59 protein-coding genes and 1 other annotated feature (2 of these 60 only partly in view) are annotated in these 57,239 nt (G+C 51.1%); of the genes, 51 read left to right on the top strand and 8 right to left on the bottom strand.

Features of this window, described 5'->3' with window-relative positions; all coding sequences use genetic code 11:
• The 29 genes from recJ to purD all read left to right on the top strand — a co-directional run.
• Positions 1–901: the end of a single-stranded-DNA-specific exonuclease RecJ gene (recJ, locus tag LY85_RS02310; protein ID WP_141825307.1), read on the top strand. 1,187 nt of this gene lie to the left of the window's left edge; 901 of the gene's 2,088 nt are visible here — the last part of the coding sequence; its start codon lies beyond the left edge, outside the window; the stop codon is at positions 899–901.
• Entirely contained in the window at positions 876–3,053 is a 2,178-nt protein-coding gene (locus LY85_RS02305) for a bifunctional (p)ppGpp synthetase/guanosine-3',5'-bis(diphosphate) 3'-pyrophosphohydrolase (protein WP_141825306.1), read from the top strand. The genes recJ and LY85_RS02305 overlap by 26 nt, the downstream gene beginning before the upstream one ends.
• Positions 3,054–3,114: 61 nt before the next feature.
• Entirely contained in the window at positions 3,115–3,750 is a 636-nt protein-coding gene (locus tag LY85_RS02300) for an MBL fold metallo-hydrolase (RefSeq protein WP_141825305.1), read from the top strand.
• Complete coding sequence (gene hemZ, locus LY85_RS02295) at positions 3,747–5,243, top strand: coproporphyrinogen dehydrogenase HemZ (protein ID WP_141825304.1); 1,497 nt, start codon at positions 3,747–3,749, stop codon at positions 5,241–5,243. The genes LY85_RS02300 and hemZ overlap by 4 nt, the downstream gene beginning before the upstream one ends.
• On the top strand, positions 5,206–6,150 hold the full coding sequence (locus LY85_RS02290; RefSeq protein WP_141825303.1) for a nucleoside kinase: 945 nt from the start codon (positions 5,206–5,208) through the stop codon (positions 6,148–6,150). The genes hemZ and LY85_RS02290 overlap by 38 nt, the downstream gene beginning before the upstream one ends.
• 74 nt (positions 6,151–6,224) lie before the next feature.
• Positions 6,225–6,590 carry a zinc ribbon domain-containing protein gene (locus LY85_RS02285; protein ID WP_081928281.1) on the top strand — a complete coding sequence of 122 codons (366 nt, stop codon included), beginning with the start codon at positions 6,225–6,227 and terminating at the stop codon, positions 6,588–6,590.
• A 204-nt stretch (positions 6,591–6,794) separates the two neighbouring features.
• Complete coding sequence (locus LY85_RS02280; RefSeq protein WP_141825302.1) at positions 6,795–8,558, top strand: polysaccharide biosynthesis protein; 1,764 nt, start codon at positions 6,795–6,797, stop codon at positions 8,556–8,558.
• A 47-nt stretch (positions 8,559–8,605) separates the two neighbouring features.
• On the top strand, positions 8,606–9,397 hold the full coding sequence (gene mazG, locus LY85_RS02275; RefSeq protein WP_141825301.1) for a nucleoside triphosphate pyrophosphohydrolase: 792 nt from the start codon (positions 8,606–8,608) through the stop codon (positions 9,395–9,397).
• A gap of 54 nt (positions 9,398–9,451) precedes the next feature.
• On the top strand, positions 9,452–9,727 hold the full coding sequence (locus tag LY85_RS02270) for an HU family DNA-binding protein (protein ID WP_038324296.1): 276 nt from the start codon (positions 9,452–9,454) through the stop codon (positions 9,725–9,727).
• Positions 9,728–9,805: 78 nt separating this feature from the next.
• On the top strand, positions 9,806–10,066 hold the full coding sequence (locus LY85_RS02265) for an RNA-binding S4 domain-containing protein (RefSeq protein ID WP_038324294.1): 261 nt from the start codon (positions 9,806–9,808) through the stop codon (positions 10,064–10,066).
• A 58-nt stretch (positions 10,067–10,124) separates the two neighbouring features.
• On the top strand, positions 10,125–10,403 hold the full coding sequence (gene yabP, locus LY85_RS02260) for a sporulation protein YabP (protein WP_038324293.1): 279 nt from the start codon (positions 10,125–10,127) through the stop codon (positions 10,401–10,403).
• A 14-nt stretch (positions 10,404–10,417) separates the two neighbouring features.
• The gene (gene yabQ / locus LY85_RS02255) at positions 10,418–10,954 is read left to right on the top strand and encodes a spore cortex biosynthesis protein YabQ (protein WP_141825300.1); all 537 of its coding nucleotides are present in this window, start codon (positions 10,418–10,420) and stop codon (positions 10,952–10,954) included.
• A gap of 3 nt (positions 10,955–10,957) precedes the next feature.
• Positions 10,958–11,260, top strand: coding sequence for a septum formation initiator family protein (locus LY85_RS02250; RefSeq protein ID WP_038324291.1), 303 nt, complete (start codon positions 10,958–10,960; stop codon positions 11,258–11,260).
• Positions 11,261–11,293: 33 nt separating this feature from the next.
• Positions 11,294–11,737, top strand: a complete 444-nt coding sequence (locus LY85_RS02245; RefSeq protein ID WP_141825299.1) for a S1 RNA-binding domain-containing protein — start codon at positions 11,294–11,296, stop codon at positions 11,735–11,737.
• 46 nt (positions 11,738–11,783) lie between these two features.
• Positions 11,784–12,938: an amidohydrolase gene (locus LY85_RS02240; protein ID WP_141825298.1), complete on the top strand. Its 1,155-nt coding sequence runs from the start codon at positions 11,784–11,786 to the stop codon at positions 12,936–12,938.
• Between the two features lie 10 nt (positions 12,939–12,948).
• A complete protein-coding gene (locus tag LY85_RS02235) occupies positions 12,949–13,791 on the top strand; it encodes a fumarate hydratase (protein WP_141825297.1) in 843 nt (280 codons plus the stop codon).
• Between the two features lie 89 nt (positions 13,792–13,880).
• Complete coding sequence (gene raiA / locus LY85_RS02230; protein WP_141825296.1) at positions 13,881–14,417, top strand: ribosome-associated translation inhibitor RaiA; 537 nt, start codon at positions 13,881–13,883, stop codon at positions 14,415–14,417.
• Between the two features lie 120 nt (positions 14,418–14,537).
• Positions 14,538–15,656 carry a class I SAM-dependent RNA methyltransferase gene (locus LY85_RS02225; RefSeq protein ID WP_038324285.1) on the top strand — a complete coding sequence of 373 codons (1,119 nt, stop codon included), beginning with the start codon at positions 14,538–14,540 and terminating at the stop codon, positions 15,654–15,656.
• 32 nt (positions 15,657–15,688) lie between these two features.
• On the top strand, positions 15,689–16,591 hold the full coding sequence (locus LY85_RS02220; protein WP_141825295.1) for a diacylglycerol kinase family protein: 903 nt from the start codon (positions 15,689–15,691) through the stop codon (positions 16,589–16,591).
• Positions 16,592–16,748: 157 nt separating this feature from the next.
• Positions 16,749–17,033 carry a co-chaperone GroES gene (locus tag LY85_RS02215; protein WP_038324283.1) on the top strand — a complete coding sequence of 95 codons (285 nt, stop codon included), beginning with the start codon at positions 16,749–16,751 and terminating at the stop codon, positions 17,031–17,033.
• A gap of 39 nt (positions 17,034–17,072) precedes the next feature.
• Positions 17,073–18,707 (top strand): chaperonin GroEL, encoded by a 1,635-nt coding sequence (gene groL, locus LY85_RS02210; protein WP_141825294.1) that lies wholly within the window; start codon positions 17,073–17,075, stop codon positions 18,705–18,707.
• Positions 18,708–18,949: 242 nt separating this feature from the next.
• Entirely contained in the window at positions 18,950–19,405 is a 456-nt protein-coding gene (locus LY85_RS02205; protein ID WP_038324281.1) for an NfeD family protein, read from the top strand.
• A 1-nt stretch (position 19,406) separates the two neighbouring features.
• The gene (locus LY85_RS02200) at positions 19,407–20,324 is read left to right on the top strand and encodes an SPFH domain-containing protein (RefSeq protein ID WP_141825293.1); all 918 of its coding nucleotides are present in this window, start codon (positions 19,407–19,409) and stop codon (positions 20,322–20,324) included.
• A 303-nt stretch (positions 20,325–20,627) separates the two neighbouring features.
• Complete coding sequence (gene purE / locus LY85_RS02195; RefSeq protein ID WP_141825292.1) at positions 20,628–21,134, top strand: 5-(carboxyamino)imidazole ribonucleotide mutase; 507 nt, start codon at positions 20,628–20,630, stop codon at positions 21,132–21,134.
• 22 nt (positions 21,135–21,156) lie between these two features.
• Entirely contained in the window at positions 21,157–22,191 is a 1,035-nt protein-coding gene (gene purM / locus LY85_RS02190) for a phosphoribosylformylglycinamidine cyclo-ligase (protein ID WP_141825291.1), read from the top strand.
• Positions 22,185–22,814: a phosphoribosylglycinamide formyltransferase gene (gene purN, locus LY85_RS02185; protein ID WP_141825290.1), complete on the top strand. Its 630-nt coding sequence runs from the start codon at positions 22,185–22,187 to the stop codon at positions 22,812–22,814. Before purM ends, purN begins: the two co-directional genes overlap by 7 nt.
• Positions 22,815–22,816: 2 nt before the next feature.
• A complete protein-coding gene (locus LY85_RS02180; protein WP_141825289.1) occupies positions 22,817–23,524 on the top strand; it encodes an IMP cyclohydrolase in 708 nt (235 codons plus the stop codon).
• A gap of 15 nt (positions 23,525–23,539) precedes the next feature.
• Positions 23,540–24,718: a phosphoribosylaminoimidazolecarboxamide formyltransferase gene (locus tag LY85_RS02175; protein WP_141825288.1), complete on the top strand. Its 1,179-nt coding sequence runs from the start codon at positions 23,540–23,542 to the stop codon at positions 24,716–24,718.
• Positions 24,719–24,739: 21 nt separating this feature from the next.
• A complete protein-coding gene (purD, locus tag LY85_RS02170) occupies positions 24,740–25,999 on the top strand; it encodes a phosphoribosylamine--glycine ligase (RefSeq protein WP_141825287.1) in 1,260 nt (419 codons plus the stop codon).
• Between the two features lie 50 nt (positions 26,000–26,049).
• On the opposite strand, the gene LY85_RS02165 is transcribed toward purD, so the two are convergent.
• From LY85_RS02165 to LY85_RS02145, 5 genes are all read right to left on the bottom strand, one after another.
• Positions 26,050–26,349, bottom strand: coding sequence for a hypothetical protein (locus LY85_RS02165; protein WP_141825286.1), 300 nt, complete (start codon positions 26,347–26,349; stop codon positions 26,050–26,052).
• A 56-nt stretch (positions 26,350–26,405) separates the two neighbouring features.
• Positions 26,406–26,651, bottom strand: a complete 246-nt coding sequence (locus LY85_RS02160) for an IreB family regulatory phosphoprotein (protein WP_038324264.1) — start codon at positions 26,649–26,651, stop codon at positions 26,406–26,408.
• A gap of 72 nt (positions 26,652–26,723) precedes the next feature.
• Positions 26,724–29,102: a phenylalanine--tRNA ligase subunit beta gene (gene pheT / locus LY85_RS02155; RefSeq protein WP_141825285.1), complete on the bottom strand. Its 2,379-nt coding sequence runs from the start codon at positions 29,100–29,102 to the stop codon at positions 26,724–26,726.
• A 15-nt stretch (positions 29,103–29,117) separates the two neighbouring features.
• Positions 29,118–30,137 carry a phenylalanine--tRNA ligase subunit alpha gene (gene pheS, locus LY85_RS02150; RefSeq protein ID WP_141825284.1) on the bottom strand — a complete coding sequence of 340 codons (1,020 nt, stop codon included), beginning with the start codon at positions 30,135–30,137 and terminating at the stop codon, positions 29,118–29,120.
• A gap of 62 nt (positions 30,138–30,199) precedes the next feature.
• Positions 30,200–30,414: a binding site (T-box leader), on the bottom strand.
• A gap of 46 nt (positions 30,415–30,460) precedes the next feature.
• Positions 30,461–31,450, bottom strand: a complete 990-nt coding sequence (locus LY85_RS02145) for a LacI family DNA-binding transcriptional regulator (RefSeq protein WP_141825283.1) — start codon at positions 31,448–31,450, stop codon at positions 30,461–30,463.
• Between the two features lie 334 nt (positions 31,451–31,784).
• Here LY85_RS02145 and malQ point away from each other — a divergent pair, with 334 nt between their 5' ends.
• The 9 genes from malQ (at position 31,785) to sigE (ending at position 41,104) form a co-directional block, all read left to right on the top strand.
• Complete coding sequence (gene malQ / locus LY85_RS02140) at positions 31,785–33,278, top strand: 4-alpha-glucanotransferase (RefSeq protein ID WP_141825282.1); 1,494 nt, start codon at positions 31,785–31,787, stop codon at positions 33,276–33,278.
• 27 nt (positions 33,279–33,305) lie between these two features.
• Entirely contained in the window at positions 33,306–35,645 is a 2,340-nt protein-coding gene (locus LY85_RS02135) for a glycogen/starch/alpha-glucan phosphorylase (protein ID WP_141825281.1), read from the top strand.
• A 107-nt stretch (positions 35,646–35,752) separates the two neighbouring features.
• Positions 35,753–36,265, top strand: coding sequence for a DUF6106 family protein (locus tag LY85_RS02130; RefSeq protein ID WP_141825280.1), 513 nt, complete (start codon positions 35,753–35,755; stop codon positions 36,263–36,265).
• Positions 36,246–36,632 carry a holo-ACP synthase gene (acpS, locus tag LY85_RS02125; protein ID WP_141825279.1) on the top strand — a complete coding sequence of 129 codons (387 nt, stop codon included), beginning with the start codon at positions 36,246–36,248 and terminating at the stop codon, positions 36,630–36,632. The genes LY85_RS02130 and acpS overlap by 20 nt, the downstream gene beginning before the upstream one ends.
• The gene (locus LY85_RS02120; RefSeq protein WP_141825278.1) at positions 36,613–38,145 is read left to right on the top strand and encodes an NAD(P)H-hydrate dehydratase; all 1,533 of its coding nucleotides are present in this window, start codon (positions 36,613–36,615) and stop codon (positions 38,143–38,145) included. The genes acpS and LY85_RS02120 overlap by 20 nt, the downstream gene beginning before the upstream one ends.
• Before the next feature lie 32 nt (positions 38,146–38,177).
• Entirely contained in the window at positions 38,178–38,675 is a 498-nt protein-coding gene (locus tag LY85_RS02115) for a hypothetical protein (RefSeq protein WP_141825277.1), read from the top strand.
• 160 nt (positions 38,676–38,835) lie between these two features.
• On the top strand, positions 38,836–39,207 hold the full coding sequence (locus LY85_RS02110) for a type II toxin-antitoxin system PemK/MazF family toxin (protein ID WP_038324246.1): 372 nt from the start codon (positions 38,836–38,838) through the stop codon (positions 39,205–39,207).
• Positions 39,208–39,493: 286 nt separating this feature from the next.
• Entirely contained in the window at positions 39,494–40,318 is an 825-nt protein-coding gene (locus LY85_RS02105) for a sigma-E processing peptidase SpoIIGA (protein ID WP_141825276.1), read from the top strand.
• A 90-nt stretch (positions 40,319–40,408) separates the two neighbouring features.
• Positions 40,409–41,104 carry an RNA polymerase sporulation sigma factor SigE gene (gene sigE / locus LY85_RS02100; protein WP_038324532.1) on the top strand — a complete coding sequence of 232 codons (696 nt, stop codon included), beginning with the start codon at positions 40,409–40,411 and terminating at the stop codon, positions 41,102–41,104.
• 43 nt (positions 41,105–41,147) lie between these two features.
• Here the strand turns inward: sigE and LY85_RS02095 are convergent, their stop codons facing one another.
• Both LY85_RS02095 and LY85_RS02090 read right to left on the bottom strand, forming a co-directional pair.
• Positions 41,148–41,648, bottom strand: a complete 501-nt coding sequence (locus LY85_RS02095; RefSeq protein ID WP_141825275.1) for a DNA-deoxyinosine glycosylase — start codon at positions 41,646–41,648, stop codon at positions 41,148–41,150.
• On the bottom strand, positions 41,632–42,954 hold the full coding sequence (locus LY85_RS02090) for a tRNA nucleotidyltransferase (RefSeq protein ID WP_141825274.1): 1,323 nt from the start codon (positions 42,952–42,954) through the stop codon (positions 41,632–41,634). The genes LY85_RS02095 and LY85_RS02090 overlap by 17 nt, the downstream gene beginning before the upstream one ends.
• Positions 42,955–43,137: 183 nt before the next feature.
• Here LY85_RS02090 and sigG point away from each other — a divergent pair, with 183 nt between their 5' ends.
• Together sigG and LY85_RS02080 are read left to right on the top strand one after the other, a co-directional pair.
• Entirely contained in the window at positions 43,138–43,908 is a 771-nt protein-coding gene (sigG, locus tag LY85_RS02085) for an RNA polymerase sporulation sigma factor SigG (protein ID WP_038324238.1), read from the top strand.
• 88 nt (positions 43,909–43,996) lie between these two features.
• The gene (locus tag LY85_RS02080; protein ID WP_141825273.1) at positions 43,997–46,135 is read left to right on the top strand and encodes a glycosyltransferase family 39 protein; all 2,139 of its coding nucleotides are present in this window, start codon (positions 43,997–43,999) and stop codon (positions 46,133–46,135) included.
• A gap of 71 nt (positions 46,136–46,206) precedes the next feature.
• On the opposite strand, the gene LY85_RS02075 is transcribed toward LY85_RS02080, so the two are convergent.
• Entirely contained in the window at positions 46,207–46,737 is a 531-nt protein-coding gene (locus LY85_RS02075) for an inorganic diphosphatase (RefSeq protein WP_038324237.1), read from the bottom strand.
• A 108-nt stretch (positions 46,738–46,845) separates the two neighbouring features.
• Here LY85_RS02075 and LY85_RS02070 point away from each other — a divergent pair, with 108 nt between their 5' ends.
• From LY85_RS02070 to LY85_RS02020, 11 genes are all read left to right on the top strand, one after another.
• Positions 46,846–47,136, top strand: coding sequence for a YlmC/YmxH family sporulation protein (locus LY85_RS02070; protein ID WP_243122456.1), 291 nt, complete (start codon positions 46,846–46,848; stop codon positions 47,134–47,136).
• Between the two features lie 144 nt (positions 47,137–47,280).
• Positions 47,281–48,027, top strand: coding sequence for a 30S ribosomal protein S2 (gene rpsB, locus LY85_RS02065; protein ID WP_141825272.1), 747 nt, complete (start codon positions 47,281–47,283; stop codon positions 48,025–48,027).
• A 55-nt stretch (positions 48,028–48,082) separates the two neighbouring features.
• Positions 48,083–48,997, top strand: coding sequence for a translation elongation factor Ts (gene tsf, locus LY85_RS02060; RefSeq protein WP_141825271.1), 915 nt, complete (start codon positions 48,083–48,085; stop codon positions 48,995–48,997).
• A gap of 189 nt (positions 48,998–49,186) precedes the next feature.
• Positions 49,187–49,897: a UMP kinase gene (pyrH, locus tag LY85_RS02055; protein ID WP_141825270.1), complete on the top strand. Its 711-nt coding sequence runs from the start codon at positions 49,187–49,189 to the stop codon at positions 49,895–49,897.
• Positions 49,898–49,899: 2 nt separating this feature from the next.
• Positions 49,900–50,454, top strand: a complete 555-nt coding sequence (gene frr / locus LY85_RS02050) for a ribosome recycling factor (RefSeq protein ID WP_038324231.1) — start codon at positions 49,900–49,902, stop codon at positions 50,452–50,454.
• Between the two features lie 8 nt (positions 50,455–50,462).
• The gene (locus LY85_RS02045; protein ID WP_141825269.1) at positions 50,463–51,170 is read left to right on the top strand and encodes an isoprenyl transferase; all 708 of its coding nucleotides are present in this window, start codon (positions 50,463–50,465) and stop codon (positions 51,168–51,170) included.
• Positions 51,171–52,016: a phosphatidate cytidylyltransferase gene (locus LY85_RS02040; protein ID WP_038324229.1), complete on the top strand. Its 846-nt coding sequence runs from the start codon at positions 51,171–51,173 to the stop codon at positions 52,014–52,016.
• Positions 52,017–52,059: 43 nt separating this feature from the next.
• Positions 52,060–53,211: a 1-deoxy-D-xylulose-5-phosphate reductoisomerase gene (locus tag LY85_RS02035; protein WP_141825268.1), complete on the top strand. Its 1,152-nt coding sequence runs from the start codon at positions 52,060–52,062 to the stop codon at positions 53,209–53,211.
• A gap of 13 nt (positions 53,212–53,224) precedes the next feature.
• The gene (locus LY85_RS02030; RefSeq protein WP_038324528.1) at positions 53,225–54,298 is read left to right on the top strand and encodes a site-2 protease family protein; all 1,074 of its coding nucleotides are present in this window, start codon (positions 53,225–53,227) and stop codon (positions 54,296–54,298) included.
• Positions 54,298–55,341 (top strand): flavodoxin-dependent (E)-4-hydroxy-3-methylbut-2-enyl-diphosphate synthase, encoded by a 1,044-nt coding sequence (gene ispG / locus LY85_RS02025; RefSeq protein ID WP_141825267.1) that lies wholly within the window; start codon positions 54,298–54,300, stop codon positions 55,339–55,341. The genes LY85_RS02030 and ispG overlap by 1 nt, the downstream gene beginning before the upstream one ends.
• A 14-nt stretch (positions 55,342–55,355) precedes the next feature.
• Positions 55,356–57,239, top strand: the beginning of a protein-coding gene (locus LY85_RS02020) for a PolC-type DNA polymerase III (protein WP_141825266.1). Its footprint extends 2,460 nt past the window's final position; 1,884 of the gene's 4,344 nt are visible here — the first part of the coding sequence; its start codon is at positions 55,356–55,358; the stop codon falls past the right edge of the window.

Genomic DNA, 57,239 nt, shown 5'->3' with positions numbered 1-57,239 from the left:
GGGATTTTCCCTTTTTGAAGCGGTGCGTTCCTGCGACAGGCTGCTTACCCGCTACGGCGGGCACCCGATGGCGGCCGGTCTGACGCTGCCGACGGAAAACATCGCCGCGTTCCGCAAAACGATCAATGCTTACGCCGCTTCCGGCCCAATGCCGGTTCCCGTTTTGAAAATCGACTGCCTTTTAAAACCGAAGCAGCTGACGCTGGACATTCCCGAATACGTACAGGCACTGGAACCGTTCGGGATGGGAAATCCGTCGCCGCTCTTTGGTTTGTATCATATGACATTGTCCGACATCACGCCGGTCGGCGGGGGAAAGCATCTGCGCGTAACTGTGACGCAGGGTACCGCCGCTGTACGCTGCATGAAATTCGGCACCACGCTGGAGCAGTTCCCGTATTCTACCGGCGATCTGCTCGACCTTGCGGTCACGCTGGAAGCGCGGGAGTACAACGGAAAAAATACGCTTTCCATCTATATCAAAGACCTGAAACGCTCCGATGTGGATTTGGACGAAGTCATTGCCGGGCTTGCGCTTTATGAGAAATCCAAAAGAGAAGAACCGTTGTCGCAGGAAGAGCTTTCCGGTCTGATACCGGACCGGAACGAATTTGCCGCCGTTTACCGCGCGGTGCGTGCGGGGAACGGCTTTCGCGGGGAAGCGGAAAGCCTTTTGGCGAAAACCGGCTCCGCACAGATCGGTTTTGCAAAGCTTCTGACGGCACTGGACGTCCTTGCTGAGCATCATCTGATTACGCTGGAGAAATCCGGCAATATCTGTACGGTAGAAATAGTACATACGGAAAAGAAAGTGGACTTGTTCCGCTCCAACATACTGAATCATTTATATTCTCTGGGAAAGGAGGGTGAACCCTATGGCGTGGCCGCTAATGACGTATGACCGTTTGGTCGCTTTAATCAAGGAAAGTGAACATGAATATGACATGGATGTGATAGACCGCGCCTATCAGCTCGCGGTAAAATCCCATGAGGAACAGAAGCGCCTTTCCGGCGCGCCCTATATTTCCCATCCTGTCGCGGTTGCGTGCATCCTGGTGGAACTGGGGATGGACACCGAATCCGTTGCCGCCGGCCTTCTGCACGATGTCGTGGAGGATACGCCGGTCAATCTGGAGCAGCTGAAAAAGAGCTTTGGGGCGGAAATTGCCAACCTGACGGATGGCGTAACAAAACTCGGCCGTATTCCGTACTCTTCCCGGGAGGAACAGCAGGCGGAGAACCTGCGCAAAATGCTGATCGCCATGGCGGAGGATATCCGGGTCATCATTATTAAGCTGGCCGACCGCCTGCACAATATGCGCACCATTGAATTCATGCCGCCGCAGAAACAGCGCGACAAGGCGCTGGAAAACATGGAGGTTTACGCCCCGATTGCGCACCGTCTGGGCATCCGGGCCGTGAAAGAGGAGCTGGAAGACCTTTCCCTCCGATGTCTGGATCCCGTGGCCTATGAGGAGATTGAAAGCAGTCTTGAGCTGCGGAGCAATGAGCGGAAAGCCTTTATTGAACGGACAAAAAAGTGTATTTTTGAACGCGTGTCGCCGCTGATTCCCAACGTTTATCTGGAAGGAAGAGTCAAGAGCATCAACGGGATTTTCCGGAAGACGTTTATTCAGGGACGCTCCATGGATGAAATATACGATATCTACGCCGTACGCGTCATCGTTGATACGGTAAACGACTGTTATAACGTTTTGGGTGTTATTCACGACATGTACCGTCCGATTCCGAACCGATTCAAGGATTATATCTCTACCCCGAAGCCGAATTTATACCAATCCCTGCATACAACGGTGATCGGGAAGGACGGAATCCCGTTCGAGGTGCAGATCAGAACGTGGGAAATGCACCATACCGCGGAATACGGAATCGCGGCTCACTGGAAATATAAGCTCGGCCTTGGCGGGAAGAGCGGCGATTCGCTGGAACAGCGTCTTGCCTGGATCCGCCAGATGCTGGACAGCCAGAAGGACAGCGGGGACGCGACCGATCTGGTGCGCACCATCAAATCGGACCTGGCCCCGGAAGAAGTTTTTGTCTTTACGCCGCGAGGCGATGTCATTAACCTGCCGTCCGGCTCCACTGTGATCGACTTTGCCTATGCCATCCACAGCGCCGTCGGCAACCGGATGATCGGCGCCAAGGTGGACAAGCGGATTGTACCGATTGATTACAAAGTAAAAACCGGTCAGATCATTGAAGTCCTTACCTCCAAAGAAACCCGCGGGCCCAGCCGTGACTGGCTGAAAATCGTCAAAACAAGCGAGGCCCGCAATAAAATACGCGCATGGTTTAAACGTGAGAAGCGCGATGAGAATATCGTTGAGGGAAAAGCGGAGCTGGAACGCGAGTTCAGAAGGAACGGCATTGAAATGAGCGACGCCGAGCTTGCGGCCCTGCTGGAAAAAATCGGCGCAAAGCAGAACTGCGTCACGGCGGACGACGTATACTCCGCAATCGGCTACGGCGGAATCCAGCTTTGGAAAATCATGCCCAAAATCAAAGAAGACTATATGAAGGACAAGCGTCCGCCTGTGGCTGTGCCGGCACAGCCGCCTGCCAAGCAGACGCCGAAGAAGCCCGTGGGCGGCGTTACGGTCGACGGGATGGACAACTGCCTGATTAAGTTTTCGCGCTGCTGCAACCCCCTGCCCGGGGACGACATCATCGGTTTTATTACCCGCGGCTTCGGCGTTTCCATCCATAAGCGCACCTGTTCCAACGTTCCGCAGAATCTGCAGGACGCGCCCGAACCGGAAAGATGGATCAAGGCGCACTGGACGGGCGAAGTCAAGGAAGAATTTAAATCCACGCTGGAAATTGTGGCGAACGACCGCTCCGGCCTGCTTGCCGACGTGACCCAGCAGCTTTTCAATATGCACATCTTTATCCATTCGCTCAATTCCAGAGAAACAAAGGACGGCAGCGCCGTGATCTCCGCTACCATCACCATCAACGGCCTCGAGCACCTGAACAGCATCATTAACCGCCTCAATAATATTGAGGGGATTATTTCCATCAAGCGTTCCTGAGAGCTGACCGGATGGCCGAACTGTCGGCAATTATGAAGATACAGGAGGACTTGGACCAAATATGAAAGTAACTAGAATCACCGGCGGGCCGCTGCCCACCAACTGCTATATTCTGACAGATGATGAAACCGGTCTGTCGGCGGTAATCGATCCGGGTTTTGAGGACCCGAGACTGACAGAGGCGGTTCTGGCCGCGGGCAAGGAGAATGTCAAAGCCATTTTGTTAACTCACGGGCATTTTGATCATATTATGGGGGTAAGTTCTTTAAAACGGCTGACGGATGCTAAAATCTATCTCTATTCCGACGATATGCTGTTTACTTCAGACAATTCCCTGAACTTGTCCACCATGGTCGCTCCGCTGGGGGCGGAGCCCTTTATGGCGGACGTCTCGCTGAACGACGGCGATAAGATAGAGCTTGGCAGCCTGAAAATCCGTGTGATGCATACGCCCGGACATACGATCGGCAGCTGCTGCTATCTTGTAGGAGATGCCATTTTTACAGGCGATACGCTGATGAAATGCAGCTGCGGCAGAACGGATTTCCCGACCGGGAGCTACCCGCAGATGATGGATTCCCTGAAAAAGCTCGAGAATCTTGAGGGGGACTATCATGTTTACCCGGGGCACGAATGGGAAACGACGCTGGAATACGAAAGAAAAAACAATCCGTATATGGGGAACGGCGTCTTATGATCCTGATGATCGACGGACACTCGTTCCATTACGAAATGGAAAATCTCTGCCGCGTCTTTTTTCCTCATCAAAAAATCAAAGTGGTTTCCGAATTGCCCGCTGACGAGCAGGACGACTGCCTTGTTTACACCGGGCTGAAAGCATTTCCGGAAGCGTTGAGGATTTCCGTGCGCGTGAAGCTCGGCTCCTACGAGGGAGAAGACTCGGATATGCTTGCTTTATCGGAAAATGTTCAGCAGAAGGACAGCGAGCGCCGTATGGCGGTTATGCTGTTCCGCCTTCTGACACGGTACTGCGGCTTTACCCCGAAGTGGGGCATCCTGACGGGAGTCAGGCCGGTAAAGCTGCTGCGCCGCCTGATTGCCGAAAAAGGGGAGCAGGAAGGGCTGGACTATTTTCGGAACGAGCTTCTTGTGTCCGGCGCCAAAACGGAATTAAGCCTTCTGACCATGCGCGGTGAAGAAAAGATTCTGGCACAGTCCGGGCCGGAATCCTTCAGCCTGTATGTTTCCATTCCTTTCTGCCCGACACGCTGTTCTTACTGCTCCTTTGTTTCGTCGTCGGTGGAAAAAACGGCAAAGCTGATTCCGCAGTATCTGACCCTTCTTTGCGAAGAAATCCGACATACCGCGAAAGTAGCCGCCGGCCTGAAGCTGCGGCTGGAGTCCGTTTACATCGGCGGGGGAACGCCCACGACCCTGTCCTCGCAGCAGATGGAGGTCCTTCTGACCGCCATCCGCGACAGCTTTGACCTGTCGGCCTGTCGTGAGTTCACCGTGGAGGCGGGCAGGCCGGACACCATTGACGGCGATAAGCTGGACGCAATGAAAAGGCGCGGGGTTACGCGCATCAGCATCAATCCGCAGACGCTGAACGACGAAGTGCTCAAAGCGATCGGCCGCCGCCATACGACCGCGCAGACCCTCTCCGCTTTCGCGCTGGCGCGCGAACATGGCTTCGGCAATATCAATATGGATCTGATTGCGGGACTGCCGCAGGACACAGTGGAGAGCTTTATGTCCACTTTGGATGAAGTGATTCGCCTCGCCCCGGAAAGCGTTACGGTCCACACGCTTGCCCTGAAGCGTTCGGCCAGGATTTTTCAGGAGGGAAGCGAGCCCTTTGTAAGCGGCGCACAGGCGTCGGAAATGCTGGATTACGCCGACAGCCGGCTGCTTTTGCACGGATATCTGCCGTATTATCTTTACCGGCAGAGCCGGATGGTGGGCAATCTGGAAAATACCGGATGGGCGAAGCCCGGCTCTGAAAGTCCGTACAATGTTGTGATTATGGATGAATCCCAGACGATTCTCGCTTGCGGCGCGGGTGCCGCGAGCAAAATCAAGGACCCGTACTCGGACGGACTTACCCGCATTTTTAACTTTAAATATCCCTATGAATATATCAATCGCTTTGAGGAAATGATTATTAGAAAAGATCAGGTGAAAACTGTTTATGAGCAATTTTGTAGAGTATCAGAACGAGCTCAGTAAGATCAATGCCGTGGCATCCGCGCAGCCGGAAGCTTTTGTTATGCGGACAGAAGAGGCCTATCATCAGAGCATCCGAAAGATAGCCAGAACCATTGCCGGACAAAAGCAAAACTGCAGGCTGATTATGCTTTCCGGCCCATCCAGCAGCGGAAAAACAACCACCTCGAATCTTTTGAAAAATGCATTTCAGTCGATCGGAATCGGCTCCACCATCATCTCTCTGGATGATTTTTACCGCGGGGAGAGGCAGGCTCCGGTGCTTGCCAACGGGCAGCACGATTATGAGTCTGTGGACGCGCTGGATGTTCCCGATATTGAAAGATGCCTTCTTTCCCTGATCGAGAACCGTCACTGCACGATGCCGGTTTTCAATTTTGAAATCCACATGCCGTATCCGCACAGGCGCCATGTGTCTTTGCGGGAGCACGACATCGCCATCGTGGAAGGAATCCACGCGCTGAATCCGGTTTTTATCGACAAGCTGCCCCAGGAGGACGTATGTAAAATCTATATCAGTGTGAAGCAGGGGATTCACGAAGGGAATAAGCAACTGTTTGACGCGAATGAAATGAGGCTGGTGAGAAGGATTGTAAGGGATTACAATTTTCGGGGCGCTAAGCCGGTGCGGACGCTGGAAATGTGGCCGACGGTGATGGATGGGGAGAGGAAATACATTAAACCCTACCGCAGCGGCGCCGATTATACCATCAATTCGCTGCATACCTATGAAACCTGTGTGCTGGCAAATCAGGCCATCCCTCTTCTGAAAACCGTTTCACCCGATTGCGGGCAGTACCCTTTGACGGAGAAACTCGTTGAAAGTCTTGAGAAGTTTACTCCGATCAACAGTGAATTTGTTCCCCGGGATTCCATTATCCGCGAGTTCATCGGCGGTGGGATATATTGATGAATTTTATTGCAATTCCTCTGCCGTTGGAATATAATTTCAGTAAGAAAACCTAATAAAAGGAGTGTGCTATTATGGGACTGTTTGAAGATGTCGTTGTCAACGCGAAGTCCGCGGTGAATGTTGTCGGCAAAAAAGCAGGTCAGTTTGTTGATGTCTCTAAGCTTAGAATAAACGCTGCCGATCTGAACAATGAAATTTCAAAGCGCTTTGAATCGCTTGGCAGGACGGTTTATGAAGCCAAAAAGACCGATAACGACTCGTCTGACCTTGTCAGTGAATGCATTACCGCAATAGATGATTTATATGAGCAGCTTGACGCTGTCAATGAGCAGCTGGTCGCCATGCGCGCCAGAATGGTTTGCAAGAACTGCGGTGAGGAAAATCCGCAGAACGCGGATTACTGCAGTAAATGCGGCCATAAGCTTTCGGATGACTGAGATCGTTCGGCATTTATTAAAGAGAGGGGCGTAGCACCCCTCTTTTTCAATGTCTGGAATAATGTTCATAATATTTTAACTTATTTAGTATACTATTTACCATGAGATGATGTGTGCAACAGAAGTTCCTCTTTCCGCGGGAAAGGGGCGTTTGTTGTTTACGGATAGAAAATCATGTGATTACTTTGGAATGGATGTGTCGCAATGGAAAACAAAAGGACCGCGGCCGTTGGCAAGCAGAGCTTTTTACACGGCGCTTTAATCCTGATGGTAGCGATTGCTCTGGTAAAGATTATCGGAGCGCTGTTTAAAATTCCGCTCGCCTGGATACTGACACCCGTCGGTAACGGCTATTTTGGAAATGCGTATGCTCTGTATTTTCCGATTTTCAGCCTTGCCACGGCGGGTTTCCCGATCGCTATTTCCCGGCTTGTCTCGGAAAACTCTGCCCGAGGCCGGTACCGCGACATCCGACAGATCCATACGGTTTCCATAAAGATCTTCCTGTTTCTCGGCATTGTCGCTTTTTCCATTATGTTTTTCGGGGCGAAGCCCTATGTTTCCTACGCGGTCGGAAACAACCCGCAAAATGCGCTTCCCGCGATTTACGCCCTTGCTCCGGCAATCCTTTTCAACAGCCTGATGGCGATCTACAGGGGATACTATGAGGGCCTTCGCAACATGTATCCCACCGCGATCTCAGAAATCGTGGAAGCGCTGTGCAAGCTGATTTTCGGCCTTGCCATTGCGTCGATGATTATTCAGTCCGGGTTAAAGGAATTCGCGGCGAGCGGTACGGTTTACGGCGTGAAAATGGCTTCGGCGGAATATGCGAAGATCGCTACGCTCCCTTACGCGGCCGCGGGGGCGATTTTCGGCGTTACCATCGGCTCCGTTTTCGGTTTCCTCTATCTTTTTATTTACCACAAAAGGCACAGCGACGGAATCACGAAAGAGATGCTTCGCGCTTCCCCCCGTCCGCTGCCCATGAAATATACGACCGTCCGCCTGATTAAAACAGCCATTCCGATTGCGCTGGGTTCGCTTGCAGTCAATCTTTCCACCTTTATCGACAGTACGTTCCTGCAGAAGCGCATCAATGATATCATGTCCGAGCATTCCCAGGTGCTGATCGGCATGTACGCGAACGTGATGCCGGACTCCGTCGTCAAGCTCAACAATGTACCTACTTTTCTGTTTGGCTGCTTTTCCAACGCCTCAACCCTGTTTATGCTGGTGCCCGCCATTACGCAGGCGTTCGGCGTCAGCGCTCTTCCGAACGTCACGGAAGCCTGGACGGGCGGAAATCCGAAAAAAATTAAGCGAAGCATTGAATCGGTTCTTCGAATTGTGGCAATGCTAACCATACCGGCAGGATTGGGGCTCTCCGTACTCTCCACGCCGATCGCGACTTTGCTGTACGGTTCTCAGAACGCGCCCACGGTTATCGGCAGAATTCTGGTACTGCTGGGGCTTGGCGCGATCTTCGCGGCGATGAGCACGCCGATCAACAGCATGCTTCAGGCGGTGGGCCGGGTAGATCTTCCTGTCAAGCTGCTGGCCGTCGGTCTGGCGATTAAGCTTGTTTTAAACTACACGCTGGTCGGGATTCCCGAAATCAACGTGATGGGCGCGGGGACCGGAACTCTGGTGTGCTATATTTTCATTATGATTTTCGCCCTGTTCTTCCTTTGCCGGGAAGCAAAGATAACGATCAATTTCGTGAGCATATTCCTGAAGCCTCTGCTGGCCTCCATCGTCTGCGTATCGGCCGCGTTTTTCATTCAGAAGGCGGGTGCGATGCTCGGACTGGGAAAGATCGCGACCCTGTTGGCCATCGCCGCTGCGGGAGTAATTTATGTGATCTGCATGCTGTGGTTTAAGGCTCTGAATGCGAACGATATGCTTATGCTTCCAAAAGGACAAAAAATTGTGAAAATACTTGAAAAACATAATTGGATAAGGTAAAATGATAGCAGTTTATCCGATACTTTCTTTCACAGGAGATATTTGTTTTGGATTTTCAGTTCAAGAAAAAATACAGCATGCAGGATTTGCTGGATATCATGGCAATTCTCCGTTCTCCGGGGGGCTGTCCGTGGGACAAAGAACAGACACATCAAAGTATCCGGAATTGTTTTATTGAAGAGACTTACGAGGTTGTCGAGGCAATTGACAATGAGGATACGGAACTTTTAAAGGAAGAGTTGGGCGACGTCCTTCTTCAGGTGTTGTTTCATTCTCAGCTTGAAAAGGAAACCGGCCGTTTTGATTTTTCAGATGTGGTGGACGGGATTGCCCAAAAGATGATTATCCGTCATCCCCATGTTTTTGGCAGCACGGTCGTCAACAGTTCCGACGAGGTTCTTGTCAACTGGGACGCGATCAAAAAGGAAACCAAAAATCAGGCAACCCAGACGGAAGTTCTGCAAAGCGTCTCGAAAGCCTTGCCCGCTTTGATGCGAAGCGCCAAGGTGCAGAATAAGGCCGCAAAGGTCGGGTTTGACTGGCCCGATATTTCTGGCGCGCTTGATAAGGTTGCGGAAGAAACCTGTGAATTAAGGGAAGCGATAGACCATGGAAGCTGGGAAGACCGTGTGGAAGAATTGGGCGACCTTTTATTCTCTGTCGTGAATGTTTCTCGGTTTTTAAAAGTGGAGCCTGAGCAGGCCTTAAGCTTTTCCTGTGATAAATTTATCTCGCGCTTTCAGAAAATGGAACAGCTTGCAAATGAACGCGGGGCCGATATGTCTTCTTTGTCGCTGGAACAGCTTGATTCTCTTTGGAATGAAGCTAAGACAAATTAATCATTCTCAGCTTTCTGCTGTTGAATAATAATAAAAAAACGGAGGTCAAATATTATGAACAAAACAGAATTAATTGCTGCTGTTGCTGAAAAGGCAGGTATGTCCAAAAAAGATGCCGATAATGCTGTCAATGCAATGATTGACACAATCGTTAAAGCTGTTTCCGAAGATGAAAAAGTCCAGATTGTTGGTTTTGGTACGTTTGAAGTACGTAGCCGCAGTGAGAGACAGGGCCGTGACCCGAGAACAAATTCTCCCATTACTATTCCCGCTTCCAAAGTTCCTGCTTTTAAGGCGGGCAAAGCATTTAAGGACGCTACAGCTAAATAAAATAAAACGGTTCTCATAAAAGGCTGTAACAGACTATGACGTTACAGCCTTTTATTTATGTTCAGAAAGGGTTATACTATGCGATTGGACAAATATCTGAAAATATCCCGTATCATTAAACGCCGCACGATCGCGAACGAAGCCTGCGACGCCGGCCGGGTGCTTGTGAACGGAAAACCGGCCAGAGCCTCCTACGACGTAAAGGTGGACGATATTCTGGAGCTGCAGCTCGGTTCGCGCAGCGTAAAGGCGCAGGTGCTCAGCGTAAACGAATACGCGAAAAAGGAAGAGGCCGCGGAAATGTACCGTGTTCTGTCGGACGGACCCGCGAACCTTTAAGTATATGTCCTTCCATTTATGCATACAAATTGGTATGAATGAATAGGAGGGTCTTGAAATGGCTGAAGAAAAAAAGTCTGTAAAAGTACCGCACAGCCTGATCCTTGAAAACCGTCGCGCGCTGACTGCCACCGGCGTTTCCAATGTTGACAGCTTTGACGAACAGACCATTGTCGCTTACACCGACCTTGGCCAGCTGATTATTAAGGGGACAAAACTGCAGATCAATAAATTGAATATTGAAACCGGCGAACTGACCTTGACCGGCGATATCAGCGCGATGTCCTATGTTGAAAATCAGCTTTCAGGCGGCTTTTTCTCGAGGCTGTTTAAATAGGGGAGTGAGGTTATTTGAATTTATCTCTCACTGCCCAGTTACAGGGGTTTGTCATTGCCATTGTTGCCGGTGTATTCCTGGGCGCGTATTATGATATTTTCCGCATCTTTCGCACCGTATTTCAGTCGGAGCGCCGCGCCGTGTTTTTTCAAGACCTGTTCTATATGGTTACGGCGGCGTTTGTTACCTTCCTGCTTGCCCTGGGCGTCAATTACGGAGAAGTAAGGTTTTATATTCTGGCGGGGGAAGGAATCGGCTGGTGCCTGTATTATTTGACGGTAGGAACGGTAACCTACCGTGTGTTTCGTTTGATAGCGAGAATCGTCCGAAAGTTCATTATTATTCCTATTAAGAAATTACTTGCTAAAATATCTCATTTGCTTCTCTCTGTTCTGAAGAAAATTGGTAAGAATACAAAAATAGTCGCGTCAAATCTGAAAAAACGCTTGAAACATCACCGTGAAATAGTGTATAATCATTTCAAAGCAAAGCCTGAACGGAAAAAGAAAAAGAAGCGGAAAAAGACAGCAAAGCTTAGGAGGCGCCGCTGAGTTATGAAGGTTATCAAGAAAAAAAAGCAAAAGGGCAGTTTTTTGCTGCGTACGGCTATCTTTGCTTTTGCAATCTATACGATTGTTGCGCTTGTTAATCAACAGGTTCAGATCAGTCAGAAACGCCAGGAACTTGCGGCCGTTAAGCAGAAGATTGTCATTCAGCAGGTAAAAAACGAGGACATAAAACATGCTCTGAGCACAGGCGCAAATGGTAACAGCGATTATATTGAACGCGTTGCGCGCGAAAGCCTGAATTTTGCCAAGCCGGGAGAACGTGTTTTTGTTAATATTGCAGGGAATTAATCGCTCTATTATTAAGGAGGAAATCACTTACATATGCAGCTTGAGGTAGGAACGATCCTGGAAGGAAAAGTTACGGGCATTACAAAATTCGGCGCTTTTGTAGAGCTGCCGGGCGGCAAAACCGGTATGGTGCACATTTCGGAAGTCGCACCCACCTTTGTTAAGGAAATACGCGACTTCGTGACTGAAAACCAAATGGTGAAGGTTAAGGTAATGAGCATCAGCGAAGACGGGAAAGTCAGCCTTTCCATGAAAAAGGCCATTCCACCCGCACCGCGAAGCAATGCTCCCGCTCCACGCGTCTCCAGACCGGGAAGCTACGAGTGGCAGGGCAGAAAAAGCGAAGCGACAAGCTTTGAGGATATGATGTCCAAGTTCAAGCAGACAAGTGATGAAAAGATGTCGGATCTGAAAAGATGTGTGGAGTCAAAGCGCGGTGGCTTTTCCAAGCACGGCGGTTCCGGCCAGTCGAAATAATTTGAGCGGAGTGTACGCACTCCGCTTTTTTGTTGGAGGAAAAACAATGCTGATTATTCATGCGAAAATTTATACGATGGCGGGCAAAGTCATAGAAGACGGCTGGGTCCGCACAAAAGGAGATAAAATCGATTCTTTGGGCTCCGGCTCCGTACGGCCCGGACAGGATGAGGAGGTCCTTGACGTTCAGGGAGCAGGGGTTTATCCGGGCTTTGTGGACGCGCACACGCATCTCGGCATGTGGGAGGACGGCCTTACTTTCGAGGGGGACGACGGAAACGAGGAAACAGATCCCGTTACGCCGCAGCTGCGCGCCATTGACGCGATCAATCCCATCGACCGCTGCTTCAGCGAAGGCCTTGCCGCCGGGGTTACGACGGTTGTGACCGGACCCGGCAGCGCCAACCCGGTCGGCGGCCAGCTCGCCGCGATCAAGACCTGCGGGGGACGGATCGACGACATGCTTGTAAAAGCTCCTGTTGCCATTAAAATGGCACTGGGGGAGAATCCGAAATCCGTATATCACGGAAAAAATCTTGCTCCTTCCACAAGGATGGCGACAGCCGCCCTGATTCGCGAGGAGCTTTTCAAGGCGCAGCGGTATCAGAAAGATCTGGAGCGCTCGGAGACCGACGAGGACTTTGACGCGCCCGAATTCGATATGAAGTCCGAGGCACTGCTTCCCGCTCTCAGGGGCGAAATAGAGGTGCATTTCCACGCGCACCGCGCCGACGATATTTTCACCGCCATCCGCATCGCCAAAGAATTTCACCTGAATTACGTGATTGTCCACGGTACGGAGGGGCACCTGATTGCGGATTCGCTGGCAAAGGATGGTGTACGGGTGCTGGCCGGTCCCTTCCTTTGCGACCGCTCCAAACCGGAGCTGAAAAATTTAACGCCGCAAAACCCCGGAATTCTTGCAAATGCGGGTATCCTTACCGCGATTGTCACCGACCATCCCGTCGTCCCGCTGCAGTATCTTCCGACCTGTGCGGCGCTTGCCGTGCGTGAGGGAATGCGCTATGAGGACGCTTTGAAGGCGATTACCATCAACCCGGCGAAAATTTGCGGAATTGACGGCAGAGTGGGTTCGATCGAACCCGGAAAAGACGCGGATATGGTCGTCTTTGACGGCAATCCGCTCGAAATGACTTCCAAACCGAACTATGTGATCGCCAACGGAAAAATCATTCAATGAGGGAATGCGTATGAGAGAGATTACTGTTTCACAGATTACCGAAGCGCTTAAAAAGCTTTTTATTGACGCGAACCGCGTTCTGCCGGAGGACCTTGAAAGCTGTATCGCCGCCGCCTCGAAGAAGGAAACGTCCCCAATCGGCAAAGCCGTTCTGTGCGATCTGTGCGAAAATATGAATGCCGCGCGGGAGCTCGAAATCCCCATCTGTCAGGATACGGGCATGGCTGTGGTTTTTGCCGAAATCGGGCAGGAGGTTCACCTGACCGGCGGTTCGTTTGAGGATGCCGTCAACGAAGGGGTGCGTCGGGGATATCTCGAAGGCAGGCTGCGCTGTTCGGTGGCTGCGGACCCTATCCGCAGGGGAAATACGGGGGACAACACGCCCGCCGTCATCCATCTGCGCCTGGTTCCCGGGGACAAGCTTACGATTACCGCAGCTCCGAAAGGCTTCGGCAGCGAAAATATGAGCCGGATCAAAATGTTTACCCCGTCCGCGGGCGTGGATGAAATCATCGATTTTGTCGCGGAAACGGTTAGGGCCGCGGGCGGGAACCCGTGCCCGCCGGTTGTTTTGGGAGTGGGCATCGGCGGCGATTTTGAAAAATGTGCGCTGTTGGCAAAACAGGCGCTCTGCCGCCCGGTTTCACAGCGGAATTCCGACCCGTTTTACGCCGATCTGGAGAAGCGGATGCTCGAAAGAGTCAATGAGCTGAACGTAGGCCCTCAGGGCTTTGGCGGGCTTACAACGGCTCTTGCGGTGAACATCGAGCAGTTTCCCACTCACATTGCCGGGCTGCCGGTAGCGGTCAACGTAGGCTGCCACGTGACCCGTCACAAGAAAATCACCATTTAAATTTCCTGACGCTTTTATTTGCCGTATGATTATGGTATATTATAGGTAGTCGATATTCTTTTTTAAGAATAGAAAAAGGAGATGTTCATATGAAGATTACTGTTACTGGCAGGAAGGTCAATCTAAGGGATAATTTTAAGGAGTTGGCTGCAAAAAAGCTGTCGCGCTTTGACAGGGTTTTCGATGATGACGCGCAGGCCAATGTGGTAGTAACGCTGGAAAGGAACCGCCAGACGGTCGAAATTACGATTAAATCGCGGGGAATGATTTATCGTGCGGAAGCAACGGACTTTGAGATGAACGACGCGTTGGACCAGGTGATCAGCGCGCTGGGCAGACAAATCCGTAAAAATAAGACAAGGCTTGAGAAAGAAATCCATTCTGCCGCACTTGACCAGTATGTACAGGATTATCTGCATACTGCCGAGGAGGACGACAGCGAATATAAGATCGTTCGTACCAAGCACTTTTTTGTAAAGCCTCTCAGCACGGAGGAAGCGATTCTTCAGATGAATCTGCTCGGTCACCAGTTCTTTATGTTCCGTGACGAGCAAAGCGGAGAAATCAATGTGGTTTATAAGCGCAAGGACGGGAATTATGGATTATTAGAGCCGGATACGGAATAATAGAATATTCGCACCCGCACTGTTTTGGTGATAAAGCACGGTGCCTGATAGAGAATAGTTTTCTATAACGATTGGGGCTGCGTACTGTCGCAGCCCCATATTTTAATTTTGGAGTGGAATATGGATCATTTTAAATTGGTATGCCCCTGCCTTCTCGGGGTGGAAGGCCTTGTGGCGGAAGAACTGCGTGCAATGGACGCGAAAAATGTGGAGCCCCAGAACGGACGGGTCGTTTTTGACGGCTCCGACGAAATGCTTGTCCGGGCAAATCTCTGGTCGCGTTACGGGGAACGCGTGCTGGTGCAGATGGGAAATTTCCGGGCGCTCAGCTTTGAGGAGCTCTTTCAGGGGGTAAAGGCCCTGCCGTGGGAGCGGTGGATCGGGAAAGACGACCGTTTCCCGGTCAAGGGACGCAGCCTGAGTTCCAAGCTGTCCAGCGTTCCCGACTGCCAGTCCATCATCAAAAAAGCGATTGTGGAGCGTTTGAAGCAAAAGTACCATGTCGGCTGGTTCGAGGAGACGGGAACGCTTTATCAGGTCCAGTTCCTGATCATGAAGGACCAGGTCAGCATCATGATCGATACCTCCGGAGAGGGGCTTCACAAGCGGGGATACCGCGCAAGCTCCACGGAGGCGCCGATTAAGGAGACGCTTGCCGCCTGCATGGTGCATCTTTCCCGCGTACGGCACGACGCGAACTTTATCGACCCGTTCTGCGGTTCCGGTACGCTTCTGATCGAGGCCGCCATGTACGCGCTGAATATCGCCCCGGGCCTGCAGCGTCATTTTTCCGCCGAACGCTGGGACTGTATCGATAAGACCCTTTGGCAAAAGGAAAAGGTACGCGCGCAGAGTATGGTCCTGCGCGACGCTCCGTTTACCGCTCACGGCTACGATATTGACGGTGCGGCGGTCACGCTCACGCTGGAAAACGCGAAAAAGGCCGGAGTTATTTCCCAGATTCACGCGGAAAAACGGGGGATAGAGGATTTCACGCCGGTGGGCGAATACGGCTGTGTGATCTGTAACCCGCCCTATGGGGAGCGCCTATTGGACATGCGTCAGGCGGAAGAGCTTTACAGGACCATGGGCAGCGTTTTTGAACAAAGGCATGGATGGAGCTACTCCATTATCAGCCCGGACGAGACCTTTGAAGATTGTTACGGCCGCAAGGCCGACCGGCGCAGAAAGCTTTACAACGGCATGATTAAATGCCAATACTACATGTATTTTAAATAATATTCCTCAAATCATTTCAGCTGGAGGCTATCATGCGGTATGTATTTATTGTAAATCCCGTCGCCGGTAAAAAGAATGCTTATGATACGGTGTTTCCTGCTATCCGCAAATATCTGGACGCGAACGGAATCGAATTTTCGTGTTATGTCACCGAAAGGCCGAAGCATGCCACCGAGCTTGCGGAAACAGAGAGCGGAAAAGGGGATGCGGTCCGGATTTACGCTGTCGGAGGAGATGGGACGCTGAGCGAGACGGCGGCCGGCGCGATCGGGAGAAAAAATGCCGAGGTGGGAATTTTCCCCTGCGGTTCCGGCAATGACTATATCAAAACTTTTGGGGAAGCCGCGAACTTTTTGTCTTTGAAAAAGCAGTTGAAAGCACACTCCCACTCCGTGGATATGATTCATTCCAACGGGCAGTATTCCATTAACCTTTGTTCCGTGGGGCTGGACGCCAGGGTCGCTTTTGAAATGGTGAAATTCAAGGACATTCCCTTTATCAGCGGGCCTATGGCCTATAATCTGGCGGTTGCAAAAGTGCTTGCCGGAAAACTGGGCGAACAGCTGGAGATTCTGATCGACGGCGGAAAAAGGTTTGACGGCACTTATCTGTTCGCTCTGGCCGGCAGCGGAAAGTATTACGGCGGGGGTTTTTGCGGCGCGCCGCAGGCCGTTCCGGACGACGGGCTGCTGGATTTTGTGCTGATCAAAAAGCCGCCCCTGTATAAAATTCCGACCCTGATTAAGATCTACAAGAACGGCGGACATCTGGAATCTGAAAAATTCAGAAGCCTTCTGACGTTTTGCCGGGGAAAGAAAATGGAAATCACAGCGCCGAATCTGGCCATCGCCAATTTTGACGGCGAGTGTGCCGTAATCAGAAGCCTCCGTTTTGAGGTGGTTCCGAACGCGGTTAATTTTATTGTCCCGGTTTAGAAATACAAAAAATTCACAATAATTGTAAATAATTTATGAAATTGAAGATTTTTAGAAAAAAGCACTTGATTTTCCGGACATAAGTATATAGAATATATCTTAGCACTCGGGGATTGTGAGTGCTAAAACAAATCAATTATTTGAAGGAGGACATATTATGACTATTAAACCATTGGCAGACAGAATTTTAATTAAAATGGAAGAAGCCGAGGAGACCACGAAGGGCGGTATTCTTCTTGCCGGCTCCGCAAAGGAAAAGCCGCAGATCGCGGATGTGATCGAGGTAGGACCCGGCGGCGTCGTGGACGGCAAAGAAGTTAAAATGTATGTGAAAAAGGGCGACAGAGTCATAACGAACAAGTATTCCGGAACCGAAATCAAGATTGACGGTGAGGAATTTACCATCGTTCGCCAGAGCGATATTCTTGCAGTTGTAGAGTAATTGATAGAGATCATAAATTGATATTGGAGGAAATAAATAATGGCTAAACAGATTATTTACGGCGAGGATGCCAGAAAAGCGCTTTTAAGCGGTATTAATCAGCTTGCTGATACAGTAAAAATTACCCTTGGCCCGAAGGGCAGAAACGTCGTTCTCGACAAAAAATTCGGTTCTCCCCTGATTACCAACGACGGCGTCACCATTGCCAAAGAAATCGAGCTGGAAGACGCTTTTGAAAATATGGGCGCGCAGCTTGTTAAGGAAGTCGCGACGAAGACAAACGACGTTGCCGGCGACGGTACCACCACAGCTACTCTGCTTGCGCAGGCCATTATCCGCGAGGGCATGAAGAACGTAACCGCGGGCGCCAACCCGATGGAGGTCCGCAAGGGCGTACAGAAGGCCGTTGACGCTGCCGTAAAATCTTTGGCGGATCATTCCAAAAAGGTTTCCGGTTCCGAGGATATCGCCCGTGTTGCAACGATTTCCGCTTCCAGCGATTTTATCGGCAAGCTGATTTCCGAAGCAATGGAGAAAGTAACCTCCGACGGGGTCATTACAGTAGAAGAGTCCAAAACGGCTGAAACATACTCCGAGGTCGTAGAAGGCATGATGTTCGACCGCGGCTATATTACTCCCTATATGGTAACAGACACAGAAAAAATGGAAGCCGTTATTGATGATGCATATATTTTGATTACAGACAAGAAGATTTCCAATATCCAGGAAATCCTTCCGCTTCTGGAAAAGATCGTACAGTCCGGTAAGAAACTGGTTATTATCGCAGAGGATATCGAGGGCGAGGCTCTTACCACCCTGATCCTGAATAAACTGCGCGGCACCTTTACCTGTGTCGGTGTAAAGGCTCCGGGCTTTGGCGACAGAAGAAAAGACATGCTCCGCGATATCGCCGTTCTGACAGGCGGTCAGGTGATTTCCGAAGAGCTTGGACTGGAGCTCAAAGAGGCTACGATTGAGCAGCTCGGCCGTGCGCGTCAGGTAAAGGTGGACAAAGAGAACACCATTATTGTCGACGGTGCCGGTGACAAGGATGAAATCAAAGCAAGGGTCTCCCAGATCCGTTCCCAGATTGGGACCACAACCTCCGACTTCGACCGTGAGAAGCTGCAGGAGCGTCTTGCCAAGCTTTCCGGCGGCGTAGCCGTTATCAAAGTCGGCGCGGCAACCGAAGTGGAAATGAAAGAGCAGAAGCTCCGCATTGAGGATGCTCTTGCCGCAACAAAGGCTGCTGTGGAAGAAGGCATCGTAGCGGGCGGCGGCGTTGCCCTGCTGAACACCTTTAAGGCTGTGGAGCAGGTTGTTGAGGAGAGTGAAGGCGACGCAAAGACCGGCGCCAAGATTATTCTGAAAGTGCTTGAGGAGCCGATCCGCCAGATCGCTGCAAACGCGGGCCTTGAAGGCTCTGTGATTGTGGAACACATCAAGAATGCCGATAAGATTGGCTACGGTTTCAACGCTCTTACCGAGGAGTACGGCGATATGATTTCCTCCTTCGGTATTGTGGACCCGACCAAGGTAACGCGTTCTGCACTGCAGAACGCGGCTTCCGTAGCGGCCATGGTGCTCACTACGGAATCTCTGGTAACAGACAAGAAAGAGCCCGCTGCCGCTCCCGCGATGCCGGCTGACCCGGGCATGGGCGGCATGTATTAATCGTAAATAACAGTATTTCAAAAGGACGGACGCTTTTTGGCGCCCGTCCTTTCTTGTTTGTTCATCCACGGACCGGCCAAGCGAGAGCCGGCCCGGCTTACTCAGCCCCAATCCGGGCCGAGGGGATGGACTTATCTGCCCGGTAAAAAACGGGCCAAAACCGTCTTTTTTGACGATTTGGCGTTGTTGTTTTCATATTGGAATTGTGGTAAGATAAATGCAACACCGGAAGGAGTGAAAACATGGAGACATATTTGCCTTACTTTTGGCTCGCGGTGATTATTGTCGCGGCAGTCGTCGAAGGCTCTACCGCTCAGCTGGTTTCCATCTGGTTTGTTGCAGGCGGGGTCGGCGCGCTGATTGCAAACCTCTGCGGAGCCGAGCTTTGGACCCAAACGGTGGTGTTTGTGGTGGTAACCGCCATTACGCTGGTAAGTACCAGGCCGTTGGTGAAAAAGCTGATGAATTTCAAGAAAGAAGAGACCAATGCGGATCGCTATATTGGAAAGGACGGCATTGTGATAGCCGAAATTAACAATACCCTGGGCGTAGGACAGGTGAATGTTCTGGGCAGCGTCTGGACGGCGCGGAGCGAAGACGGTTCGGTCATAAAAATCGGAGAACATGTACTGATCAAAGCAATCGAAGGGGTTAAACTGATTGTAACGGTACATAATGGAATGAAGGAGGAAGAATAGAATGGGAATCAATCTGGCGGCGATTTTTCTGGTCGCGCTTGCAATTATTGTTCTTATTATCTTAATCAGTAATATCAAGGTCGTGCCTCAGGCGCACGTGTATGTGGTGGAACGTCTTGGTGCTTACAACAGCACCTGGACGACCGGCCTTCACTTTAAAATCCCGTTTATCGACAAAATCTCAAAAAGGGTTTCTTTAAAGGAGCAGGTCATCGATTTCCCACCGCAGCCCGTTATCACAAAGGACAACGTCACCATGCAGATCGACACCGTCGTGTATTTTCAGGTTTCCGACGCAAAGCTCTATGCCTACGGTGTGGAGCGGCCGATTTCCGCAATTGAAAACCTGTCCGCCACCACGCTGAGAAACATCATCGGCGATCTGGAGCTGGATCATACGCTGACCTCCCGCGACGTCATCAATACGAAAATCCGCACCATCCTTGACGAAGCCACCGACGCGTGGGGCATCAAAGTCAACCGTGTGGAGCTGAAAAACATCATCCCGCCGAGGGAGATTCAGGAATCCATGGAGAAACAGATGAAGGCCGAGCGTGAGCGCCGTGCCCAGATTCTGACCGCGGAAGGCGAAAAGCGCAGTGCTATCCTGATTGCGGAAGGCGAGAAGGAATCCGCGATTCTGCGCGCGGATGCGGAAAAGGAAACAAAAATCCGTGAAGCACAGGGCGAGGCACAGGCGATCATGCTGGTGCAGCAGGCCTATGCGGACAGTATCAAGCTTTTGAACGAGTCTAACCCGGGCGACAGCGTCCTTGCGCTCAAGAGTCTGGAAGCGTTTGAAAAGGCTGCGGACGGAAAAGCCACGAAGATTATTATTCCGTCCAACATCCAGTCTTTTGCGGGTCTTGCCACATCCCTGAAGGAACTGGTGGCGAATGATGCCGGCGCTGCAGAATAAGCCGGGTCATACTGTACAAATTATGACAAGACAAGCTGCTCTGCGCATGATAACTGTACAAAAAAAATTTTTCGCATGTACAACTATTGAATTTATCGTCGGAATCACCTACAATAAATACATTATGTGTTGTCGGAGGGGAATGCAATGACAGTATCTTCCGTTCGTAGGTTAAAGGGAACTGGAATTGTTTACTGTCAAGCTGCGCCAATATTCCGGATGTTATAATGGCTTCAGGCTGTGCCATCTCATGGTGCAGCCTGTTTTTTTATTGCTCCGGACCGACAGAAACAGGAGAGTGTAATGATGGCAGATAAAAAAGTAGCGATCATCATGGGAAGCGACAGTGACTTCCCGGTCGTTTCGGCTGCGGTGAAGCGGCTGAAAGCGTTTGGAATCCCAATGGAAGTGCATGTGATGTCCGCGCACAGAACGCCGCAGGCGGCCGCGGAATTTTCCCGTTCCGCCGCTGAGAACGGATTTGGAGTAATCATTGCGGCGGCAGGGAAGGCGGCGCATCTGGCTGGCGTGCTTGCCGCGCACACCACCCTGCCGGTCATCGGCATTCCGGTTAAGTCCTCCACCCTTGACGGCCTTGACGCCCTGCTGGCGACGGTACAGATGCCAAGCGGGATTCCGGTTGCCACCGTGGCGATTGACGGAGCGGATAACGCCGCGATTCTTGCGGCGCAGATGCTGGCCCTTTCGGATGAAACGCTGGCCGCGAAGCTGCGGGAAATGAAACAGTCAATGGCGGAGGGCGTCGCGAAGAAGGATGAGGCGCTGCAGGCGAAGGTTCAGGAACTGTGAGAAAATATTGGGAGGATCGGACATGAAAAGTTTCAGCGATAGTTATAAAGCGGCCGGAGTCGACGTTACCGCCGGATATAAAGCGGTCGAATTGATGAAAAACCATGTGGCCCGCACCAAAATACCGGGTGTGGTTTCGGGAATCGGAGGGTTTGGCGGGCTGTTCCAGCCGGATCTTTCCGGGATGAAAACGCCGGTTTTTGTCAGCGGTACGGACGGCGTCGGCACAAAGCTGAAAATCGCTTTTTTAATGGACAAGCATGACACGATTGGAATCGACTGTGTGGCAATGTGCGTCAACGACGTTGTTTGCTGCGGGGCAACGCCGCTCTTTTTCCTGGATTATCTCGCGGTAGGGAAAAACTATCCGGAAAGGATTGCGCAGATCGTATCCGGTGTCGCGGACGGCTGTGTGCAGTCCGGCTGCGCGCTGGTTGGCGGGGAAACGGCGGAAATGCCCGGCTTTTATCCCGTTGACGAATACGACCTGGCGGGTTTCTCCGTCGGAATGGTCGACAGGGACCGTATCATTGACGGGTCTGAAATTGAGGTCGGCGACGCGATCATCGGGCTGCAGTCCTCCGGCGTTCATTCCAACGGCTTTTCGCTGGTCCGTAAAATCTTCAATATCAGCGAGAAAAATATCAATATGCAGATCAATGAATTTGGCCATACCCTTGGGGAAGAGCTTCTGACTCCGACTAAAATTTATGTAAAGCCGGTGCTGGCGCTGATGGAAAAGGTCGGCATCAAGGCGGTTTCTCATATTACGGGCGGCGGATTCTTTGAAAATATTCCGCGTATGCTCAAGCCCGATACGACGGCCAAAATCGAGCTGGCCTCCCTGCCGAAGCTGCCGGTCTTTTCCATGATGCAGAGGCAGGGGAATATCCCTGAGCGCGAAATGTACAACACCTTCAACATGGGGATCGGCATGTGCATGGTCGTCTCCAAAGAGCAGGCCAACACCGCGGTCGCCGAACTGAATTCCATGGGTGAGTTTGCCTATGTGATCGGAAACGTGGTTTCCGGCGGGGAAGGTGTCATCCTATGCTGAACATCGCTGTTCTGGTTTCCGGCGGCGGAACAAATCTGCAGGCACTGATTGACGCCCGGAACCGGTCCGAGCTCAGCGGCGGAAAGCTGGCGCTTGTCGTATCCGGCAGGTCGGATGCTTTTGCCCTGCAGCGCGCGGAAAAGGCGGGAATTCCTGTGGAAATCCTGCTCCGAAAGAGTTTTGCGGCGCAGGAGGACTACGACCGTTCCCTTCTGGAAATCCTGAGCCGGTACGAAATCGATCTTGTCGTCCTTGCGGGCTTTATGACCATTATCAGCGAAAAGGTTGTCCGGCACTATGAAAACAGAATCATCAATGTTCATCCGGCTTTGATTCCTTCCTTCTGCGGAGAAGGCTTCTATGGGCTGAAGGTCCACGAGGCCGCGCTTACGAAGGGAGTCAGGGTAACGGGGGCGACCGTGCATTTTGTCAACGAGGTCTGCGACGGCGGGCCGATTATTCTGCAAAAGGCGGTGGAGGTTCTGCCGGGCGATACGCCGGAAACCCTCCAGCGCAGGGTGATGGAGCAGGCGGAATGGAAGCTGCTGCCCAAAGCGGTTTCGCTGTTCTGCGAAGGCAGAATTGAAGTGGCTGACGGAAGAACCGTCATTAAGGAGGACTGAGCATGGAAATACAGAATATCGAAAGCAATCTGTCGTCCAATGCGTATCCGGGGCGCGGGATCATTCTCGGCAGGAGCGAGGATGGCAAAAACGCCGTGATCGCCTATTTTATCATGGGGCGCAGTGAGAACAGCCGCAACCGAGTCTTTATGGAGGACGGCGAGGGAATTCGCACACAGGCGTTCGACCCGGACAAGCTGAGCGACCCTTCCCTGATTATCTATTCGCCGGTCAGGGTTTTCGGCGGGACCACCATTGTCACGAACGGCGACCAGACCGACACGGTCTATGAATTTTTAGAGGCGGGAAAGACTTTTGAGTCCGCTCTGCGCACGCGTACCTTTGAACCGGACGGGCCGAATTTTACGCCCCGTGTTTCCGGTATTGTGGAAGCGGACGGAAGCTATCGGCTGTCCATTCTGAAAAGTGCAAACGGGAATCCGGCCTCTGCGCAGCGCTTTTTCTATGAATATTCCTCCCCGGTCAGCGGGGAAGGGCATTTTATCCATACTTATCAGGGAGACGGCAATCCCCTTCCCTCCTTTGAGGGCGAGCCGACGCTGGTCGGCATTTCCGGCGAGATTGACCATTTTACGCAGAAGCTCTGGGAAAACCTGTCTGAAGAAAATAAGGTTTCTCTGTTTACCCGTTTCATCAACCTGAAAACCGGACTGACGGAAACCAGAGTCATCAACAAAAACCACGATTAACAGGAGGGCGCTGAAATGTCAAATGAGCTTACTTTAAAATACGGCTGCAATCCGAACCAGAAGCCGTCGCGCATTTTCATGCAGGATGGAAGCGAGCTTCCAATCGAGGTGCTGAACGGAAAACCGGGCTACATCAATTTTCTGGACGCCTTCAACAGCTGGCAGCTGGTCAAAGAGCTGAAAGCCGCCGTGGGGCTTCCCGCCGCCGCCTCTTTTAAGCATGTCAGCCCCGCGGGCGCCGCAGTTGCGTGCGAGCTGTCCGACACGCTGAAAAAGATTTATTTTGTTGACGACCTTACACTTTCCCCGCTTGCCAGCGCGTACGCCATGGCCAGGGGAGCGGACAGAATGTCTTCCTACGGCGACTGGATCGCCCTGTCCGACATCTGCGACAGGGAAACGGCGACCTTGATCGCACGCGAGGTTTCGGACGGGATCATTGCTCCGGGCTATACGGAGGAAGCGCTTGCCATTTTGAAATCCAAGCGCAAGGGCGGCTACAACATTGTCTCGATTCAGCCGGACTACAGGCCCGCTCCCGTCGAGCATAAGGACGTTTTCGGCATTACGTTTGAGCAGGGCAGAAATGAAATTCTGATCGACAACGACATGCTTTCCAATGTCATAACGGAGAATCGGGAAATTACCGAAAGCGCGAAGCGCGATCTGCTGATTTCCCTGATCACCCTGAAATACACGCAGTCCAATTCCGTTTGCTACGTGAAAGGCGGGCAGGTGATCGGTGTCGGCGCGGGGCAGCAGTCCCGCATCCACTGTACCCGTCTGGCGGGAAATAAAGCGGACGTCTGGTATTTGCGCCAGCACCCGAAGGTGCTTGGGCTGAAATTTAAGGAAGGAATCCGCCGCCCCGACCGCGACAACACCATTGATGTGTATATTTCCGACGATTACATGGACGTTCTGGCGGACGGAATCTGGGAGAATTTCTTTGCGCAGAAGCCGGAACCGCTTACCCGTGAGGAAAAACGCGCCTGGCTGGATACGTTAACGGATGTAGCGCTGGGTTCGGACGCCTTTTTCCCGTTCGGGGACAATATTGAGCGCGCTCACAAAAGCGGCGTGAAATATATTGCGCAGCCGGGCGGTTCCATCCGCGACGACAATGTCATTGATACCTGCAACAAATACGGAATCGCTATGGCCTTTACCGGCATGAGGCTGTTCCACCATTAATAAGACGTAGGAGCGGATAATATGAAGATACTGGTCATCGGCGGGGGAGGCCGCGAGCATACCATTGTGCGTAAAATCAAGGAAAGTCCAAAGGTGGAAAAGGTCTATTGTGCTCCCGGTAACGGCGGAATTTCACGGGACGCCGAGTGTGTGGATATCCCGGTAACGGATATCGACGGCGTGGTCCGGTTTGCAAAGGAGAAGCGGGTCGATCTGGTTTTTGTCGCTCCCGACGACCCGCTTGCCGCCGGGATGGTGGACGCGCTGGAATCGGAGGGAATCCGTGCGTTCGGCCCTCGCGCCAACGCGGCTGTGATTGAAAGCAGCAAGGTATTCTCCAAGGATTTAATGAAAAAATATCATATTCCCACCCCGGGATATGAGGTCTTTGACGACCCGCGTGCCGCGATAGAATATATCCTGGCAAATAACCAATATCCCATCGTCATCAAGGCGGACGGCCTTGCGTTGGGAAAGGGCGTGATCATAGCCGCTGATGACCGCGAGGCGTGCGACGCGGTAAAAACGATCATGGAGGATAAGGTGTTCGGTGCCTCCGGCAACCGGGTGGTAGTGGAAGAATTTATTACCGGGCCGGAAGTTTCGGTGCTGGCGTTCACGGACGGAAAATGCCTGAAACCGATGGTTTCCTCCAAAGACCACAAGCGAGCGCTGGACGGGGACAAGGGCCTGAATACCGGCGGAATGGGCACGATCAGCCCGAACCCGTATTACTCCGAAGAAATGGCGGAGCTGTGCATGAAAACCATCTTCCTGCCGACCGTAGAGGCGATGAACCGGGAAGGCAGAACGTTCAAGGGATGCCTGTATTTCGGCCTGATGCTGACGAAGGATGGGCCGAAGGTGATCGAATACAATTCCCGTTTCGGCGATCCGGAAACACAGGTGGTCCTGCCCCGGCTGAAGACCGATTTCGTAGAGATTCTGGAGGCGGTCGTCGACGAACGGCTGGACACCCAGCCGATCGAATGGAGCCGGGAAGCCTGTGCCTGTGTCGTGATGGCTTCCGGCGGATATCCCGGAAGCTATGCCAAAGGGCTCGAAATTTCCGGCCTTGACGATTACGGACAGGTGGAGGGCGCCACCGTTTACCACGCGGGAACGCTGTATCGGGACCGTCGGTTCTACACCAACGGCGGCCGTGTTTTGGGGGTCGCCGCGCTGGGCGGCACTTTGGACGAGGCGCTGGAAAAGGCTTATGCCTGCGTTGGCAAAATCCGGTTTGAGGGTGCTCATTACCGGCGGGATATCGGGAAATAGATACAAAAAGGGCGATACGGAAAATTCCGTATCGCCCTTCATTATATGATCTATTCTGCAAGCGCCCTGGTCAGCCAGGCGTCCGCAATATCCATTGCAAGGTAAAGCCCGGTTTTTTCACTGGATTTTATAATCTGTTTGCGCGAGCGGATGTTCTGATCCGTATACATCAGCTGTATAGTGACCCGGTCCGCAACGTCAAGGTCCTGAACCTTTTTTTTGCTTTTTATTTCAAGCTTTACAACATATTTATCCTGCATGCTTCCGTAATAAATCACATCACCGCAGCGCACCAACGGCTTGCCCTTGTAGGTAGGGAACTGAGGTTTGCTTTCGTCTACATCATTCATTCGTGTGTCGTCCTCCTTCTGTTCAATTCATAAGTGCTTCTGTAACAGTGCGTGATTTACTCACCCAAATAGGATTTCAACAATACCTGCAGCAGCTCGTCGCGGTCGATTCTGCGAATCAGGCTGCGGGCATTATTGTGTGTAGTGATATAAGTCGGATCCTCGGAAAGAATGTAGCCGACAATCTGGCTGATGGGATTGTATCCCTTTTCCTTCAGAGCATCATACACCAGGGTGAGTGTTTTTTTAATATCCTCTTCACGGTCGGTGCCGAGCGAAAAGGTCATCGTTTTATCAAGCATGGAAACACCTCCGATACTGACATCATACAACATACATACAATAATTTCAAGAACTAATTTGTGAACAGAAGCTTATGAACGTAAAATAGCGCCGGCCTTTTCAAGCTCCTTCATGATTTTTTTCATTGTTCCGGCAATGCGCTCGTCCGTCAGTGTGCTGTCTGCAGAGCGCAGGGTAACGCTGAACGCGACGCTCTTCTTGCTGGAATCGATTTGCTCACCCTTATAAACGTCAAAGAGCTTGATTTTTTCCAGCAGATTTCCGGCACCGCGGATAATGGCTTTTTCAAGCGTCAGCACGGGAGTGCTGTCGTCGCAGAGAAGAGCGAGGTCGCGGGTCACCGCGGGGAATTTTGGAAGGGGAGTATACGTCTTTTCGGACTTCGCGTATTCATACATTTTATCTACATCCAGCGAAAAGCAGTAAACCCTATCTCCGATGCCGTAATTTTCGGCGACCTTCGGATGAATTTCCCCAATCATGCCCAGACGTTCTCCATCAATGCTCAGCACGGCGCAGCGCCCTGGGTGATAACTGGGCTCTTCGGAAGAAGCCTCGATTTCCCAGCCGTATACGCAAAGTTTTTCCAAAATCTGCTCTACCATTCCTTTTGCCGTAAAGTAATCGGCGTGATTGCCGTACATTCCGACGATCAGATTGGTTTTTTCAATCGGCAGTTTGTCCTCCGAAGTCGGAATATACTCGCTGGCAAGCTCAAACAGGCACGCTTCCGCATTTCTGTTGTTGTAGTTGCGTGAAAGGACCTCCAGCATGGAGGGAAGGGCCGTGGTACGCATGATGCTGGTATCCTCGCCGAGCGGATTGGAAATCGTGATCGACTTGCGCAGCGGCGAGCTGGCCGGCATTAAAATTTTATCGTAGTATTTCGGGCTGATGAACGAATACGTCATGATCTCGCTGGCGCCCAGCGCGAGCATGGTGTCGTTGATGGTGCGCTCGAATTTTTGCCTTGCGGAATATTTTCCCTGCGCGCCACCGCCCAGCGCGGTGCCTGGAATCTTATTGTAACCGTAAAATCTTGCGATTTCTTCGGCAATGTCGGCTTTATGCTGCAGATCGGGGCGGAAGGTCGGCACCAGAATATCGTCGCCGTCGAATTCGCATTCCAGCTTGCTCAAGATCGCTTTCATCTCGTCCGCGGTCAGCTGAATGTCAAGGAAGCGGTTGATCCAGTCCGCATCCAGATGGATTCTGGTACGTTCGCCGGAGGAATGGTCGTCAACAATCCTGTCGTCAAGTACGTCTCCGGCGTCCAGCAGCTCCACCAGTTCACAGGCGCGCTCCAGCGCGGGAAGGCAGTTGTTGGGGTCCAGCCCCTTTTCATAGCGGGAGGACGCGTCGGTTCTCATTCCCTGATCTCTGGCGGTCGTGCGCACGGAAGCGCCGTTGAAGCATGCCGACTCAAACACAATCGTGGTGGTGTCATCGACGATTCCGCTGTATTCGCCGCCCATCACTCCGGCAATGGCAATCGGTTTGCGGGCATCTGCTATCACCAGATTCTTTACGGTCAGCTTATGGTCGACGCCGTCCAGCGTAGTGATGGTTTCCCCGTCCTGCGCACGGCGCACGCGGATTTTACCCTCGTCAATAAAACGCAGATCAAAGGAGTGCATCGGCTGGCCGTATTCGAGCATGACATAGTTTGTGATATCGACGATATTGTTGATCGGGCGCACACCCATGGCGCGCAGCCTTTCGCGCATCCAGCGCGGGGAGGGCTTCACACGGACATTCTTGACCACACGGGCAGAATAGATGGAGCATAGGTCCGGAGCCTCCACCTTTACGTCGAGCATTCCCTTACAGGAGCCGTTTCCCGCCTTTACAGCCGGCGTGTGTACGCCGAAGGGCTTATGGAAGGTCGCCGCCGCTTCCCGGGCAAGGCCGATCACGGAAAAGCAGTCCGGTCTGTTGGACGTAATTTCAAATTCGACTTTTGTGTCGTCGAACCCAATTGCCTTGCACACTGGCTCGCCAAGCGCGCAGTTCTCCTGTATCACGAAAATACCGTCTTCAACCGCATAGGGAAAGTCGTGCTTTGTCAGCCCCAGCTCGCTGAGGGAACAGAGCATTCCGTTGCTTTCCACGCCGCGAAGCTTGCCCTTTTTGATTTTCTTGCCGCCGGGCAGAAGGGAATTGTCCATTGCGACCGGCACCAGATCGCCCACCTTTAAATTCTGCGCACCGGTAACGATTTGAATCGGTTCCCCGGAACCGGTGTCGATCTTGGTAATCCATAAATGGTCGGAGTCCGGATGCTTTTCCAGAGAAAGCACCTTTCCCATGATCACGTTTTCAATTTCACTGCCTTCGGTCTCCCAGCCCTCGACCTTGGAGCCGCTCATGGTCATCGCTTCTGTAAAATCGCGGATCGGCATATCGTCAAGCGTTACGAATTCTTTTAACCATCTCATTGAAAGATTCATTGTTCTGCATCCCCCTTAAAATTGCTTCAGGAATCTAACGTCGTTTTCATAAAACAGGCGCAAATCGTCAATGCTGTATTTTCTCATGACTACGCGTTCCAGCCCCATGCCCAGCGCAAAGCCGCTGTAGACCTCCGGATCGATCCCGCAGTTGGAAAGTACCTTCGGGTGTACCATGCCGCAGCCGAGAATCTCGATCCAGCCCTCGCCCTTGCAGAGACGGCATCCTTCGCCGTGACAGTTGAAGCACTGTACGTCCACTTCGGCGGAAGGTTCGGTGAAAGGGAAGTGGTGCGGCCGGAAGCGTACTACGGAATCCTCGCCGTACATACGCTTTACAAAGGTTTCAAGAGTACCCTTCAAATCTGCGAAGGTAATTCCCTTGTCAACCACCAGCCCCTCGATCTGATGGAACAGCGGGGAGTGTGTGGCGTCAACCGCGTCCGAACGGTAAACCCTGCCGGGAGAAATAATGCGGATTGGCGGCTTCTGCTTTTCCATCACTCTTACCTGTACCGGCGAGGTTTGTGTACGCAGCAGAATGTTGTCGTTGATATAAAAAGTATCCTGTGTGTCTCTTGCGGGGTGATCCTTCGGAATGTTCAGCGCCTCGAAGTTATAATAGTCGTATTCGACCTCCGGGCCTTCAACAATCTCAAAGCCCATACCGACAAAGATTTCCTTGATCGCGTCCAGCTCAATGCTCAGGGGATGCTTCGCGCCAAGCTCCCGGCGGACGCCCGGCAGCGTAACGTCGATTTTCTCTTTTTCAAGTCTTTTCCGGGTTTCTTCTTCTTTCAGTTCCGCGGCGCGTTTGACCAGATCGGCTTCAATAAAAGTGCGGACCTCGTTGGCCAGCTGGCCGATTTTGGGGCGCTCTTCCGCGGAGAGACCGCCCATCTGTTTTAAAATGGAGGTCAGTTCTCCTTTTTTTCCCAAATATTTAATACGCAGATTTTCAAGTATCTGCTGTCCTTTCGCCTCATCCAATTCGCGCATCGCTTTTTCGCGGATTGCTTCCAGCTCCTGCTTCATAGCGTTATCATCCTTTCCGTTCTTTCAGACATGAATCAGCAATAAAAAACGCCTCCGCCCCGGCAAGGGACGAAGACGAAAGCTCCGTGGTACCACCCTAATTAATTACTCGTCAGCCTTTAACGGTGCCTGCCGTCGCAGCCTACTGAAAAGGTTCAGCCGCGCCACTCCAAAGGGAACTTCGCCTTTTATGACTTACAGGCATGCTTTCAGCCGCTGACATGCCCTCTCTGAAATAAGCGGGGAAAAAGGTTACTTCCTTTATCATTGTGTTAATACTACATAATATAACACCTTAACACGTCAATTGCAAGCGGGATTTTTTACGGGCAGGTTCCTGTGGAATTCCGTATAATCAGCTCCGGTTTCAGCAGAACCTTGCTGATGCTTACGCCGCCGATCAGTTCATCCAGCATCATGAAAGCGCTTTTGCCGATCGCCACCCTGTCCTGACGGATAGTCGTCAGGGTGGGGGTCAGGTGCTGTGCAATCGGCAGATCGTCGAAGCCGACCACGCTCATATCCAGGGGAACGCATTTTCCAAGACGGTTCAGTTCGGCAATCACGCCCGCCGCGATCACGTCGCTCGCGCAGACAATGGCGGTCGCTCCGTTTTTCATAAAGGAACCGACATAGTCTTTGGCGCATTCCGGAACATAGTAGCCGTTGGCAATTAAATTAGGATTGACTTTCAGTAAATAATGTTCCATGCTTTGAAGAAAGGCCTGATGGCGTTCATTGGTCACCAGACTGTTCTTGGAACCGTTCAGCAGGGCAATGTTTTTATGACCGTATTCGTAAAGATGCCTGACCGCAAGGTCAATGCCGTTATACCCGTCGGTGCCGACGTAACCCACGTGCTTATTGGGGATGCAATTGTCCAGTAAAACCGTTGGAACCGACGTTTTGTACAGTTGGTTGATGTAGTCGTCATGCAGCGCGAATCCCAGCAAAAACGAGCCGCTGTATCCGTGTTTCAGCATATAGGAATCATACTTTTCCTGAGTCTGCATGTTCAGGTTTGTGGGAATGACCGTTACGTCGCAATGATGTCTGGCAGCGCTTAGTTTAAACCCTACAACAATTTCATAGCCAAACTGGTCAATGTTTTCATATTCCATGTTTTCGACCAGGATGCAGACCTTGCGTTTGCCGAGCTTTTGCACTTTTTTGGAAGCGTATCCCATTTCTACAGCGGTGTCCAGCACCAGCTGGCGCATTTCCTCGCTGATATCGTTGGCCCCGTTTAAGCCTTTTGATACGGTGCTGACAGCAATTCCAAGTTTTTCTGCAATGTCTTTAATCGTAGCCATAGAAATCCCTCTTTTCCTGTTCAACCACAGTATATACTTTGGCCGCACATCATTTCAAGAGTTATATTTGCAAATTGGAAAATATATGAAACAAATTTTTTATAAAATAATATTAAAGATTTGAGACTTTAAGATAATTTTACGAAAAATTACGAAATATATCTTTACATATCGGTTTCTTTTATCATTCTTGATTGAACAAATGTCCCGAAATATGATACTTAAAAATATAAAATACTTACAGAATAGTTCCTTTTTTCATATTGACATTCAGAAAATCCTTTGATATTATATTGTCATATTTTCGTGTTTTTTCGTAGTGGGGTGGAAAATATTGCCAGTTAAAAATAAGTTTGTTCGCGGTTCGGGTATTTTGCTCCCAATCAGCAGCCTGCCTTCCGACTACGGGATCGGAACGTTTGGCGGTCAGGCATTTCGGTTTATCGACTTTCTGAAGGATGCCGGACAAAAATACTGGCAGGTGCTTCCCATTGGTCCTACCAGCTATGGAGACAGCCCTTATCAGTCCTTTTCCGCTTTTGCGGGGAACCCGTATTTTATCGACCTGGACATCCTGACAGAGGAAGGGCTTTTAAAGCCCGGTGAAGCGGGTTCTTTTTTCTGGGGAGACAATGAGGACAGTGTGGATTATGCCGCGCTTTTTCAGTCCAGGTTTGCGGTGCTTCGCACGGCCTTCTCCAGAAGCAGACACGCAGACACTGCGGAGTATGGGCAGTTCTGTGAAGAAAATGCATACTGGCTGGAAGATTATTGCCTGTATATGGCTTTGAAGTTTGAATTTGAAAATAAAGAGTGGCTGCTCTGGCCAGAGGATATCCGCTTCCGCCGTCCGGCGGCTGTACGGCAGTATTCGGAAAAGCTGAGAGCGGAAATGGATTTCTGGAAGTTCTGCCAGTTTGCATTTTACAGGCAGTGGAACCGGGTAAAAGCCTATGCAAATCAGCGAGGAATCCGGGTGATCGGGGACATTCCGATTTATGCCGCCTTTGACAGCGCGGATGTCTGGGCAAACAGCGAGCTTTTTCAGCTGGATTCCCGTCGCAGGCCGACAAAGGTAGCCGGGGTCCCGCCCGATCTTTTCTCAAAGGAAGGGCAGCTCTGGGGGAATCCTCTGTATGACTGGGAGGCCATGGAACGCGGTCATTTTGACTGGTGGAAAAAACGGATGGAATTTTCCGCAAAGAGATACGACGTTATCAGAATCGACCATTTTATCGGCATTGTCCGGTACTATGCCATTCCCGCGGGAGAAACGACGGCGGTCGGCGGCAGCTGGCAGCCCGGTCCGGGGCGTAAACTGACGGACGCGATAAACGGCTCCATTGGAAAAGCGCAGGTGATTGCGGAGGATCTGGGCGTTGTTGTTCCCCAGGTGAAAAAGCTCCTGAAAATCAACGGATATCCCGGAATGAAAGTCCTGCAGTTCGCGTTTGACGGCGATCCGGCCAATCAGCATCTCCCAATGTACTATACAAGCAATACGGTGGTTTACGGGGGGACGCACGATAATGACACGCTGGTCGAATTTTTCAGCAGGATGCCGCCAAAAAACAGAAAGTACGCAAAAGAATATCTCAATGTCAAAAGGAAAAAAGACCTGCCGGGGGCGGTCCTTCGCGCCGCCTATGCCAGCGTGGCCGATACGGTGATTTTTCAGGCGCAGGATATCCTGCTTCTGCCTGGCTGGGCCAGGATGAACTATCCCTCCACGGTGGGTTCCAACTGGCGGTGGAGGCTGAAAAAGGGTCAGCTTACCGACGAAATTTCAAAAGAACTCTGCAGCTTGGCGAGGATTTACGGCAGATAGGTCTCTGTACTTTAAGGAGTGGATTTTATGAACACATTTAAGAACGATGTGATAACCCTTTTGGAATTGGAAAACGGTAAAACGATCCATCAGGCGGATGTTTCGGAACTGTATCATGCGGTTTCGACGGCGGCAATGAAGCAGGTGAAGTCCAAATGGGAAGCGCCGGACGCCGGTAAAAAGGCCTGCTATTTTTCCGCCGAATTTTTAACCGGACGGCTCATTTACAGCAATTTACAAAATTTAGGACTTCTGAACCAGCTCTCTGAGCTGTTTCATGAAAATAATATAGACGTAGCCGTTTTTGAAGAGATCGAAGACGCGGCGCTCGGAAACGGAGGGCTTGGCAGACTCGCCGCCTGCTTTCTGGATTCGGCCGCCACACAGGGGATCGCCCTGAACGGTTACGGAATCCGGTACAGGTACGGCCTTTTCAGGCAGTATTTTGAAAACGGATTCCAGAAAGAGACCGTGGACACCTGGCAGCAGTTCGGCGACCCGTGGTCTCAGCGCAGAGAAGAGGACAAAGTAGAGGTCAGGTTCAAAAACCAGACGGTCTATGCGGTTCCCTACGACACGCCCGTCATCGGGTACGGAGCGAACACAGTGAACACCCTGCGTCTTTGGCAGGCGGAGCCGGTGGTCCCGTTTGATTTCCAGCTGTTTAACGACCAGAAATTTGATCTTGCCGTCCGGGAGAGGGACGACGCGGAAGCCATTTCCAGCGTACTGTACCCGAACGACACGACGGACAAGGGGAAGAAGCTCAGGCTGAAGCAGCAGTATTTTTTCACAAGCGCGTCTTTGCAGGACCTGATCAGGACCTATAAAAAAAGATATGGAAATGATTTCATGCATTTTTCAGCGGAGTACGCGATCCAGCTGAACGATACGCATCCCGTGGTGTCCATCCCCGAATTTATCCGGCTTCTGGTCTCCGGGGAGGGGGTGTCCTTCGGCAAGGCGCTGAAAATCGCAAGACAGACGTTTGCCTATACCAACCATACCATTATGGCGGAAGCGCTGGAAAAATGGGACGCAAAGCTGTTCAAGAGCGTGCTCCCCAATGTCTACCGGTATGTGGTCATGATCAATAAAGCCCTGCTCAAAGAGCTGTCCGGTATGGGGATTACGACAGAGGAATCGCAGAAGCCGTATCTGATTATTGACGAAAACTCGGTGATCCATATGGCGCGGCTCGCTGTTTTCGCTACCCATTCCGTGAACGGTGTGGCGGAAATCCATACGGAAATACTGAAAAATTCCGTGTTGAAAGAATGGTATCAGATTTACCCAAAGCGGTTTAACAATAAAACCAACGGAGTCACACAGCGGCGCTGGATGGCACTTTCCAACATGGAGCTTTCCGGGTTTCTCACCGATAAGATCGGCAGTGGCTGGGTTACGGATTTGGAAAAGCTCAGAAATCTGGAACGATATAAGGACGACGATAACGTTATCCGCCAGTTTGCGCAAATCAAACAGATAAAAAAACAGCAGCTTTCCGACTATATTGAAAAGCATGACGGAATCAGACTGAATCCCAAATTTATTTTTGACGTTCAGGTGAAACGGCTGCACGAATATAAACGTCAGCTCTTAAACTCTTTTTCCATTCTTGATTTATATTTCGGCATAAAGGACGGAAGAATTAAGAATTTTAACCCGACGGCTTTTCTGTTTGGCGGCAAAGCGGCCCCGGGGTATCTCAGAGCAAAGGGAATCATTAAATTCATCAATGAAATAGCCAATAAAATCAACAATGACCCGGACGTCAACCGTTTGATGAAAGTCGTTTTTGTTTCTAATTACAATGTGTCCTATGCGGAAAAAATCATGCCTGCCGCCGATATTTCCGAACAGATCTCGACAGCGGGGACGGAGGCTTCCGGTACGAGCAACATGAAGCTGATGCTCAACGGCGCGGTAACGCTCGGAACGCTGGACGGAGCGAACGTGGAGATCATCCGGCAGGCGGGGGAAGAAAACAATTATATTTTCGGAGCGCGTGTGGAGGAGCTCGAAAAAATTGCGGACTCCTACAACCCGAGAACGATTTATGAGCAGAATGAAAGGGTACGGGCGGTGGTGGATACTCTTGTCAACGGCATGTTTGACGACGGAGGTACCGGAATGTTCCGGGAGCTGTACCATTCCCTGCTTGACGGAGCCAGCTGGCACAAGCCGGACCATTACTTTGTTCTGTATGATTTGCTCTCTTACAGTGAGACAAGGCTGCGGGCGATTTCCGATTACAGCAACCGTCAGGCATTTTCCCGCAAAGGCTTTTTGAACACAGCCGGCGCCGGAAAATTTTCGAGTGACAGGGCGGTCAGGGAATATGCCATACAAATCTGGGGAATGTGATAAAGAATCCGTCAACAATTCCGCTGCCGGGGGTTCAATCCCTTGTAATGCACAAACCGATATGTTACAATATCCCATAAATTAGCATTCGGTTGGAGAGATTGAAAATGGATATTTTTGTTGAACAAATGATCAGAAAAAGAATGGGGAAAAGCGATTGGTTCGTATTTGCCGGGGTCCTCGTGGCAAGCTGCCTGATTCTTGCGCTTTTGGCGGTGTACATACCCATGCTTTTATTGCCGGCTATGGTTGGTATTTTTGCTCTGGATTACTATCTGGTTTCTTCGCGCAGCCTGGAATACGAATACAGCGTGACCAACAGTGATATTACGATCGATAAAATCATCAGCCGCCGGAGCAGAAAAAAAGTGATTTCCGTTGATGCGCACGACATTGAAGCTCTGGGCAGGTACCGGAAGGAAGATCATCAAAAGCAGTCCTATTCGGCCAGGTTCAACGCTTCGGAATATGAAAACGGCAGGGACGCCTGGTACCTTGCGGCGCGCCATCCCCAAAAGGGGAGGATCCTGGTGCTGTTCAGCCCGAGCGAAAAAGTCCTGTCTGCGATCAAACCATTTCTTTCAAGGCAGGTAGCAGTCAATGCTTTTGGCAGGAATTGATTTAGTTGAAATAAAAAGAATCAAAAAATCCATGGAGAATCCGCGCTTTTTACTGAGGATACTTGGCCCCGCCGAGTACGCTCAGCTTGAATTGCGCGGATTTCCCGTTCAGAGCGTCGCCGCCAGCTTCAGCGCAAAAGAAGCCTTTTCCAAAGCGCTGGGCACGGGGATGCGCGGATTTTCGCTCGGCGAGGTGGAGCTGTTAAGAGAGGCAAACGGCAGGCCTTATTTTCAATTGCGCGGCAGTGCGCTGAAAATCGTGCAGAAAAGAAAAATTGTTCTCCAGGTCAGTGTGACCCATACAAAAGAATACGCTTCGGCGGTTGTGATCGGGGAGGAGCCTGAAAATGAAGGTATTAAACTGTGAACAGAGCAAAGAGCTTGAAAAAAAAGCCGTCGACTCCGGGATCAGCTATTTGGAGCTGATGGAAAACGCCGGTGCCGCGGCCGTCCGCTTCCTGCGGAAAAAGTTCAGCCTGTCCGGACGGAAAGTCGTGATTCTCTGCGGGAAAGGAAATAACGGTGGGGACGGCTATGTGATGGCGCGTAAGCTGTTTGAGCTCGGCGTGCCGGTTACCGTGGTGATGACCGACGGCCTTCCCCGCACAGACCTTGCAAAGACCGTGTTTTTGCGTCTGAAGGATACAACGGTAAAAATTCTGGACGGTGAGGAAAACGGGAAGGCGGAAACCGTCATTGCCTCTGCCGACTTCATCATCGACGCCATTTACGGGACCGGATTTCACGGCCGTGTTCCGGAAGAAATCCTTCCGGTTTTTCACGCGGTGCGAAATTCCGCCGCGGTGGTGGTTTCCCTGGATATCCCCAGCGGGGCCGGCTGCGATTCCGGGGCGGTGGACGGGGAATGCATCCGGGCGGACTATACGGTTTCCTTTTCCACCCTGAAAAATGGGCATCTGATTCAGCCCGCGCAGGATTACTGCGGACAGGTGACCGTGGCGCCGATCGGGATCGGCGCGGATCTCGTCGGAAGCCAGAAGTCGACGTTTGAGGTAACGGAGCTTTCGGCGGCACAATCCCTGCTGGGGCCGCGGGACCCGCTCAGTAATAAGGGGAATTACGGCAGACTGCTGTGCCTCTGCGGCAGCGACGGAATGGCCGGAGCGGCGGTAATGAGCGCAAAGGCGGCTGTTCGCTGCGGGACCGGTATTGTGGATATGGCGCTTCCCCGTACGATTTACCCGATCGTCGCTTCCCAGATTGTGGAGCCGGTTTTCACCCTGCTTGACTATGCGCCGGACGGAACGATGCTTCCCGCCGGACATAAGGCGCTGGAGGATGCCCTGTCCAAAGCGAGCGCGTGCCTGATCGGCTGCGGGCTGGGGCGCGGGGAAGAAATGACGAGGATCGTATGCGGTCTCGTTTCCGATTCTCAGGTTCCCCTCATTATTGACGCAGATGGCATAAACATCCTTGCGGAGAATATAAATGTATTAGAAACAGCCCGCGTTCCTGTTGTGCTGACTCCCCATCCCGGGGAGATGGCCCGTCTGATGAAGACCACCGTAAAGGATGTGCAGGCCCACCGGTTTGAATATGCCCGGAGCTTTGCGGAAAAGCACCATGTCATCCTCGTGCTCAAGGGCGCCGGAACATTGATTGCGGAGCCGAACGGAATGGTACATCTCAATCCAACGGGAAATCCCGGAATGGCAAAGGGAGGCAGCGGGGATGTTCTGGCGGGAATGGCGGCTTCCTTTATTGCACAGGGGATTGACCCTGCGGCAGCAGCGGTCGGCGCGGTGTATCTTCACGGTGAGGCGGGGGATCGCTGTGCGAAAGCGTTTTCCCAGTGTGCCATGCTGCCGACGGACATGATCGGTATGCTTCCGGGTCTGTTTCTGGAGCTTGAGCGGTAAAACCGTATTTTTTGTGCGGAGAGTGGAAAGCTATGCGCCGGACAGCGATATGCCTGTTTTCTTTTTTTCTGGTTTTCTCTTTTTCTGCCTGTGCGGCGCAGGAAATAAAAGCCGAAGACATCGTTTTCTGTTTTCACTGCACGGCCGACATTGATTACAACGGCGAAAAAATACAATGCGCATTGAGCCGCGACGCGCCCGGAAGGGCGAACGTGCAGTTCCTTTCCGGGGACATGAACGGCCTGACCTACGATTGGAGCGGCGAAGGATTTTCTGTTTCCTACAGCGGACTTTCCGCCAAAAGCGTTGAGTGCGTTTTGCCGGACACCTCTTTTGCGGTCGTTTTACTGCAGGTTCTGGACTATGCAGAAAAAGACGGTTCCCTTACCAGAACGCATGGGGATGAATTTTCCGGCACTGTGGAGGGCATTGATTTCACAATGACCGCCGACAGAAGTACAGGGCAGATTCAAACCATTTCCATTCCTCAAAAAAAACTGAAAGCGCAGATGCGCGACGATACACAATAAGGGTGTGACAGCGGTTGCACCCTTTTTTCTATTTAATTTTATGTCAACCCCCGCGTCTAAATAATATTATGTGTTAGGGACTGCATGCGAATAAATCGTCTGGAGAATGTCAACAATAATCGCAGACCCTATATCATAAATTATTCGGAGCGTGAAAAATGTGAACATTAGAAGAGGCGATATTTATTATGCCGACCTAAGCCCGGTTGTTGGTTCTGAGCAGGGCGGCGTCCGACCTGTGCTGATTGTTCAGAATGATGTTGGAAACCGGTTCAGTCCGACCGTGATTGCCGCGGCAATAACCAGCCAGCGAGCAAAAGCAAACCTTCCAACGCATATTATGCTCAATGCCCAGACCACCGGACTCGCAAAGGATTCCGTTGTCCTGCTTGAACAGGTTCGTACAATCGACAAACACAGATTGAAAGAGCGCATGGGGCGCCTTGATAATACGGCAATGACACAGGTCAATCAGGCTCTATCTATCAGCTTTGGCCTTGATCTTGACGAAGAGGAACGCGAGGCTACATAGAGTTGCCTGAAATCAATAAAAAATATGTACATTTCTATTGGCCGTAAAAACCATAAAAATAAAATAAAAAAGAGGAATGGTCTTCCCGTAAATGAACAGCAGAAAACCCAGCAGGAAAAACAGAAGTACGAAAATGTGAATCAAATAAAACGCAACGCCGGTTCTTGTGAGGACCGGCGTTTTTTTATTGTAAACATACAATTTTAATTCTGAATCGGATACAATTTATGACACAATGTTTGACCCTGCACCGGTATAATTATTTTTAGCGCAGGGAGGGATCTCTTTGAAGCAGACGATTTACATAGACGTACTGGTCGGTATCAACTTATTTATTAATTATTTTTTGCTGCTTGCCGTTTCAAAATTTCTTTCGCTGCCGGTGAAACGTTCCAGAATGGTTGCAGCCGCGGCCCTGGGTGCGGCCGCTTCTCTTTCTATTCTGCTGCCCGAAACCAATCTCTTTTTATCCTTGGCTTTTAAGCTGGCCGTGTCGGGACTGATTGTTTTATTTGCGTATCCCTATTACGGAATCAAGCAGTTTCTGAGAGAACTGGCCGCCTTTTATATCATGAGCTTTGCCTTTGCGGGTTTCATGCTCGCGCTGTGGTATTTTATCGCTCCGCAGGGGCTCATCATCAAAAACTCGGTGGTTTATTTCAATGTTTCACCGCTTCTTCTGATTATTCTGACAATCGTGTGCTATTTTATCATACGTCTGATCCACCGTATTACGGGCCGTCAGGCTCCGGAAGACCTTTTCTGCCGGATTCAGATCGATTTTAACGGAAAGTCGGTTTCCTGTGCCGCAAAGGTGGATACCGGAAACACGCTGACCGAGCCGTTTTCAAACGCGCCGGTCGCCGTTGTCTGTGAGGATTGTCTCGACGGAATCGCCCCGCAGCACGAAAGCGGGAAAATCCGGCTGGTGCCGTTTCAGGCGGTTTCCGGGGAAGGGCTTCTTCCGGCGTTTAAACCGGATAAACTGACAGTCATGACAGGAAGAGAGAAAATTGAAGTACACGAGGTATACATAGCGGTAACCAAATCGAAGCTTGGAGCGTTCAGCGCGCTCTTAAATCCGGACTTACTGCAAAAAACGTCAGCCTAAATTTGGCCGTAGGCAGGCGCGTTTCTCAGCCGCGGCGGCAGCGGCAAAAGGGAAAGAGTGAAAATGGGAATGAATAAGCTGATAAGGGAAATGGGAAATAAGCTGTCATTATTATGGCTGCGATTAGGTCTAAACGGGCATGTACACTATATTAACGGGCCCGAGACTCTTCCTCCGCCGCTGACGAAGAAGGAAGAGGAAAAGGTGATGACGAACATTCTGAACAATGTTCCGAATGCGAGGGAACCGCTGATTACCCACAACCTCAGGCTTGTTGTGTACATCGCAAAAAAGTTTGAATCGAGCAGCGCCGGGGTGGAGGATTTGATCTCGATCGGAACGATTGGGCTGATTAAAGCAGTCAACACTTTTTGCCCCGAGCGCAACATTAAACTGGCAACCTATGCGTCCCGCTGTATTGAAAACGAAATTCTGATGTACCTCCGCAAGAGCTCCCAGTTAAAAAATGAAGTCTCTATCGACGATCCGTTAAATGTGGACTGGGACGGAAACGAGCTTTTGCTTTCCGATATTCTGGGCAGCGACCAGGATACCGTCAACCGCAACATTGAACAGGAGGTAGAGCGGAATCTTTTGCTGACCGCCGTGTCGCATCTCGCTCCGCGGGAGCGGGAAATCATGCAGCTCCGTTTTGGCCTGAACAATACGAAAGAGCATACGCAGAAGGAAGTAGCCGACACCCTTGGTATTTCACAGTCATACATATCGCGCCTGGAAAAAAGGATTATTGAAAGGCTGAAAAAGGACCTGGAGCGCGTAAGCTGAAAAAAGGCGGGCATCACGATGCCCGCCTTTTTCGACGCTTTCTTTATTCCAGTGTGTATTTCAAAATCACCCGGTAGGCTTCTCTCAGGCTTTCATAATTGTAGTGACGGCAGTTGGCCGGGCTTGTCGAAGGCAGCGCAACGGCCGGACACCCCGCGCTTTTTTCACAAAACCTGTGGTAGAGAGCGGCGGCCTTTGTTCCCGTGGTAAATACCGCGCCGATATCGGTTTCTTTTAATAAGGCCCCGATATCGTTTGCAACCGGGTCGCGGATACTGTCGTCGTCCGCCCCGGAGATTTTGCAGCTTTTTAGGACATCCCAAAGAGCAATGCGGTTTCTCAGCAAAAATTCCATTTTTTCCGCATTGCTTTCAGGAAGTTTCTGGCCGTATAAATCCGATACGATTCGCCAGAACCGGTTCTGCGGATGGGAGTAGTAAAACCCGTATTCGCGGGATTTCGGCGAAGGGATCGTTCCTAAAATCAATATTCTTGAGTTTTCATCATAAACAGGTCCAAAGGTATGATCAACTGTTTCCGTCATGGTATTCTTCCTTTAACTGTAATGCGTATTTCAGAAGTGCTTCCCGCCGGTTTAAACATTTGCCATCCATCACCGCGTTTAAAAGCTGGGAAAGCATCCTGCCGATTTCGCTCCCTTCAGGAATGCCGATCGATAATAAATCCGAGCCCTTGATCTGTAGATCCTTCAGAGAGTAGCATAATTCCCGTGTGAAAATGCTTTGGAATATCGCTTCCGCTTTTTTCAGTTCTTCCAGTCCATGGGTATCGGGCGGGTTTTGCGCCCGTAAATCCGCGTCCCGCACTTTGAAAAGCAAACTCAGCGTTTTTTTGCCGTGCTGATGGAGAAGCTTCAGCAGGCTTCTTTCATCTGCGGGAAGAGGAAGCCGTTGAAGCGCCGTCAGTTCGGAAACAGTTTTCACCGTATCGCTGTCATACCGGAGCCGTAAAAGAATTGCCTTGACGGCTTCGGCATTTTGGCTGCAGAAACCGTCAAAGGATTCTTTTTCGTTTCGGCTTTGTTCAGACGGGGCAGATTGTCGGATATGATATAAAAGCATAGTCAGCCGTAAAACGGGTGTTGCTTCTACCTTTGAAACAGCTTTCAGCGTGTGTTCCCATTCGTTCACATTAGTAACGGAAGAAAATTCCGGGATGATCTGCTCCAGCACGGTGCGGTATTTTCGAAGCACCTCGGACGGGTTTCCGCAAAGGAGCCTGGTCAGCTCCGACTGAATGCGCTCCCGGGCGATTTGTTGGAGCAGCCCGCAATTGGACAGGATGGCGGCCGAGGTGTTTGGCTCCGGGGAGAATCCAAGTACGGAGGAAAAGCGGAGCGCCCGTAAAATTCTGAGCCCGTCCTCCTGAAAACGCAGGCCGGGGGTTCCGACGCATCGGATGATCCGGTCTTTCAGGTCATCCATCCCGCCAAAGCAGTCGATTACGCCGTCGGCATGAGAATAGGCCAGAGCGTTGACGGTAAAATCCCTGCGCGATAAATCATCCTTTAAGCTGCGGGTAAAGCGGACGCTGTCCGGATGCCGGTTGTCGGAATATTGTCCGTCCACCCGGAAGGTGGTCACTTCCACAGGCCGATGATTGATCAGCACTGTAAGGGTTCCGTGCTGAATTCCGGTTTTTACGCACGGATAGCTGCTGAAAATGCGTTCCGTTTCCTCGGGCGGGGCGGATGTGGTCACATCCCAGTCGTTCGGCTCCAATCCGAGGATGGAATCCCGCACACAGCCGCCGACAACATAGGCCTCAAAGCCGTAAGCCGTCAGTTTTTGAAGAACCGTTTCAACCTGCGGCTGTATCTGAATTTGCATGGCTCCGCCTCGTTTGCTCTTATTTCCTGTTTTTACAGGATACTGATTGATTATAGTATATACGACTTTATAACGGAAAAGCAATTCCCTTTCCCCATAATATTTTTACTGCCGGCTCCGCATGAATCACCCCGCCCATGGTAATAATGGTAGTAAGTTATTCCATGGAAATGAGGGAACGGCATGCAGTACAATAAAGTCGAAATCTGCGGAGTCAATACTTCGAAATTAAAAGTACTTACCGAAAAAGAAAAAATGCAGCTGTTGCGCCGGGTAAAAGAAGGGGATATGAAAGCCCGCGACGAACTCATTAACGGGAACCTGCGTCTTGTTTTAAGCGTCATTCAGCGCTTTACAAACCGCGGGGAAAATCTCGACGATCTTTTTCAGGTGGGCTGCATCGGCCTGATCAAGGCGATCGACCATTTTGACATCAATCAGGGAGTCCGTTTCAGCACCTATGGGGTGCCTATGATCATCGGAGAGATCCGGCGTTATCTGAGGGATAACAATTCCATACGCGTCAGCCGGTCGCTCCGTGACACCGCGTATAAGGCCATGCAGGCGAAAGAAAGAATGACGGCGGAAAACAACCGCGAGCCGAGCATCGATGAAATAGCAAAAGAATTGAACCTGCCGCGGGAGGATGTGGTGCTTGCGCTCGAATCCATTGTAGAACCGGTTTCGCTTTTTGAGCCGGTTTTTTCAGACGGCGGCGACACCATTTATGTGATGGATCAGGTGGGCGACAACAACGACGATTCCAACTGGCTGGACGAAATCGCGCTGAAGGAAGCGATCCGCGATTTGAACAGCAGAGAAAAGCGGATTCTTTCCATGCGCTTTTTCCAAGGAAAAACACAGATGGAGGTTGCTTCGGAGATCGGAATCAGTCAGGCGCAGGTTTCCAGGCTGGAAAAGGCCGCGCTGGATAAGATCAAGAAAGACATTTAGCTGTTGTTTTCTTTCCCGTCACGTCAACTTCACAATCAGCAATTATACTGGGCGCTGTAATAGATTGCAAGGAATCGGAGGACCTTCTATGCAGCACATCATTGTGAAGTTCAGAAAAAAGCCTTATATCCCCGCGCTGATCTTGATTGCGGCGCTGTCGTTTACCTTAAACTTCTACGCGATTTCCAACTACGGAACCGGAAATGAATATTACGCGGCGTGTGTAAAAAGCATGACGCTGAGCTTTAAAAATTTCTTCTTTGTTTCATTTGATCCCGCCGGAATGGTTTCTGTGGATAAGCCCCCGCTCGGCTTGTGGACGCAGGCGATTTCCGTACTTATTTTCGGCTATCACGGCTGGGCCATGCTGCTCCCGCAGGCTTTGGCGGGCGCGGCCTCCACCGTGATGATTTACATTTTAACCGCCCGGTATTTCGGGCGGCCCGCCGGGCTTGTTTCGGCCCTGATTTTTGCCATAACCCCGGTCGTCGTTGTCGCATCGCGCAACAACACGATGGATATGCAGCTGATTTTTGTATTGCTGGCAGCGGCGTGGTTCCTTTTTCGCTCGATCGACAGCGGAAGATGGAAATATCTGTTTCTCGCGGCACTGTTTGTCGGCTTGGGCTTTAATATTAAAATGCTGCAGGCATACATGATTTTGCCCGCCGTTGCCCTGACTTATCTGTTTTTTGCAAAAGAAAAAATCGGAAAACGGATTCTTGCCGGGATTTTGAGCATGGTCATTGTTTTGGCAGTCTCTTTCGCATGGGTGCTTGCCGTGGAATTTTACCCCTCGGAAGACCGGCCTTACGTGGACAGCACCAGCAGCAATTCCATGATCGAACTGATTTTTGGCCATAACGGCACGGAAAGGCTGTTCGGACAAAGCATGGGCGGCGGAATGGGAGGCGGCTTTAGCCGCTCATCCGACAGGGATGCTTCCGGTTCGGCACCACAGATGAATGACGACGGAAACGGGACGCCTCCCGACGGTTACGGGCAGGGCGCACCGGACAGTAATACGAATGGAAGCGGACAGGGAATGCCCGGTGGCAATGCGGATGGGAACGGGCAGGGCACGTCCGACGGCGCCTACGAAAGCGGGCAGAACATGCCTGACGGCGGTGCGGACGGCCGCGGAGACCGCCAGGACGGCGGCCGCAATATGGGTGCCAATGGGATGGGCGGCTCTGAAATCGGGAATGCATCCCCTCTGCGGCTGTGGACGTCAAATTTATACGGGCAAGGTTCCTGGTTCCTGCTGTTCGCCCTTTGCAGCATGCTGCTCTGCGTGAATAAATGGAACTTCAGAAGAAAAAATGAACGTCAGGGTGCTTTTGTATTCTGGTCTTTGTGGTTGATTACCATGGCGGTTTTCTTCAGCTTTGCCGGATTCTATCACCGGTATTATCTATGCATGATGGCGCCCGCAATTGCCGTTCTGAGCGGCGTCGGAATTGTTACCATCTACAACGGGCTGAAGCACAGACGGGAGAAAAAAACGGAGTATCTCCGTCCCGTGCTCCTGCTGGCTGCGTTCCTTCTCAATCTTGCCCTGCAGATTGTCTGTGTTTTGCGGTATTCCGAACTGAAGACATGGCTGCTTCCCGTTATGCTTGCCGCGGCGGGCGTTGGAATCCTCCTGTTCGCTGTTTATTGTGTCAGACATAAGCGCGGCGTTCTCGCGGTTTCCCTCGTGGTGCTTGTCCTGTCCTCAGTAGCGGCTCCCTTTTACTGGGCGCTTACGCCGGTCATGGGCGTAACGAATTCCACAATGCCGTACGCCGGTCCGGAGCTGCTGCAAAGCGGACAGGGGAACGGAACCGGTATGCTGTCGGACAACGGCAGCTCGCAGAGCTCCTCTTTGGAAGCTTATCTGGTGAAAAATTATAAAGAAGGCAGCTTCCTTGTTACCGCACAGCGCTCCAGCAGCGTAGCGCAGTTCATCATTGATACCGGGCTGCCCTGCTATGCTTACGGAGGGTTCCTGGGTTCGGACAATTCCCTTACGGTCGATCAGCTGAAAACGCTTGTCGCTGAAGGCAAAATCACTTATTTCCTGCTGAGCGGAAGCTTCGGCAGTTCCGGCAGTTCCGGTTCCGATATTGAGTCTTATGTAAAAGAAAACGCGGTGTTGGTGGATTCCGGCGAATATAGCTCCAATACAAGCAATGTCGGCCAAATGGGCGGTCAGGGCGGCACTTTATATCTGTTCCAGTCATAACGGTTTATTTGATAGATTGCGGCACAAAAAATCCCCTGTGAATTTCACAGGGGATTTTGAATCGGCGGGAATTATTTGCAGAATTTTTCGATGTAGCTGTCAATGGAGCTCTGAATGATTTCCTTGGCATCTTCGGGTCCTTTGACTTCGTCGATCGCCGTCACTTTTCCTTCCAGCTGCTTATAAACGGAAAAGAAATGGGACATTTCGTCAAAAATATGTTTCGGCAGCTCTTTAATGTCACGGTAGCCGTTATAGGTGGGGTCGTTAAACGGAATCGCGATGATTTTTTCGTCTTTCATTCCGTTGTCCACCATAATAATCACGCCGATGGCATAACAACGCACCAGGGAAAGCGGACGGATATCCTCGGAACAGAGGACAAGTACGTCAAGAGGGTCATTATCGCTGGCGTAAGTGCGGGGAATAAAGCCGTAGTTCGCGGGATAATGAGTGGAAGTGTAAAGAATACGGTCCATCAGCAGCAAACCGGTTTCCTTGTCGAGCTCATATTTGATTTTACAGCCCTTTGGAATTTCTATAACGGCACAAAAGTCTTCTGTCTTAATTCTTTTTGGTGAGATATCATGCCAAATGTTCATAATAGCCTCCTGATTTTTTCTCGGATAATTATACCATTTTCTTTTTGATTAATCAATTAATTAATTATATAACAAAGTTCGGCATATATCTGTAGGGGAGGTGGGAGCGTGAATTGCCGGATTATCGATATGCGCCATAAAGAAGTCATTAATGTAAAGGACGGGACCCGGATAGGATGTGTCTGTGATGTGGAAATAGACACCGCGGACGCCAGAGTGATTGCCATTGTAATTTACGGCCGCCTGCGCTGCTTCGGACTGCTGGGCAGGGAGGACGATATTATTATTAAATGGCAGGATATTCAAGTAATAGGGGACGATACTATTTTAGTAACGTATAATAACTATTGCCGAACGAAAAAAAGAGGGCGCGGGTTTGGCGGATTCTTTGGCAACTGAAAGAGTCTTGAATTTTATTCTTTTATATGCTATAATTATCGACGCAATAAAAAAACACACGTCTCTGCTATGACGATTTGGTGCCCGGCTTTCGGGTGTTGCGTCTGTTTAAGCGGGACGGAGGAAAAACCAAGGAGGATTATTATGTCAGTAGTATCAATGAAACAACTTTTGGAGGCCGGCGTTCACTTCGGTCACCAGACCAGAAGATGGAACCCGAAGATGGCTCCGTATATCTTTACGGAACGCAACGGCATCTACATCATCGACCTGCAGAAAACCGTCAAGAAGCTGGAAGACGCTTACAGCTTTGTCCGCAGCCTTTCCGCTGAAGGCAAATCCGTACTGTTTGTCGGCACCAAAAAGCAGGCTCAGGATTCCGTGAAGGACGAAGCGGAACGCGCAGGCGCTTATTTTGTCAACGCGCGCTGGTTGGGCGGCATGCTGACCAACTTCCGTACGATCCGCCGCAGAATCGACCGTTTGAACCAGCTCAAGGCCATGGAAGAAGACGGTACTTTTGATCTCCTTCCGAAAAAAGAAGTCATTAAGCTTCGCCTTGAGATTGAAAAGCTCGAAAAATTCCTGGGCGGCATCAAGGATATGAAACAAATTCCCGGCGCACTGTTTATTGTTGACCCGCGCAAAGAGAGAATCGCCGTAGCGGAAGCCAAAAAGCTCGGCATCCCGATTGTCGCGATTGTCGACACCAACTGTGATCCGGATGAAATCGATTATGTTATTCCTGGCAACGACGACGCGATCCGTGCCGTCAAGCTGATTTCCGCAACCGTTGCAAACGCGATCGTCGAAGGCAAGGAAGGCCAGATGGGCGCCGCTGCCGCCGAAGCGGAAGAAGCAAAAGTGAATGAAGCAGAAGCCGCGGAATAATCGGTGATATGCGCAAATACTAAATAAAACGAATATTAAGAGCGGAGGAAATAGAATGGCTTTTACAGCTAAAGATGTTGCAGCGCTTCGTGAGAAGACCGGCTGCGGGATGATGGACTGCAAAAAAGCACTGGAAGCATCCAACGGAGATATGGATGCCGCGATCGACTTTTTAAGAGAGAAAGGCCTTGCGGCCGCTACGAAGAAGGCGGGCCGTATTGCAGCCGAAGGCGTTGCTTTTGCGTGCCTGAATGAGGAAGAAACCGTCGGTGTGGACATCGAGGTCAACGCCGAGACCGACTTCGTTGCGAAGAATGCGGATTTCCAGCACTTCGTGAAGGTCTGTGCGGATACGGTTATCGAGTCCAATCCTGCCGATGTGGAGGCTTTGCTTCAGTGCAAGGCAAGCGGTTCGGATCAGACTGTCGACGCGCTGCTCAAGGATAAGATCCTGACCATCGGCGAGAACATTAAGATTCGTCGTTTCAAGCGTTTTGAAGGCGTGGTTGCAGCCTATATCCATGCAGCCGGAAAAATCGGCGTTCTCGTTAAATTCGATACTTCCGCAGAAATTGCGGCCAAGGAAGAGTTTAAGGACTACGCAAAGAATATCGCCATGCAGATTGCGGCCATCAGTCCGCAGTACCTCGATCAGAAATCGGTTCCTGCCGATGTTGTTGAACACGAGAAGACCATTCTGAAAGAGCAGATTATCAACGATGGCAAACCTGCTGCAATTGCTGATAAGATTGTTACCGGCAGACTTGGGAAGTTCTTTAAGGAAATCTGCCTTTTGGATCAGGCCTATGTCAAAGACGGCGATCTTTCCGTGCAGCAGTACACGGAGGCTACCGCAAAAGAACTTGGCGGCTCCATTTCGATTGTGGATTATGTCCGTTTTGAAAAGGGCGAAGGTATTGAAAAGCGCGAAGATAATTTTGCAGAAGAAATCGCCAGCATGGTTAAGTAAGAATTCACTGAGGAATAGCGCAGGAAAACAATCCTGCGCTATTTTTATGCCTTCCTGCTGTTACCGCTTTCGGAGAAATGTTTCTAAATTATAAAACTTGACAATAATAACTATATTTAGTTATGAAAGCCTTTACTTTACACAATGCTTATTGTAGAATAATATAAAATGAAAACAGGGGTGTTTTATTTGCAACCTAAATATAACAGAATTCTTCTCAAGCTGAGCGGCGAATCTCTCGCGGGCAGAGAGACCCACGGAATTGATTTTGATACGGTGCTGAAAATCTGCGGACCGATCAAAAAATGTGCGGATATGGGGGTTCAGATCGGAATCGTTGTTGGCGGCGGTAATTTCTGGCGCGGCCGCAGCAGCGGAAAAATGGACAGAACCCGCGCGGATCACATGGGGATGCTCGCCACCACTATCAACGCCCTGGGCGTTGCCGACGCGTTGGAACAGCTCGGCGTTCAGGTCCGTGTGCAGACCGCGATTGCGATGCAGCAAATTGCCGAACCGTACATCCGCAACCGCGCCGTACGGCATCTGGAAAAGGGAAGAGTCGTTGTATTTGGCTGCGGTACCGGAAACCCGTTTTTCTCAACCGACACGGCGGCAGCGCTGCGGGCAGCCGAAATTGACGCAGATATTATTTTAAAAGCCACCATGGTTGACGGCGTTTATGACAGCGATCCCAAAAAGAATCCGGACGCCGTAAAATTTGACACCCTGTCCTTTATGGACGTACTCAACCGGAACCTGCAGGTGATGGACAGCACGGCTGCTTCATTATGCAAAGATAATAAAATTCCGATTCTTGTTTTCAGCATCGGCGAGCCGGATAATATTATCAAGGCCGTTTGCGGGGAATCGATCGGAACACTTGTGAAGGAGGACTAATGATGAAAGAAGTATTGGAACACGCAGAGGACCAAATGAAGAAATGTGTCAGCGCTCTTTCGGATGATTTTGCGTCCATCAGAGCGGGCAGGGCAAACCCGGCGGTGCTGGATAAAGTGAAAGTCGATTATTACGGCACGCCGACTGCCATTAACCAGCTTGCGGCGGTGGCGGTAAGCGAAGCGCGTATCCTGACCATTCAGCCCTGGGATATTTCCGTATGTCGTGCCATCGAAAAGGCCATCCAGACCTCGGACATCGGCATCAATCCCCAAAGCGACGGAAAGATCATCCGGATCACATTCCCTCCGCTTACAGAGGAGAGGCGCCGCGACCTGGTGAAGGAAATCAGCAAAATGGCCGAGGAGCGCAAAATCGCGATCCGCAATATGCGCCGCGACGCGATGGAGAAGCTCAAAGGCATGAAGAAAAATTCGGAGCTCACGGAAGACGAGCTGAAACAGGCGGAAAAGAAAACGCAGGATTTAACCGATAAATATTGCAAACAGGTAGACGGCGTATTTGAAAAAAAGCAAAAGGAAATTATGGAAATATAGGTAAGAAAATGGAACAACAGTATCTTCCAAAGCATCTGGGGATCATTATGGACGGAAATGGCCGGTGGGCTAAAAAGCGCGGGCTCCCGCGTTCCGCCGGCCATACTGTAGGAGCGGCTGTCTTCAAGACGATCACGCGCTACTGTAGTTCGATTGGAATTGAGTATCTTACGGTATATGCTTTTTCAACGGAGAATTGGCGGCGTCCAAAAGAGGAAATCGGGGCTTTAATGAAGCTGTTCAAGCAGTATCTTGAAGATGCTCTGCGTGATTTTTTAAATGAGAACATCAAAGTGCGGTTTATCGGGGATGTGTCGGTTTTTCCGCCGGAACTGCAGAAACTGATTCAGGAAACAGAGAAGGTTTCGGAGAAGCGCACCGGCATGGTTCTGAACATTGCCATGAATTACGGCGGCCGTGCGGAAATCGTGTACGCGGCCAGAACGCTTGCCGAGGATGTGCAAAAAGGAAAGCTGTCCCCCGAACAGATCAGTGAAACTTCCATCTCGGAACGGCTTTACACCGGCGGACAACCCGACCCGGACCTGATTATCCGGCCGAGCGGGGAAAGCCGTATCTCGAATTTTTTACTGTGGCAGTCGGCTTACGCCGAATACGTTGTCATGGATATTTTGTGGCCTGACTTTAAGCCAAGGGATTTAGATCGCGCATTAAACGAATACGCGAGCCGTAACAGGCGCTTTGGAGGGGTTTAATTGAAAGAAAGGGTTGCTTCAGGAGTATCTCTTGTTCTTTTTTTGGCCGCGATTGTAGTATTTAACAGCACCATTCCGGCAGCTTTGAACATTGCGATTGCGTTGATTTCGGGTTTGGCTGTTTTTGAAATTATTTCCGCTTTGGGATTGTCCAAAAATTTTGTCCTGCTGATTCCAAGTCTGGTTTTTTCCGCGGTAATCCCGATGATTCAGGCGATCGCTCCGCTGCCGCAGGTGGATATACTGCAGCAGGCCGCCTATTTTCTATACACGGTCGTCATATTCGGGGCGCTGATCCTTTATCATAAGGCGCTTACCTTCCGTGAGGTGGGCGTTATCTACAGTATGTCGCTGATGATTCCGACGGCCCTTGAAACGCTGATCAGTTTACGGAACCTTGGCGGGAAGCACGGCATGTTTTATGTGATTATTGCGATTTTTTCCGCATGGATAGCGGACACCGGAGCGTTTTTTGCCGGCAGCCTTTGGGGAAAACATAAATTGTGTCCGGATATCAGCCCGAAAAAGACGGTGGAGGGCGTTATCGGTGGTTTTGCTCTGAACATTATCGCCATGATCGTTTTCGGATATATCTTCCATGCGGTTTATTACGCTTACAGCGTCGAAATATCGTATCTGACGCTGGTGGTCATCGGATTTTTCGGAACGATTATGTCTATTCTGGGCGACCTCAGCTTTTCGCTCATCAAGCGCAGCTGCCATATCAAGGACTTTGGGGAAATCATTCCGGGGCACGGCGGGATTCTGGACCGCTTTGACAGCGTGATTTTTGAAGCGCCGTTTGTGTATTTGCTTGTCCAGTTTATGCCGCTTGTCTTTCAATAAATGTCGGCCCAGATGCAATAAAACAGCAAAATGGTGAATAATAATGAAAAGATGTCTTTCGATTCTTGGTTCGACCGGTTCCATCGGCACGCAGGCGCTTGACGTTGTACGCGGTTTAGATTTGAAGGTATGCGCTTTGGCAGCCAATGCCAATACGGCGCTTTTAGAGCAGCAAATCAGAGAATTTAAACCCGAACTGGCTGTGATGTTTGATGAGTCCGCGGCGAAAAAACTGAAAATTGCTGTAGCGGACACTCCCGTCCGGGTTGTGACCGGCATGGACGGCCTGTGCGAGGCTGCGGCGATGGAAAGCGCCGATTTGATCCTGAATTCCGTCGTCGGCATGGTTGGGCTGGTGCCCACCCTGACCGCGATCGGAGCGGGAAAGGACGTGGCGCTCGCCAATAAGGAAACACTGGTCGCCGGGGGCTCCCTTGTGATGGAGGCGGCCAAAAAGAATTCGGTAAAAATCCTTCCGGTTGACAGCGAGCATTCGGCTGTATTTCAATGTTTGCAGGGCTGCCCGGAGAAAAAAGCGCTGAAGCGCATCATCCTCACGGCTTCCGGCGGGCCGTTTTTCGGGAAAAACAGGGATCAGTTGATTCATGTAACGCCGCAGCAGGCACTCAGGCATCCGAACTGGAATATGGGTGCCAAGGTTACGATCGACTCCGCTACCATGATGAATAAAGGATTGGAAATTATAGAAGCGTCCTGGCTGTTTAATATGCCGGCCTCCAAAATTTCCGTGGTCGTCCATCGGGAAAGCGTCGTTCATTCCATGATTGAATATGAAGATAATTCCGTCATTGCGCAGCTGGGACTGCCGGATATGAGAATTCCCATTCAGTATGCAATTACCTGGCCGCAGAGGTTTCCTTCGCCGGTTGGGCAGCTAAGCTTGACGGATTACGGTAAACTGACCTTTTTTGAGCCCGATTTACAGACTTTCTCCTGCCTTGAGGCATGCAAAAAAGCAATCGAGCGCGGCGGGCTTGCCCCCGCGGCGGCAAACGGGGCAAATGAGGTCGCGGTAAAGCTGTTTCTGGACGGCCGGATTTCTTTTCTCCGGATTGGGGAACTGGTCCGCCGCGCAATGGAAAATCAGCCGGATGTTCAAACAGTTTCGTCTGTTGAAGATATTTTGAATGCCGACCGCAATGCGCGGGATTATGTTTTCGGCGCGGTCGGCTGATGATGAGGTGATCATGATTACAAAAGCAATATTGGTGATTATAGCGATTCTTCTTTTTAGCTTTATTATTTTTATCCACGAATTCGGGCATTTTTTCACAGCGAAGCTTTCCGGAGTTCGTGTCAATGAGTTTGCGATCGGCATGGGGCCGAAGCTGTTTCATTTCACAAGAGGGGAAACGGAGTATTCCCTGCGCGCGTTTCCGATCGGCGGCTTCTGCGCGATGGAAGGCGAAGATGAGGACAGCCCGGACGACCGTGCCTTTAACAACAGGCCGGTTTGGAAACGGATGCTGGTGGTTGTGATGGGCGCCGTGATGAATATCATCCTGGGCCTTGTCATTATGATGATCCTTTTAGGCCAGCAGCCCGCGTTTTCATCAACGACCATCTCGAAATTTACCGATCAGTCGGCTCTGCAGGCAGCCGGGCTGCAGGTTGGCGATGTTTTTAAAAGCATCAACGGCTACAAAATAAACGGGGACCGCGATTTGAGCTTTGCTCTCGCCATGGCGGACCCGATGAAGACGGATATTCAGGTTTCCCGCGGCGGAAAGCTGCTGAACTTTGATGATATACGGTTTAACACAAAGGAGTCGGACGGGAAGCAAATCCTCACTCTTGACTTTTATGTGCAGCCGATTGAAAAAAATCCCGGCACCCTGATTGCTAAATCCGCGCAGGACACGGTTTCCACCGTGCGAATGGTCTGGTACAGTCTGGTCGGACTTGTCACGGGTAAATTCGGGTTCAATGATGTAGCGGGTCCCGTCGGCGCGGCAAATGCCATAGGGCAGGCGGCTTCGATCGGCCTGCAGCAGAATTTTATCGCCGCACTGAACAATATTCTGATGATGATGATGGTCATTACCGTCAACCTTGGCGTCGTGAATCTGCTTCCGCTGCCGGCGCTGGACGGGGGCAGGCTGCTGTTCCTGATTGTGGAAGCGATTTTCCGCAAGCCGATCAACCCGAAATACGAAGGCTGGGTAAACACGGCCGGATTCTGCCTGTTGATGGGGCTGATGGTGATTATTACTTTCAACGATATTATCAGGCTGATTACCGGCAAGGGGTTGGGTTCATAATGCGAAAATCAAGGACGGTTCATGCCGGAAAGGTGACGATTGGCGGCGGTTCCAAAATATCCGTGCAATCCATGCTCAATATTCCTTCCACGGATATCGACGGAAGTGTCCGTCAGGCGGTGGAGCTGGAGCAGGCCGGGTGCGATGTCATCCGTGCCGCGATTCCGAACAGGGACGCGATCCGGCTGATTCCGGCGATCAAAAACGCCGTACAGGTTCCGCTTGTCGCGGATATTCATTTTGACTATCACCTGGCGCTGGAAGCGGTGGAGGCGGGAATTGACAAAATCAGGATCAATCCCGGTAATATCGGTTCCGACGATCATGTCAAGGCGGTGGCGGACGCCTGCCGCCGGAAAAATATCCCTATCCGGATCGGAGTGAATTCCGGTTCGCTGGAAAAAGAAATTCTGGAAAAATACGGCAGCCCAACGCCGCAGGCGCTTGTGGAAAGCGCACTGTATCACGCTTCGCTGCTGGAAAAATATGATTTTCACGATATTGTCCTATCGATTAAATCCTCCGATGTGAACAAAATGATTCAGGCCTACGAGCTGGCCGCGCAAAGCTGCGACTACCCGCTGCATCTGGGCGTAACGGAGGCTGGAACCGAGCGGATGGGCCTGATAAAATCCTCGATCGGAATCGGTTCTCTTCTGCAGCGCGGGATAGGGGATACCATCCGTGTTTCCCTGACGGCCGACCCGGTAAAGGAGGTCGCCGCCGGTTTTGATATTTTGCGGGGGCTTGATCTGAACACGGAAGGAATCCAATTCGTTTCCTGCCCGACCTGCGGCAGAACGCGGATCGACTTGATCCGCCTTGCGAACGAAGCCGAGCAGCGCCTTGCGGGATGCAAAAAGAATCTGAAGGTCGCCGTTATGGGCTGTGCGGTAAATGGCCCCGGAGAAGCCCGCGAGGCCGATATCGGTATCGCCGGAGGAGACGGGGTAGGCCTTCTGTTCAAGAAAGGCCGGATTATCCGCAAGGTTCCGGAGGATCAGCTTTTGGACTGCTTAATGCAGGAGATAGATCAGATGTAAAGGAAGGAATTCCATTGAAAACTTTTGGTGAATTTTTTGGTGCATACATAGAAGCTTCACGACTACCGTCTCCCGTGTGCAACGGAAGCATTTCTTCGTTACAAATCGATACAAATAACAGAATTATTACTGCTGACGTGGCGTTTCCATCTTTGGTGGAGCGCCGCGTGCTTTATGATGTGGAAAAGTGCATGGTTGCCTGTAAAGAGCTGAACCTTGCGAAAGCCTGCATCTTTCCATCCTTCCCGTCAGAGACCTTCAGCGTTGACTATTACCCCAGTCTGGTAATGGAGCTGAAGCGCCGGGAAGCCAGCATCAACGGGACCCTGACGGATTCCTCCGCAAGGGTCGAGAACGGAAAGCTGATTATCTCTCTGACGCACGGCGGACGGGATTTGCTGATTTCACGTCATATTGACCGCCTGATTTCCAAGCTGATTCACGAGGAATTCGGAATCAGCCTGACGGTGGAATTCGACGGACTGCTGACGGTAGACAGCGAGAATCCGGCCTATATAGAAAAGAAAAAGAAGCAGCAGGAAACGCTGAAGCGCGAAGCGATTGTGGACCAGGTGGAAGCTTACGAAACAAATCTCAACCATGTAAAAGCGCCCAGGACGATTCAGGTACGCTCGGGCGAGACACTGCTCCCCTGCATGATACCGGAAACTGCCCGCGAACTGTACGGGCACGCGCCGAAAGCGAAGCCGGTTCCGATCAATAAGGTGACTCCGGATATCGGGAGCGTAACGATCTGGGGCGAAATTTTTCAGATTGAAGAAAAGATCACAAGGGATCAGCAGAGAAAAATCATTACGATCAATATAACGGACTATACCAGCTCCATGACGCTGAAAATTATTGAGATGGTTTCCCAGTGCAAGGCGCTGGACACGCTGGCGAAGGGCATGTCGGTCATCGCCCGCGGCGATGTGGAATACGACAAATACGACCATGAAATCGTCCTGCGCGCTAAAAGCATCAGCACGGTCCAGCAGCTGAAAGTAACGGATAAAGCCGATGTCAAGCGGGTGGAACTGCATTTACATACCAACATGTCCAGCATGGACGGCGTAAATTCCGCCGGGGACCTGATCAAGCGCGCGGCTCAATGGGGGCAGAGCGCCATTGCTATTACCGACCACGGTGTGGCTCAGGCTTTTCCGGACGCTATGAACGCCGTGAACGACCTGAAAAAGAAAGATATCAATATCAAGGTCATTTATGGGGTGGAAGCCTATTTCGTCAATGATCTTGTACAGGCTGTCAGAGGAGAATCCTCTAAAACGCTGGATGACGAATTTATCTCATTCGATATCGAAACCACGGGTCTGAGCCCGAACAAGGACAAAATTACCGAAATCGGCGCGGTCAGGATCAAAAACGGCGAGATTACGGAAAGCTTCGACACCTTTGTCAATCCGCAGATCCCGATTCCGGCAAAAATAACGGAACTGACGGGGATTACGGACGGCATGGTAAAAGACGCGCCGCTGGAAAAGGAAGCCATTCAGGCGTTTTATGATTTCTGCGGAAAAGACGCCGTTCTGATTGCCCACAACGCCGAGTTCGATACCTCGTTTATCCGGGTAGCGGCGCAGCGCAGCGGAATGGATTTCTCCTACCCGTACATCGATACCGTTCCCATGTGCCGTTCCATGCTGAAGGATATCAAAAACTGCAAGCTGGACACGGTCGCCAAATACTTAAAGCTCGACCCATTCAACCATCACCGCGCGAGCGACGACGCAACGGTGCTCGGAAAGATTTTTATGGCGCTGTTAACACGTCTGAAGGAGGACACCGGAGCGCAATCGGTGATGGATATCAATTCCTCTCTGGCAGGCGGAGACCCTAAAAAAATGAAATCCTACCATCAGATCATTCTGGTCAAAAAT

Source organism: Clostridium sp. KNHs216, assembly GCF_006714885.1.
Classification (GTDB): Bacteria; Bacillota; Clostridia; order Oscillospirales; family Acutalibacteraceae; genus Caproiciproducens.
Note: the sequence above shows the minus strand (reverse complement) of the source record. Positions and strands in the feature narration are given on the sequence as shown.

What these genes read in the sequence shown, in the direction of transcription:
- LY85_RS02265 (WP_038324294.1), top strand. Translation starts at nt 9,806, where the DNA reads ATGCGATTGGACAAATATCTGAAAATATCCCGTATCATTAAACGCCGC.
- rpsB (WP_141825272.1), top strand. Translation starts at nt 47,281, where the DNA reads ATGTCAGTAGTATCAATGAAACAACTTTTGGAGGCCGGCGTTCACTTC.
- pheS (WP_141825284.1), bottom strand. Translation starts at nt 30,137, where the DNA reads ATGAAGCAGGAGCTGGAAGCAATCCGCGAAAAAGCGATGCGCGAATTG.
- LY85_RS02220 (WP_141825295.1), top strand. Translation starts at nt 15,689, where the DNA reads ATGCGGTATGTATTTATTGTAAATCCCGTCGCCGGTAAAAAGAATGCT.
- LY85_RS02250 (WP_038324291.1), top strand. Translation starts at nt 10,958, where the DNA reads ATGAAGGTTATCAAGAAAAAAAAGCAAAAGGGCAGTTTTTTGCTGCGT.
- LY85_RS02130 (WP_141825280.1), top strand. Translation starts at nt 35,753, where the DNA reads ATGGATATTTTTGTTGAACAAATGATCAGAAAAAGAATGGGGAAAAGC.
- hemZ (WP_141825304.1), top strand. Translation starts at nt 3,747, where the DNA reads ATGATCCTGATGATCGACGGACACTCGTTCCATTACGAAATGGAAAAT.
- acpS (WP_141825279.1), top strand. Translation starts at nt 36,246, where the DNA reads ATGCTTTTGGCAGGAATTGATTTAGTTGAAATAAAAAGAATCAAAAAA.
- LY85_RS02205 (WP_038324281.1), top strand. Translation starts at nt 18,950, where the DNA reads ATGGAGACATATTTGCCTTACTTTTGGCTCGCGGTGATTATTGTCGCG.
- LY85_RS02135 (WP_141825281.1), top strand. Translation starts at nt 33,306, where the DNA reads ATGAACACATTTAAGAACGATGTGATAACCCTTTTGGAATTGGAAAAC.
- sigG (WP_038324238.1), top strand. Translation starts at nt 43,138, where the DNA reads ATGCAGTACAATAAAGTCGAAATCTGCGGAGTCAATACTTCGAAATTA.
- LY85_RS02045 (WP_141825269.1), top strand. Translation starts at nt 50,463, where the DNA reads ATGGAACAACAGTATCTTCCAAAGCATCTGGGGATCATTATGGACGGA.
- tsf (WP_141825271.1), top strand. Translation starts at nt 48,083, where the DNA reads ATGGCTTTTACAGCTAAAGATGTTGCAGCGCTTCGTGAGAAGACCGGC.
- yabP (WP_038324293.1), top strand. Translation starts at nt 10,125, where the DNA reads ATGGCTGAAGAAAAAAAGTCTGTAAAAGTACCGCACAGCCTGATCCTT.
- groL (WP_141825294.1), top strand. Translation starts at nt 17,073, where the DNA reads ATGGCTAAACAGATTATTTACGGCGAGGATGCCAGAAAAGCGCTTTTA.
- LY85_RS02090 (WP_141825274.1), bottom strand. Translation starts at nt 42,954, where the DNA reads ATGCAAATTCAGATACAGCCGCAGGTTGAAACGGTTCTTCAAAAACTG.
- purM (WP_141825291.1), top strand. Translation starts at nt 21,157, where the DNA reads ATGAAAAGTTTCAGCGATAGTTATAAAGCGGCCGGAGTCGACGTTACC.
- LY85_RS02245 (WP_141825299.1), top strand. Translation starts at nt 11,294, where the DNA reads ATGCAGCTTGAGGTAGGAACGATCCTGGAAGGAAAAGTTACGGGCATT.
- LY85_RS02280 (WP_141825302.1), top strand. Translation starts at nt 6,795, where the DNA reads ATGGAAAACAAAAGGACCGCGGCCGTTGGCAAGCAGAGCTTTTTACAC.
- LY85_RS02095 (WP_141825275.1), bottom strand. Translation starts at nt 41,648, where the DNA reads ATGACGGAAACAGTTGATCATACCTTTGGACCTGTTTATGATGAAAAC.
- LY85_RS02240 (WP_141825298.1), top strand. Translation starts at nt 11,784, where the DNA reads ATGCTGATTATTCATGCGAAAATTTATACGATGGCGGGCAAAGTCATA.
- LY85_RS02305 (WP_141825306.1), top strand. Translation starts at nt 876, where the DNA reads ATGGCGTGGCCGCTAATGACGTATGACCGTTTGGTCGCTTTAATCAAG.
- LY85_RS02215 (WP_038324283.1), top strand. Translation starts at nt 16,749, where the DNA reads ATGACTATTAAACCATTGGCAGACAGAATTTTAATTAAAATGGAAGAA.
- LY85_RS02175 (WP_141825288.1), top strand. Translation starts at nt 23,540, where the DNA reads ATGTCAAATGAGCTTACTTTAAAATACGGCTGCAATCCGAACCAGAAG.
- LY85_RS02115 (WP_141825277.1), top strand. Translation starts at nt 38,178, where the DNA reads ATGCGCCGGACAGCGATATGCCTGTTTTCTTTTTTTCTGGTTTTCTCT.
- LY85_RS02035 (WP_141825268.1), top strand. Translation starts at nt 52,060, where the DNA reads ATGAAAAGATGTCTTTCGATTCTTGGTTCGACCGGTTCCATCGGCACG.
- purN (WP_141825290.1), top strand. Translation starts at nt 22,185, where the DNA reads ATGCTGAACATCGCTGTTCTGGTTTCCGGCGGCGGAACAAATCTGCAG.
- LY85_RS02145 (WP_141825283.1), bottom strand. Translation starts at nt 31,450, where the DNA reads ATGGCTACGATTAAAGACATTGCAGAAAAACTTGGAATTGCTGTCAGC.
- LY85_RS02075 (WP_038324237.1), bottom strand. Translation starts at nt 46,737, where the DNA reads ATGAACATTTGGCATGATATCTCACCAAAAAGAATTAAGACAGAAGAC.
- sigE (WP_038324532.1), top strand. Translation starts at nt 40,409, where the DNA reads ATGGGAAATAAGCTGTCATTATTATGGCTGCGATTAGGTCTAAACGGG.
- LY85_RS02235 (WP_141825297.1), top strand. Translation starts at nt 12,949, where the DNA reads ATGAGAGAGATTACTGTTTCACAGATTACCGAAGCGCTTAAAAAGCTT.
- raiA (WP_141825296.1), top strand. Translation starts at nt 13,881, where the DNA reads ATGAAGATTACTGTTACTGGCAGGAAGGTCAATCTAAGGGATAATTTT.
- frr (WP_038324231.1), top strand. Translation starts at nt 49,900, where the DNA reads ATGAAAGAAGTATTGGAACACGCAGAGGACCAAATGAAGAAATGTGTC.
- pheT (WP_141825285.1), bottom strand. Translation starts at nt 29,102, where the DNA reads ATGAATCTTTCAATGAGATGGTTAAAAGAATTCGTAACGCTTGACGAT.
- ispG (WP_141825267.1), top strand. Translation starts at nt 54,298, where the DNA reads ATGCGAAAATCAAGGACGGTTCATGCCGGAAAGGTGACGATTGGCGGC.
- purD (WP_141825287.1), top strand. Translation starts at nt 24,740, where the DNA reads ATGAAGATACTGGTCATCGGCGGGGGAGGCCGCGAGCATACCATTGTG.
- LY85_RS02300 (WP_141825305.1), top strand. Translation starts at nt 3,115, where the DNA reads ATGAAAGTAACTAGAATCACCGGCGGGCCGCTGCCCACCAACTGCTAT.
- LY85_RS02180 (WP_141825289.1), top strand. Translation starts at nt 22,817, where the DNA reads ATGGAAATACAGAATATCGAAAGCAATCTGTCGTCCAATGCGTATCCG.
- purE (WP_141825292.1), top strand. Translation starts at nt 20,628, where the DNA reads ATGATGGCAGATAAAAAAGTAGCGATCATCATGGGAAGCGACAGTGAC.
- LY85_RS02120 (WP_141825278.1), top strand. Translation starts at nt 36,613, where the DNA reads ATGAAGGTATTAAACTGTGAACAGAGCAAAGAGCTTGAAAAAAAAGCC.
- LY85_RS02160 (WP_038324264.1), bottom strand. Translation starts at nt 26,651, where the DNA reads ATGCTTGATAAAACGATGACCTTTTCGCTCGGCACCGACCGTGAAGAG.
- LY85_RS02225 (WP_038324285.1), top strand. Translation starts at nt 14,538, where the DNA reads ATGGATCATTTTAAATTGGTATGCCCCTGCCTTCTCGGGGTGGAAGGC.
- LY85_RS02270 (WP_038324296.1), top strand. Translation starts at nt 9,452, where the DNA reads ATGAACAAAACAGAATTAATTGCTGCTGTTGCTGAAAAGGCAGGTATG.
- LY85_RS02290 (WP_141825303.1), top strand. Translation starts at nt 5,206, where the DNA reads ATGAGCAATTTTGTAGAGTATCAGAACGAGCTCAGTAAGATCAATGCC.
- LY85_RS02200 (WP_141825293.1), top strand. Translation starts at nt 19,407, where the DNA reads ATGGGAATCAATCTGGCGGCGATTTTTCTGGTCGCGCTTGCAATTATT.
- LY85_RS02080 (WP_141825273.1), top strand. Translation starts at nt 43,997, where the DNA reads ATGCAGCACATCATTGTGAAGTTCAGAAAAAAGCCTTATATCCCCGCG.
- LY85_RS02165 (WP_141825286.1), bottom strand. Translation starts at nt 26,349, where the DNA reads ATGAATGATGTAGACGAAAGCAAACCTCAGTTCCCTACCTACAAGGGC.
- LY85_RS02285 (WP_081928281.1), top strand. Translation starts at nt 6,225, where the DNA reads ATGGGACTGTTTGAAGATGTCGTTGTCAACGCGAAGTCCGCGGTGAAT.
- LY85_RS02030 (WP_038324528.1), top strand. Translation starts at nt 53,225, where the DNA reads ATGATTACAAAAGCAATATTGGTGATTATAGCGATTCTTCTTTTTAGC.